This is a genomic window from Nodularia sp. LEGE 04288 (assembly GCF_963896525.1).
GTDB lineage: Bacteria > Cyanobacteriota > Cyanobacteriia > Cyanobacteriales > Nostocaceae > Nodularia.
In genome coordinates this window covers 1-57671 of the sequence record NZ_CAWQOY010000102.1, presented here as the reverse complement: position 1 = coordinate 57671, position 57671 = coordinate 1, and the positions used below count along the sequence as shown (strand labels likewise).

Annotated in this window: 37 protein-coding genes and 2 tRNA genes (1 of these 39 running past the window's edge); 19 read left to right on the top strand and 20 right to left on the bottom strand. The window is 41.4% G+C overall.

The annotated features are described in order from the left end of the window. Nucleotides 1-66: the 5' portion of a TetR/AcrR family transcriptional regulator gene (locus AACX33_RS10490; RefSeq protein ID WP_194003292.1), read on the bottom strand. It extends 507 nt beyond the left edge of the window; the window shows 66 of its 573 coding nt (coding positions 1-66); it begins with the start codon at nucleotides 64-66; its stop codon lies off the left edge, out of view. 146 nt (nucleotides 67-212) lie between these two features. Next, the gene (locus AACX33_RS10485) at nucleotides 213-1421 is read right to left on the bottom strand and encodes a bifunctional sterol desaturase/short chain dehydrogenase (RefSeq protein WP_194003294.1); all 1209 of its coding nucleotides are present in this window, start codon (nucleotides 1419-1421) and stop codon (nucleotides 213-215) included. Between the two features lie 546 nt (nucleotides 1422-1967). On the opposite strand from AACX33_RS10485, the gene AACX33_RS10480 reads away from it, so the two are divergent. The 4 genes from AACX33_RS10480 (at nucleotide 1968) to AACX33_RS10465 (ending at nucleotide 6777) form a co-directional block, all read left to right on the top strand. Next, nucleotides 1968-2753, top strand: coding sequence for a dynamin family protein (locus tag AACX33_RS10480; RefSeq protein WP_227789009.1), 786 nt, complete (start codon nucleotides 1968-1970; stop codon nucleotides 2751-2753). A 177-nt stretch (nucleotides 2754-2930) separates the two neighbouring features. Continuing rightward, the gene (locus AACX33_RS10475) at nucleotides 2931-4481 is read left to right on the top strand and encodes a hypothetical protein (protein WP_227789008.1); all 1551 of its coding nucleotides are present in this window, start codon (nucleotides 2931-2933) and stop codon (nucleotides 4479-4481) included. Between the two features lie 77 nt (nucleotides 4482-4558). Further along, entirely contained in the window at nucleotides 4559-5449 is an 891-nt protein-coding gene (locus AACX33_RS10470) for a hypothetical protein (protein WP_194003296.1), read from the top strand. A 14-nt stretch (nucleotides 5450-5463) separates the two neighbouring features. Then, entirely contained in the window at nucleotides 5464-6777 is a 1314-nt protein-coding gene (locus AACX33_RS10465) for a hypothetical protein (RefSeq protein WP_194003298.1), read from the top strand. A 50-nt stretch (nucleotides 6778-6827) separates the two neighbouring features. Here AACX33_RS10465 and AACX33_RS10460 read toward each other — a convergent pair whose 3' ends face one another. Both AACX33_RS10460 and AACX33_RS10455 read right to left on the bottom strand, forming a co-directional pair. Beyond that, nucleotides 6828-8069 carry a site-specific integrase gene (locus AACX33_RS10460; RefSeq protein ID WP_194003300.1) on the bottom strand — a complete coding sequence of 414 codons (1242 nt, stop codon included), beginning with the start codon at nucleotides 8067-8069 and terminating at the stop codon, nucleotides 6828-6830. 218 nt (nucleotides 8070-8287) lie between these two features. Further along, nucleotides 8288-8359: transfer RNA gene (locus tag AACX33_RS10455), tRNA-Cys, on the bottom strand. Nucleotides 8360-8728: 369 nt separating this feature from the next. Here AACX33_RS10455 and cpdA point away from each other — a divergent pair. Next, nucleotides 8729-9532 (top strand): 3',5'-cyclic-AMP phosphodiesterase, encoded by an 804-nt coding sequence (cpdA, locus tag AACX33_RS10450; RefSeq protein WP_194003302.1) that lies wholly within the window; start codon nucleotides 8729-8731, stop codon nucleotides 9530-9532. A gap of 102 nt (nucleotides 9533-9634) precedes the next feature. On the opposite strand, the gene AACX33_RS10445 is transcribed toward cpdA, so the two are convergent. After that, the gene (locus tag AACX33_RS10445) at nucleotides 9635-10222 is read right to left on the bottom strand and encodes a CpcT/CpeT family chromophore lyase (RefSeq protein WP_194003361.1); all 588 of its coding nucleotides are present in this window, start codon (nucleotides 10220-10222) and stop codon (nucleotides 9635-9637) included. 173 nt (nucleotides 10223-10395) lie between these two features. Between AACX33_RS10445 and AACX33_RS10440 the strand changes: the two genes are divergently transcribed. Continuing rightward, on the top strand, nucleotides 10396-11619 hold the full coding sequence (locus AACX33_RS10440; protein WP_194003304.1) for a tetratricopeptide repeat protein: 1224 nt from the start codon (nucleotides 10396-10398) through the stop codon (nucleotides 11617-11619). A 144-nt stretch (nucleotides 11620-11763) separates the two neighbouring features. Here AACX33_RS10440 and AACX33_RS10435 read toward each other — a convergent pair whose 3' ends face one another. The 8 genes from AACX33_RS10435 to AACX33_RS10400 form a co-directional block, all read right to left on the bottom strand. Continuing rightward, a complete protein-coding gene (locus tag AACX33_RS10435; protein ID WP_194003306.1) occupies nucleotides 11764-13026 on the bottom strand; it encodes a glycosyltransferase in 1263 nt (420 codons plus the stop codon). 71 nt (nucleotides 13027-13097) lie between these two features. Further along, nucleotides 13098-14360 (bottom strand): glycosyltransferase, encoded by a 1263-nt coding sequence (locus AACX33_RS10430; protein ID WP_194003308.1) that lies wholly within the window; start codon nucleotides 14358-14360, stop codon nucleotides 13098-13100. Between the two features lie 190 nt (nucleotides 14361-14550). Then, a complete protein-coding gene (locus tag AACX33_RS10425) occupies nucleotides 14551-15810 on the bottom strand; it encodes a glycosyltransferase (RefSeq protein WP_194003310.1) in 1260 nt (419 codons plus the stop codon). A gap of 200 nt (nucleotides 15811-16010) precedes the next feature. Further along, nucleotides 16011-16478, bottom strand: a complete 468-nt coding sequence (locus tag AACX33_RS10420; RefSeq protein ID WP_194003312.1) for a DUF2141 domain-containing protein — start codon at nucleotides 16476-16478, stop codon at nucleotides 16011-16013. Between the two features lie 57 nt (nucleotides 16479-16535). Then, entirely contained in the window at nucleotides 16536-17519 is a 984-nt protein-coding gene (locus AACX33_RS10415) for a glycosyltransferase family 2 protein (protein WP_194003314.1), read from the bottom strand. A gap of 44 nt (nucleotides 17520-17563) precedes the next feature. After that, on the bottom strand, nucleotides 17564-18553 hold the full coding sequence (locus AACX33_RS10410; RefSeq protein ID WP_194003316.1) for an NAD-dependent epimerase/dehydratase family protein: 990 nt from the start codon (nucleotides 18551-18553) through the stop codon (nucleotides 17564-17566). Between the two features lie 86 nt (nucleotides 18554-18639). After that, a complete protein-coding gene (devC, locus tag AACX33_RS10405) occupies nucleotides 18640-19818 on the bottom strand; it encodes an ABC transporter permease DevC (RefSeq protein WP_194003318.1) in 1179 nt (392 codons plus the stop codon). A gap of 143 nt (nucleotides 19819-19961) precedes the next feature. Then, nucleotides 19962-21176, bottom strand: a complete 1215-nt coding sequence (locus AACX33_RS10400) for an efflux RND transporter periplasmic adaptor subunit (protein ID WP_194003320.1) — start codon at nucleotides 21174-21176, stop codon at nucleotides 19962-19964. A 549-nt stretch (nucleotides 21177-21725) separates the two neighbouring features. On the opposite strand from AACX33_RS10400, the gene AACX33_RS10395 reads away from it, so the two are divergent. From AACX33_RS10395 to AACX33_RS10360, 8 genes are all read left to right on the top strand, one after another. Beyond that, nucleotides 21726-23054, top strand: a complete 1329-nt coding sequence (locus AACX33_RS10395; RefSeq protein ID WP_194003322.1) for a ParB N-terminal domain-containing protein — start codon at nucleotides 21726-21728, stop codon at nucleotides 23052-23054. An 868-nt stretch (nucleotides 23055-23922) separates the two neighbouring features. Continuing rightward, complete coding sequence (locus tag AACX33_RS10390; protein ID WP_089092126.1) at nucleotides 23923-24201, top strand: hypothetical protein; 279 nt, start codon at nucleotides 23923-23925, stop codon at nucleotides 24199-24201. A gap of 330 nt (nucleotides 24202-24531) precedes the next feature. Further along, nucleotides 24532-29838 carry a type I polyketide synthase gene (locus AACX33_RS10385; protein ID WP_194003324.1) on the top strand — a complete coding sequence of 1769 codons (5307 nt, stop codon included), beginning with the start codon at nucleotides 24532-24534 and terminating at the stop codon, nucleotides 29836-29838. A gap of 215 nt (nucleotides 29839-30053) precedes the next feature. After that, on the top strand, nucleotides 30054-31772 hold the full coding sequence (locus AACX33_RS10380; protein WP_194003326.1) for an SDR family NAD(P)-dependent oxidoreductase: 1719 nt from the start codon (nucleotides 30054-30056) through the stop codon (nucleotides 31770-31772). Between the two features lie 207 nt (nucleotides 31773-31979). Next, nucleotides 31980-36650 (top strand): PfaB family protein, encoded by a 4671-nt coding sequence (locus tag AACX33_RS10375; RefSeq protein ID WP_194003328.1) that lies wholly within the window; start codon nucleotides 31980-31982, stop codon nucleotides 36648-36650. A gap of 196 nt (nucleotides 36651-36846) precedes the next feature. Further along, nucleotides 36847-38520: a PfaD family polyunsaturated fatty acid/polyketide biosynthesis protein gene (locus AACX33_RS10370; RefSeq protein ID WP_194003330.1), complete on the top strand. Its 1674-nt coding sequence runs from the start codon at nucleotides 36847-36849 to the stop codon at nucleotides 38518-38520. Between the two features lie 2 nt (nucleotides 38521-38522). Then, the gene (locus AACX33_RS10365) at nucleotides 38523-40016 is read left to right on the top strand and encodes a thioester reductase domain-containing protein (RefSeq protein ID WP_194003332.1); all 1494 of its coding nucleotides are present in this window, start codon (nucleotides 38523-38525) and stop codon (nucleotides 40014-40016) included. Nucleotides 40017-40565: 549 nt separating this feature from the next. Next, nucleotides 40566-41369, top strand: coding sequence for an SDR family NAD(P)-dependent oxidoreductase (locus AACX33_RS10360; protein ID WP_194003335.1), 804 nt, complete (start codon nucleotides 40566-40568; stop codon nucleotides 41367-41369). 18 nt (nucleotides 41370-41387) lie between these two features. Here AACX33_RS10360 and hetI read toward each other — a convergent pair whose 3' ends face one another. The 5 genes from hetI to AACX33_RS10335 form a co-directional block, all read right to left on the bottom strand. After that, nucleotides 41388-42107 (bottom strand): 4'-phosphopantetheinyl transferase HetI, encoded by a 720-nt coding sequence (gene hetI, locus AACX33_RS10355; protein WP_194003337.1) that lies wholly within the window; start codon nucleotides 42105-42107, stop codon nucleotides 41388-41390. Nucleotides 42108-42296: 189 nt separating this feature from the next. Further along, nucleotides 42297-43631 carry a hypothetical protein gene (locus AACX33_RS10350; protein WP_194003339.1) on the bottom strand — a complete coding sequence of 445 codons (1335 nt, stop codon included), beginning with the start codon at nucleotides 43629-43631 and terminating at the stop codon, nucleotides 42297-42299. A 61-nt stretch (nucleotides 43632-43692) separates the two neighbouring features. After that, entirely contained in the window at nucleotides 43693-44376 is a 684-nt protein-coding gene (locus tag AACX33_RS10345) for a hypothetical protein (RefSeq protein WP_194003341.1), read from the bottom strand. A 1091-nt stretch (nucleotides 44377-45467) separates the two neighbouring features. Beyond that, nucleotides 45468-46484, bottom strand: a complete 1017-nt coding sequence (locus AACX33_RS10340; RefSeq protein WP_194003343.1) for a TOBE-like domain-containing protein — start codon at nucleotides 46482-46484, stop codon at nucleotides 45468-45470. A 238-nt stretch (nucleotides 46485-46722) separates the two neighbouring features. Further along, a complete protein-coding gene (locus AACX33_RS10335) occupies nucleotides 46723-46866 on the bottom strand; it encodes a hypothetical protein (protein WP_194003345.1) in 144 nt (47 codons plus the stop codon). Nucleotides 46867-47028: 162 nt separating this feature from the next. Between AACX33_RS10335 and chlP the strand changes: the two genes are divergently transcribed. Further along, on the top strand, nucleotides 47029-48249 hold the full coding sequence (chlP, locus tag AACX33_RS10330) for a geranylgeranyl reductase (RefSeq protein ID WP_194003347.1): 1221 nt from the start codon (nucleotides 47029-47031) through the stop codon (nucleotides 48247-48249). A gap of 187 nt (nucleotides 48250-48436) precedes the next feature. Here the strand turns inward: chlP and AACX33_RS10325 are convergent, their stop codons facing one another. Beyond that, nucleotides 48437-49558, bottom strand: a complete 1122-nt coding sequence (locus tag AACX33_RS10325; protein WP_194003349.1) for an ABC transporter permease — start codon at nucleotides 49556-49558, stop codon at nucleotides 48437-48439. 125 nt (nucleotides 49559-49683) lie between these two features. Here AACX33_RS10325 and AACX33_RS10320 point away from each other — a divergent pair, with 125 nt between their 5' ends. Next, nucleotides 49684-49872 carry a hypothetical protein gene (locus AACX33_RS10320; RefSeq protein WP_194003351.1) on the top strand — a complete coding sequence of 63 codons (189 nt, stop codon included), beginning with the start codon at nucleotides 49684-49686 and terminating at the stop codon, nucleotides 49870-49872. A gap of 19 nt (nucleotides 49873-49891) precedes the next feature. On the opposite strand, the gene AACX33_RS10315 is transcribed toward AACX33_RS10320, so the two are convergent. Then, entirely contained in the window at nucleotides 49892-50767 is an 876-nt protein-coding gene (locus AACX33_RS10315) for an Npun_R2479 family HD domain-containing metalloprotein (RefSeq protein ID WP_194003353.1), read from the bottom strand. A 387-nt stretch (nucleotides 50768-51154) separates the two neighbouring features. On the opposite strand from AACX33_RS10315, the gene AACX33_RS10310 reads away from it, so the two are divergent. The 3 genes from AACX33_RS10310 (at nucleotide 51155) to AACX33_RS10300 (ending at nucleotide 57105) form a co-directional block, all read left to right on the top strand. Beyond that, a tRNA-Gly gene (locus tag AACX33_RS10310) sits at nucleotides 51155-51226 on the top strand. A gap of 233 nt (nucleotides 51227-51459) precedes the next feature. Further along, nucleotides 51460-53061: an AAA-like domain-containing protein gene (locus AACX33_RS10305; protein WP_194003355.1), complete on the top strand. Its 1602-nt coding sequence runs from the start codon at nucleotides 51460-51462 to the stop codon at nucleotides 53059-53061. 135 nt (nucleotides 53062-53196) lie between these two features. After that, on the top strand, nucleotides 53197-57105 hold the full coding sequence (locus AACX33_RS10300; protein ID WP_227789007.1) for an AAA-like domain-containing protein: 3909 nt from the start codon (nucleotides 53197-53199) through the stop codon (nucleotides 57103-57105). The last annotated feature ends 566 nt before the right edge of the window (nucleotides 57106-57671 follow it).

Below are 57671 nucleotides of genomic sequence, written 5' to 3'. Positions count from 1 at the left end.
AAATAAATCAAAGCACTTTCTGAGTAGTTCTTGACGGTATTGGTCATGGTCAACTATTTTCGGCATATTTTATATCGAACGCTCGATATTTTTTAATGTATCACAGAGTTTGCTGGAAAACCAGATAATTTCAAAAATCAAATATACGTCTTGCAGAATCCTTGTAAGGACAACTGATCAATTGTCCCTACTTTGCCGAAGATTTTCTATGACTAATCCTTAGCCGTTTTGCTAAAAATTTGGTAATACAGCCATGTACTAGCTTCCTTCACTGGAAAAAACAGGTATGTCAGCGGATTTATCGTCACAATAATATTGCGGTAATCTCGTCGTGCTAAAAACAAGATCCCACGAGCTACCTGCTGCGCTGACATCACCCCATAAGGATTGAGTTGACTTTTAAAAGGCCCCAGAATTAACTTACGAATTACACAATTTCCATCCAACCGCTTCAGGGTGACAAGATTTCCTAATGTGCGTTTACTCAGTTCATAAAGGGGACTTAAAGCCGGGGAAACCTCAGCCTCAGAAGTATTCACCCAGATTTCCTTGGTGGCTTTGGCTTGTGGTCCGGTGACAGTGGTTAAAAATATATCCATCAACCGCAACGCTGAGAAAGTATTCACCTCATAGGAAGATGCGATCGCTTCCGGTGTGCGGCTATTGTAAACATTGACACCGTGATTGATAATCAAAATATCGATTTTCTCTAAACTATCTTTGAGTTCAGCTTCATTACCTAACTCCCAGGAAAGGACTTTAAAATTAGTCTGCGGTGCTAATTTTTCGGGGTTAGTAGTTAAGGCTACCACTTTGGCATTATGCTTGAGCAGTTCCGCCGCTAATGCTTGACCGAGAGAACCGGACGCGCCAGTTAAAGCGATTGTTTTACCTTTGAGTGATAAACCCGTACCAAGTATTTTATCCACGAGAGGAAAGACACCACTGTAGTATGCATTCACATCATCAAAATGATGTCGCCAATGGTAAGTGCGATTTACCCACCAAACAGAGGGAATTATCTGTAAAGGGCCGGGTAAGTGATTGTAATCTGTATCGATTTTACCAGAGAAATATCGCACAGAAGCACCATACAAGAAGGTACAGCCATAGAGAACTCCCAGCCATAACCCCATTTGGTGAACCACTAAAGCCATGATGGTTAAAGCCGCAACCAGTAAACCCGACTCCAGAATATCGTGATAAAGCTGAGAATCTTGGTAAGCTTGCACAGAGACTATGGATAAATCGCGACGATATACTTGATGATGCTTATTGTGCCATTTAGCCAGCCATTTGACCTCGTGACACAAAACATGGTAACTGTCTCTTAAGACTTCAGCCAGCAACAGCGAAAAGACTCCCCAGCCAGCAAACTGCAAACCAGTATTGACCAACACCCCATTAATCTGACTAAACATTGTCATATTTTCCTGCACACCACTTATCTTAATCTTTCTTCATATTGTGACAGAATAGATTAACCCGACGTTACACAGCAAACTAAAAATTAAAATCACTCGCCAGAACACCGCACACAATATATTATGCGTTGCTGATTACAAGTATGAATTACCTCACGCAGAGGCGCAGAGACGCAGAGAGAGTAAGAAATTACAGCAATTTTCCGGTACATGAGTATTTTATAGTGAGCAGGCTATGAGCCAGGGATATCAACTTCAGTAATATTACATAAGTATAAATAATTGATATTGTCATTTATTAAGGAATAACACTAATTTAATTTATATAGATTCATGCGTAAAATTAAACGATATTTTGTATTTTTACGGTAAAAACTTTAATACTAAACTACTGAGTAGTATTACAACCGCCACAGACGACGATACATAACGAACAAAACTGGTTAATAAAAGTAGTATCAATTCGTTAGAATTTATACTAACAAAAAAGTAGTTTATTGTTCAGCACCTTGTACATAAAAACTGATAAATAGTAAAGTAAAAATGCAAATCGATATTGATTCTAGGTTAAACAACACCCGTAAGCTTTTAAATGAGTTAGGTAATTCCGTTTCTAAGTTAGTTAACTCGTCTCCTGATATTGCTGAAGATCCAGGGATTAAATCTTGTTTAGCAGGATTTTTAACTGCTTATCAAGAAGCAGTCCAACGATTAGAAAATCCTAGTTTCCGCATTGCAACTATTGGGACAACCTCTTCTGGAAAATCAACTATAGTTAATGCTCTAATTGGTCGTAAAATTGCACCAATTGAAAACGGCGAAATGAGTGGTGGTGTTCTTACCCTCAAACATTCACTCGCACAGAAATTAGTCATTGCAGAAACAGAGGATGCTGCTTGGGAGACTGGAGAATGGACAGGGTTAACTGATGAAGATTTATACCAGCGCATCAGTACAGTCATGCACTCCTATCACCATGCGCGTAAAAAGCGTGAGTATGTTGCACCACAAATAACAGCTTATGTTCCGCTTTTACCTGCTTGTGATCCTTCTTTGTTAGGTTTACCGGCAAGTATAGGAATAGAATTAATTGATTTACCAGGTTTGAAATCAATTCAAGACCGGACTAATTTAGCAACTATTCAACAGCAAGTGAATAAAGCCTTTAGTTTAGTGGCTTTGGACTATATGCAAGTGGATGATGACCACAGAAAACGCTTATTAGAAGAATTAAAAAAAGTTGTTGAATATTTACAGGGTCGCACAGACTCAATGATTTTTATTTTAAACCGGGTAGACCACCGAGGTGCAGATGATTTTCCTCTATAAGTACGAATTAATCAACTAAAAACAGAAATTCAAGAAGTTTTATCACTTCCCGAACCTCCTGATGTTCTACCTTTTAATGCTCGTCTTTTATATTATGCTCAATGTGCTTGGGGTGCAGGTGCTTTTAATGAACCTTCAATAGTAGAACCACAGGTAAGGTCAAGATGTTTAAAAGCAATGTTTCAAGACTGCGCTGGAGTAATTCGTTTAAACACCAAAGAAAACCGGGAATTAAAACAATGGTTTCGTGATGTTGAAGATTATGTTGAAGATAATAATTTTGTTGATGATGAAACCATGCGTAAAATTATCCGCTATTCTTTAGAATGGAGTGGTGGTAGAGAACTTTGGGAACGGTTTCGGTTTCGGGTGGAAGATTCCTTTGCTGAATTGGTAATACTTCCTGCATTAATAGACGTATTTGATAATTACTCTGCTTTATCAGAGTTTTTGGATATCTTGATTCAAACAAGAAAGATTTATAATCAAGAACAAGTTAGTGAAGAAAGGGAGCGACTTGCTAAAATTCGTCATATTTTACATAAAAATATGAACCAAATAGCTAGAGAGTTTCAATCCGAAGTTGGACAATTGATAGGAGGATTGAAAAAAAATGACCCTAAAACTCAAATTCAAATTAAAAAAAATGCTCAAAAAAAAGGACGTGATGGTTTTGCTCGGATTTTTTATGCTGTTAATCAGGTAGAAAAAGATTTAAATGCTGTTCTAATTAGTCCAGTGCGTGATTCTTTTGCTCAAAATCAAGGCGCTTTTGATTTAAGAGATAAATTAAGAGAAGTCATATCACCTGCTTTAGCTGATGATGTTGCTAAAACCTATGATAATGTGAGCCGAAGAATTAGCCAATTTTCTCAAGAATCAGAATATTTAGTTAAGCGTGTACGGGCTGATGATGAAAAAGGTACAAAGGAGCTTGAACACGATGAACGCCATGTTCGTCTTCTGTATCACACGATGAGACAAGCTATATCAGCTAGAGCCGAGTTTTTTCTTCAAGGAAAAGCCTTGGCTTTTGAAGAGGCTCTAGAATCATTAGTTAAGGCACAAGTTGCGAGACTAAAAATTTGTTTATCTGAAGGTAGTGTTGATTCTTTCATTGATTTTGAAAAAGCAGTAATCAGTGATTTACACAAAAAGTTAGCTCAAACTTTACCAACTCTACCAGATAAATTTTTTGAAATCTCAGATGATATTAAGCAAAATCGCTCTAAAAAAACAGAAGTTGTTGGACAAAAAACTGAGGAGGTAACACGCACAAAAACAGAACAGGAAACTTATACCGAATCTTATCAAAGTGGTTCTTGTTTTCAAAGCACTAAAACTAGAACAAAAACCAGACCAATAACACGCAAATATAAAGAATCTGTAACTCGTGATATAACCGCAGATGTTGAATATGTTGAACTTTTTCTTCCATCCCCAGACTTAATGGCAAAACAATGGTTAAGTGGAGTAGACAAGGGAAAAGAAAGTTTGTGGGATGTTTTACTTAATTGGATTACCAAGCGTTTAGAATATGTAAAAACGCTATTTGAAGATTCAGTTAATGATATTACTTATCTGGCTGAAAGGTCTTTAGACAAGCAATTAAGGATTATTGAGGATAATTTTCAGCAAGAACAAGAATTTTGGCATGATTTTGAACATGAAAAAGATTATTTAACATCAATTTGCCAAAGATTAGAAAAAGAATTTAGTGAATCTTAATTCTGCTTTTATTTAGTTGTTTGGTGGTGTAATGCTCCCAATTAAAATTATGTATGTGGAGAAAATTTAATTTGAATATGTTTGTAAAAATATTGCAAGAAGTCAGAGATAAAACTCAGATTGAATGCCAAAATTGTCGCTATGTTAATGATTATTTATTAGCATCTGTCAGTGTTTGGTGTGATAAACTAAATTTGCATGATAATATCAAAAACTATATTATTAGAGAATATCAATCTTATGGATTTACAAGCTTGATAGATTATTTATATAGTTTGTGGAAAACTGAAAAGAGAGAAGAAAAAGACTGGAGAGGAAACGTAAAAATAACTTATCCAACAAGTAAATTACATAATTTAGTTGCATCCATTTTAAATAAAATAAATGTTAGGAGTGAACCAAATGTTAGGAGTGAACCAATGGAAATTATTGTAATTGGTGCTTTTGTCGTTACAGCAGTAGGTTACTGGATTCATATCCTAAATAGCGGACAAAATCAAGTACAACAACTAAGTCTTAGAGTAGAGCCAAAACAAAATGAAAATCCTCCCACTATTCCATCTCTTACTGTAAATAAAACAATTAATAAATATTTTTTGGTTTTAGTTGTTTCCGCCTCAGAAGCGAAATTTCTGGAAACATTACAAACTAAATCACGCCTTGACTTAAGTGATGGAGAAAGACTGTATAAAATTACCAACTATTTATGGCTTGGCTCTGAAAGTGAATTTAATCAAGGTAAGACAGAGATAAATAATTATTTAGTAAGCACAAGAGAAGAGTCAGAATATGATATTCACTTAGTGTATTTTGAGATGAAAAGACTAGATGAGAGGTTCAAAGAAAATATTAATCAAGTTGATAGATTTGATGCTTTTCGTGATTTAGCTAATTCATACATTAGTTTTACTGTATCACCCAGACTACAAATGGAAGCATACGGGAATTTTGAAGTTTATAACTGCTAAACGAGATTATAAAAATGTTAATTGATACCACTCTTCTAGCTAACAGTCCCGAAATTATCAACGGTTTATTAAATGGCTCAATGCAACGCTATGGTAGTGTTATTCGTTGGGCTGCTGGTACAGAGAATGCAGGTCAAATTGTTCGCCATTTAGCAGAAACACCTGAATTGACTAGAAAATTAATAGATTTTGGATTTTCTCCCATATTTGGTGGGGCTGATATTATTGGTCATGGGTTGACTTATCATAAATTAATAGGGATTGAAAACACGTTATCCTCAGTTATGGGATTAAGTCAAATAGCTGCGGGTGCAAGCGTTTTAAATCTGGGTGTCAGCATTGCTGGTTTTGCCTATATGGGTTATAAACTGCACCAAGTTCAAAAGCAATTAGGTTATCTTCAAGAGTTTATGGAAGGAGGCTTTAACCGAATTGAAACGGGCTTAAATCATCTAGAAAATGGTATGATGAGGGGCTTTAAGCAAGTTGAAAATAGTTTAAATCATGTTAATAAACGTTTAGATAATATCTCTGGACAACTGGCTTATATTTACCTATTAGTAGAAGATAGCCGAGAGAAACAACAAAGCCTCGCTAAAGCAATTTCTCATCTGCATCAAGCAATGTTAATTAAAGAGATTGCTGCTTTAAATGCTGAACTACAAGACCGCTCTCGCTTTCCCAATGAATCACCTAGAGAATCTCTCAAAGTTGCTTCTAGAGTGCGTTTATTTTTAGCCAACCAAGCCTTACAAGTTACCCCAGCATTAGATGCTGAATTAATGCTGAATACTGATGTTTCTATTCAAGGTTGGGCTGTAGCTACTGCAACGGAAGCAAATTTGCTTTTAGAGATTGGTAAACATCAAGAAGCTAAAGAATTACTGGCTGTAGAAGTGCCGAAGTTTAAACAAATAGCGCAAAGATGGGGTAATGAGTTAATTAGTCATGAAAAATCTCATTTATCTACAGCTTATCGGTTTACTAACTCTCGTTTTCACGATTATATCACCCCAGAAAGAGTAGAAAGAATTACCGAAATTTCTCCACGCGATCGCACGTTATCACCTGAGCAAATTCGTTGGCAGAAAACCAATGTTGATGTAGAGTTTGAAATGTCTTATAGCTCCCAGTGGGATGAAGCCTGGACATATCGTCAAATTGCTGTGGCTGAATATTTAGATACTCTCAGCGAACTTTCAGCCAGGTTAGACAGTTTACAATCGTTTGCGGCTTTATGCGAAAGTCACAATGTTAAAAGTAGCCGTGATATTTTACCTAATGCTGATGCTGGGGTAGGCTTGTATATTTTACCTGCTCATGAATAATTTTACACAAATCCTGAGTAGGCGATCGCCTATCTTGTAATTCAACAAATTTATAATTCTGGCACTTGTAGGTTACGTTTATTACCTGCGTAATGCCTGTAAATAATTTCTGGAGAGTTACCAACCCACCTCCCTACATCCTTGGCATCAATATCAGCTTCCAGACAAAGAGTAATAAAAGTGTGTCTGCATTGGTAAGGTTTGCGATACTCGCTGATTACACCCTGTTTTACAAGTTGAGTTACGATTCCATCTATATGTGTACCACGATGATTTTTGTAGCCTTTCCAGGCATGATTGAGAAAATCGCCAAAGTCTACTATGCCGCCTTTCTTGCTTCTAAAGATAAAATCATCTGGGTTACAGTTCTCAGGCTTAATTGAGTCTAAAATTTCACGTTGCTGATGATTAATCGGAAAACGTCTTTGGCTTTGGGTTTTCAATCCATTTTTGAGCGCTAGTCCTTTACTACTGATGGTAATTGCTTGCTCGAATGTAATATATTTATCGCTAATATGCTTCCATTGTAGAGCGATCGCTTCTGATGGTCTGCACCCAGTGAAGAATAAGAATTTTACTAAAGGAGCATAGTAAGTGTAAAATTTACTCTCCTCAAATGCTTGAATGATGATGTCCCTTTCTTCCTTAGTAAATGGATTGATTTCAGATTCTGCCGATTCTGACTTTGGCATCTGAATATCTTTTGCCATACCCTGGAAGGGATTTGATTTTATCTGCTGACTCTGAAGCGCCCAATCACAACAAGCATTTATATTTGTCAAAGTACGTTTAGCTGCGTTAGCACTGAGATTAGCAATTAAATAGTCTCGAATCGCGATCGCATCATCCAAAGTTTTCGTTGGTAAGTTGGCGATATGATTACGATACTTTCGATAATCAACAGCGTAAGTTGAAGGACTAACCTGTGGTTTTTTAAACTCAGCGTATTTTTCCCACAATTCTCCCAGGTCAAGTTGGGGGGTAGCTGAAGGAATTTTTGGGGTAATTGGGGTAACAGTACTTAATGATGCTGCTGGCTTGTACTTTACTAAACTGGCATCAAATTCACCACAATCAATATCCCTCTGGATTTTTGCTGCCAAAGTCGATGCCTGATATTTTCCAAAAGGTGTATCTTCGTGCCTTGTTGAAAGGTAGAAACGCTTGGTTTTAACCTCTCCATCTGGAGTAATAACTGGATGGGAAAAAACTAATTGGAGTCTACCGTTAGAGTTCTTGATCTGTACAGAACCCCGACTAGCAATACGTTGAGATTTTTTATTAGGCTGCATCAGGTTAATTGATTGGGGTAAAGACCTTGATTTAACTTTACCCCAGTTTTACCCCAGAAAGTTATATTGGGGTAAAAACCTCTGCCTTACATTTTACCCCAGAAGTTTCTCCCAACTACCCAAAATTAATCCAAAAATCTTTGCAGACTGTAAAAACACGCCCTTTCATTGCCAATAAAAAAGGGCTTCAAAGCCCTGTAATCTTTATATTTTATTAAAGGCGACAGGCGGATTTGAACCGCCGGATGGAGGTTTTGCAGACCTCTGCCTTACCACTTGGCTATGTCGCCGCGATTGCTCTCACGATTCCTTATCATAGCATCTTTTCTCTAAATTTACGCCCTACGTCTGAGGAAATTTTGCCTAACCTCAGCAAATTTAGTAGTTATTAGCTTTTTAACATCCCAGGAGATGGCAACCTTGAATGAAGATTTGTGGGGATAGTGTGAGGAATTGATGAATTTTTGCCCAAGATGCGTGACGTAAAATACAAATAAAAATACAATTTCACTCTTAAGATGGATGAAAATTCGTAACTTTTGGGAAATTGAATGTTTATTTATGGTTTTTAGCTTTATGATGACATCAAAATTAGTATGAACTTGGTTGGCTACTTTCCCGAAAATCAATCAGATATTAAGTTGCACATATCGCAATCCATGAAAAAAAAACAAGTATCTCCCATTTCAATCGCTCAGGTAACAGATACACATCTGTTTGCTTCGGAAAATCACGAAATGCTGGGAATGCCTACTATACAGTCTTTCCAGGCTGTTGTAGAAAGGTTAAAGGAGCTAAGGAGTGAAGTTGATTTACTACTGTTAACGGGTGATTTGTCTGGTGATGGTAAGCCTGATTCCTATGACAATCTCCAAAACCTGGTGAATCCGCTACAAATACCTGCTTACTGGTTACCTGGGAATCATGACTGTGCGATCGCAATGGATGACATCTTACATATGGGGATGCTTTCCCGGCGTAAGTCTTTTCAGCGTGGTGGTTGGAATTTTATCTTACTCGATTCTTCCGTTCCTGGTTGTTTGCATGGTTATCTTTCCGGTAAAACTCTTGATTGGCTAGACTCTGAATTAAAAATCCTGGGTGATTATCCGACTTTAGTCGCCCTACATCATCCGCCTTTTCCCGTAAATTCGGCGTGGTTAGATAGCAGTACTCTGAAAAATCCCCAAGAATTTTTTGCAGTTCTCGATCGCCATCCCCAAGTTAAGTTAGTTTTGTTTGGTCACATCCATCAGGAATTTCAACGCCAGCGTCATCAAGTTAACTACCTCAGTACCCCGTCAACTGGGCTTCAGTTTCGCTCAAAAACTCCAACTTTGATGATTGATCATCAATACCCCGGTTTTCGGTTGTTGAAGCTATACCCCAATGGAATGTGGGAAACTTCCGTTGAACGAGTTCCTTATTTCCAGCCATTGGAGATAGCCGCTAAAGTATCCTAAATTATCTATTACAGTTCGGCGTAAGTAGCACCACCGTGGGAAATCAATCAAAAGCCTATAGGATAATCAACTTTTTTGACTTTTGACTTCCGCCTTGCGGCGCTATATTACTTCATCAGCAAAACTCTTCCACCGCACAAAGTGAAATGGACCAGCGACAGACCCCCAAATATGTTCATTGGTTTCTAAATCACGTCCTCTGTCCAGGCTGATAAATCTCTCCTCACTAATCTCAAATTCACTATCTAAATAGGTATTTTGCCCTTTACGAAATACGATACAACCTTTACCAGGTTCCACTTTGCCTTTGAAGCTGTTACCAGCCCACTCTACAGTCATGTTACATCCTGGTAACTTTTCTAAGTGATCGCTCGTTAAAGTTTTCAGCCGTGGAAGGTCACGGGATGCGCCATAAAACTGTTCTTCTTGCTTAACAGTGTAGTTGACAATTTCGATGCGATCGCCTGCATTGAGCAATTCCAAAACCCGCACGCGATAAGGGTCATTCAGCTGATAATCATAAGCTTGTTCCACAAACAAACTCACCCCTGATAACACCTCTACAGGTAGAGGACGCATACACACGCGAATATGAGCAAAAAAAGGTGGGTTTTCATAAGCTTGTGCTTGATTACTAAAATCTGCCGCCATCCAGCGAGCTAAGGTTGTAATATCCATAGAATTAGTGATTACAGATGTTAAAATTCTCTGGATTTATTGTATAGGGAATGGGGAGTGGGGAGTAGGGAGTAGGGAATTGGGGAGAATTATTGATTTTTGATGCGTCTAACAAGTTGGCAGTTAAAATCTTTGGGTATGGTGGTCATACCCTATGCTCTATTCCCATCTTAGGTAAAGTACCCATGCTCAGACGCTTATGTATTACTATTAGTGTCGCTATCCTTTGTCAGTTTAATGGTTCGTTAACCCTGGCAGAGACTAAAAAGCCGCAACAGCCGGATAAATTTGCGCCTAATCCCCTGGAAATTACCACACCTGATCCACTGTTACCGCCTGGAATTAATAAACAGCCGTTAACTCTCCCACAACAGCAAAGTTTGCAGCGGGCGTTGGATGAGTTGAATCAGGAAGCTACAGCCAAATTGCAAGCAGGAGATCAGGAAGCTGCTTTTGAGATTTGGAACCGGGAAGTACGCTTGCGGCGGTATTTGGGTACATTGGCGGAAGTAGAAGCATTATCGCGCTTTGGGGCGATCGCCTGGAAAGAAAATGCCGGTGAGCAGGTAAGATATATTACACAACGATTGCAAACTCTGCAAAAGTCAGCACAAAAACAAAAAATTGTGGATTTAGAATTAATGCGATCGCTTGGTGAAGCATACCAAAAATTGCGATCGCCTCAACTGGCTTTAGCAGTTTATCAGCAAATTTTAACAGCAGTAGAACAAAAACAAGATGCCGTCGCAGTGCTGGAAATCCTGACAACAATGGGCGAACTGCATTTGAGTTGGTTTGATTATCCCCAAGCAGCCGCCACCTATGAGAGATTATTAAATTTAACTGCTACCCAAAGCGATCGCACTAATGAGTTAGCATACCTGCAACAACTACGTTATATCTACCAGCAGACAAAACAACCCCAAGCCGCAGTGGATACGCTCAAAAGACTAGCAGAAATCTACGAACAGGAAAATAATCTCACGAAAATACCAGAATTGAAACTAGCCATTGGTGTAAATTATGAATCCCTGGCACAGGAAAATCCTAGTATACTCACGGAAGCATTTAACAACTATCAAGAAGCTTATCTCATGGCTGTGCGATCGCGCCAGTATGCTCGTGCTGGTGAAGCCTTGCAAAAGTTAGTTCCCCTCTATCGTAGCCAAGGACAAATAGATGAAGCCTTGCAAACTAGCCAAATTCTCATAGAGACACAAGAGAAAGCCATCAACTATTATGGCATGATGCAAGCTTACGACCAAATTGGGCAATTGTATCTAGAGCGTCAAGACTATCCCCAAGCACTCGCAGCCTTTCAAAAAGGATTAGAACTAGCTCAACAACTTAAACATGAAGAAACATATTTTACTGAGCAGATAGAGAAAGCCTCGCCAGCTAAACTTTAGCCGTAGGGTGGGTTAGCGCAGCGTAACCCACCATTCTATATTTTCTTTAGCTCAGGGACGGTTTTTCTACTCAGCTGATTAAATCCCTCCTCGCTTGCGGGGAGGGAAGACAAAGCATAGCTTTTACAGGGTGGAATTCCGGCTTTACACAGTTGTTCGCTCTAGTTTCTTCACAGCGTCAACTATCTCATAAAGCTTATCTTCAAACTTTTGTGTACACGCCGACCAATCATATTTAAGTATAGAAGGACGAGCCTGTTCAGTCATTTCTGCTTTCAGTTGAGAATTTGCCAAAATTGCCACCACCTGATCCGCAAAATCCTGGGGATTATTCGCTTCAGCTAACAAGCCGTTTTGACCAGGAAAGACTTGCTCAAAGCTTGAAGGTGCAACCACAGCCACCAAAGGAGTACCGGAAGCCAGCGCTTCGGTATTTGTCGTGCAGAAATTTTCAGTCGCAGAAGGGTTGACAAATACATCTGCACGAGCAAACCAACCTAAAAGTTCTGTACCGTGAGACTCACCCCATATAGTAATACCTTCAAACTTTTGGGAGCGCCGACGGAGTTCTTCATCTAGGGGGCCACTACCAATAATTACCAAATGAACATCAGGAATTTTGGCAGCAATTAGCGGAAACATATCGATAAGTTGGGTAACATTTTTTTCCGCCGTAATGCGTCCCACAAATAAGATAGTTGGTCTGTTGTCTTCGGGAATCGGGTTGTGGATAATATTTCGGGGGTGAAATTTTTCACAATCAATTCCTTGATAAGGAACGTATTCACCCCGTTGGCAATTCATCTGCTGGTACTTTAGGAGTTGTCCTTGAGAAGGAAATAAATTGCGATCATAGACTTCAGTGGACTGCTTGACTAAAAAAGGAATAATCGGACGCATCAAATTGAAAATCTGATTACCCAAATAGTATTGAATGTAGGCAACAATATCAGTGTGGAAAACAGAAATAATTGGAGTCCCCGTTTTCTTCGCATATTCAACCCCAATGGGGCGACCATAACCTTGCAAGAACATTGAATAGAAACCTCGCATTTGCGGGGCTTCTTCTACTACTATAATATCGGGTTTAAACTTTTCTAATAACTTAGTATCACTCCAATGGCGATAGTGTAATGGTTGGGGTAAAGACTTGTAAAAAATTAGTGGCTTTGTGGGGAAAGCATAAGCAGAAAAATTAGGGAAACACTGTAATTCTTCCAGTCCTGCCATAGGACGATTGCTAACATTTTTAGGATATTGATCGTTAATTTCTGGATGGATCAGAAAAACTTCATGTCCTTGTTCGAGTAACCAGCGAACCCTTTGGTGGACTGCAATTGAAACCCCTGTTAAAAAAGGAGCATACAATCCTGTAAACAGAGCAATACGAAGCTTTTGCTTGTTCATAATTTTAGTGCTTTTGTGTATTTTAGGACAGAAAAAATGGTGTCTTTATGCTTTTGAAGCGCATTGCATGATCAATTCAAAGAAATATTTGGCGCAGCAGGTTGATCTAAAGACTGATAAGGACGATATTCAACTAACCGAATCTTCCAGGGGCTTTTGAATTTATAGGTGATCCCGCGCCACTTAACTTTTGATATCCAGAGGGAAGAGAGGAAGACGAACCCATAAACCCATTGTGTTAAGGGAATTCCCATTAACATCTGGCAAATTATAGCAACAGATAATTGTGGAGTGGGTTGATGATCAGAGCGCATAACTAGCTGTACTCTTTGCTCTAAAAAAAGTACAATCAATAGTAATGCCACCACATAGCTGCTATAGTAACTAAGAGATATAGCCGCAGCGTACCATTGTCCAGTTAGCAAAGCTGCCACAAACAATACACTCAAAAAAGTAGGACAGAGGATTGTGAAAATGGCGTTTCCCACTAGAGTTAACCAGTGGGGGTGATAAAGTCGGGAAAAGATTAATTGACGCTGCATCCAGGATTTTAAACCGGATAAATTGCACTCTTCCTGATTCAGCATGATCAAAGAAGGGACAAATTTAATCTGCATTTTATGTTTACCCAAGATCCGCCGCATCATGGTATCTTCACAAAAAGCTTGTCCCCACTTATCCAGCAATCTTGTTTGATGCAGAACTTCTGTTTTTACTGCCAAAGTCCCACCCCAAGGAATGCCATATAAGTACATCTGCACCACCGCAGAGACATTCCACAGATACCGGACGATAGAACCCCAATGGCTACCTGTAGGTACAAACCAACGGTTCCCTGTGGTCGCGCCGACATTGGGGTCAGCTAAAGGAGTGACTAATTCACGCAGCCAATTAGCATGAACAATTGTATCAGCATCTACGAATGCGATCGCCTGATAGGAATCGTCCAACTGTGTCACAGCTTGAATCAGAGAACTACATTTGAGACTGCAACTTTTGCGGATAAATCTCAAAGGACTGATTTGCACATTAGTCGCGCCATGCTGCTGGACAGTATCAGTCGCAATTGTCCATGCTGGATCTTCCATACGATCAACGACTAATTTTAAATCATACTCTGGATAATTCTGATGCAAAAGTGCCTGCAAACAATCACTCAAAAACGGATCAGCACCACGTAGGCAAAGAATCACTGCCGTTTTGGGTAACTCTTCATCTGCTAAAAGATTTATTTTGTCTGAGCAGAGATGCCATAAAAAGACCAGCATCAAACATACTTGAATAACCAGGCTAATAGTTAAACATCTACATAGGAATATTACCAAGTCATTCATCTTTAATTCTTGCTGTGTGATTGACCTTGAGAGATGAACTAGAACAAGTCGCGTGGTGGTCTTTTCACTCAGTCATTCAGCACTTTTAATTTATAGCAACCGCCAAGGAGATTAAGACATAAACGGATAATCAAACTTAGACACTTCTGGGTTTTAACCCACTCCCCGTTCCCTACTCCCCAGATATAACTCAAAGAGAAATTTTGCTATCGATAGGTTGATCCAACAAATCATAAGGATGGTATTCAACTAATCGGACATTCCAGGCATTCTGCACACGATAAACAATACCGCGCCATTTCACAGTTGACATCCACAGAGAAGATAGCAAAGCTAACCCATATACCCACTGTGTTAAGGGAATAGCAATTAATATTTTGCCGATTGTTTCCACTGATAATTTTGTACTTGGGTGACCATGAGAGCGAATAATTTGGCTTACCCCTAACTCTAAAATCAGCGTTACCAAGAGTAATCCCACAGTATAGATGCAATAAGTGGAAAACAATAAAGCTGCTAAATCCCATTGTGTATCTAACAACGATAACAGAAACAGAAGTATTGCCAGACAAGGAAAGAAAATGCTAGAAACCGCATCACCAACTATAGCTAACCAACTGGGATGGTAAAGTCGAGAATAGAATATGAGCCGCTTCAGAGATTCTATTAAGCCCAGCATTTCGCACTCTTCCCGATTCAGCATAATCAGAGAAGGGACAAGCTTCACCCGCATTCCATGTTCTTTAAGAATCTTGTGGATCATAAAATCTTCGCCCAGAGCCTGTCCCCACTTATCTAGCAGCCCTGTTTGGCGTAGCACGTCTGTTTTGATTGCCAAACTCCCACCCCAAGGAACTCGGAAAAGGTACATTTGCACAACAGTAGAGACATTACCGATGTACCGCACCAAAGAACCCCAATAGTGATCTGTGGGTACAAACCAACGGTTACCTGTCGTCGCCCCCACTGTCGGGTCAACCAGAGGACTAACTAATTCACGTAGCCAATTAGCATGAACAATTGTATCAGCATCAACTAATGCGATCGCCTTGTAGGACTCATCTAAATCGGACACAGCTTGCAACAGCGAACTACATTTGAGACTACAGTTGTGTCGTATCGTTCTCAGAGGGCTGACTTGGACATTGCTGGCTCCTTGTTCGTTGATAGTATCACTGACAACTTGCCAAGCTGGATCTTCCTGACTATCAACAATCAGCTTTAAATCGTACTCTGGATAATTCTGATTTAACAGCGCCTCCAAGCAGTTAGGCAAATAGGGATCGGCTCCGCGTAGACAAAGAATCACCGCCGTTTTAGGTAACTGCTCATCGGCTAATAAATTTTGGGGGCGCGATCGCACGTAGAACAGAAAAACCAGCGCTAAACACATTTGAATAGCCAGCCAACTCAGCAGAGACTGAGTAATGAATATCGTCAACTCTTTCATATGTATTCTTTGGCAAATTTTGCCTTGTGTAATGGCGAGTCGCGATTAATCCCCAATCCCTAGAAGAAGCAGGGGAGCAGGGAGCGGGGGGGAATTTGAAACTATTTTGCATTTATTCACTCTGCTTAACTTCATTTCCTCTTCTCCTCTGCCCCCTTTCCTCTTCTCCTCTGCCTCTTCCAAGTCCCTAATCCCTACGTTTATGAATCGAGGGAGTATTTCATCAAAATGTTGATTTTGCTACTTTTCTGCAATAAAATACTGGCATCATGAAACTTTGGTGTCCCAGTTACGATGGAGACAGTGGGATTTCGAGAAATGCCGAAACCTTCTTTGGGTATGCCGAAAAAGTCTTTATTCAATTGGCGATCGCCATTTTGATCATCGACAATCGCCACTGCATAATTTCCCGGCTTCAAGCCAGAGAATTCATGAGTTAAAGTACTTCCTTTAGGCTGCACACAAGCGCTTTTTATGACATCATCAGTACTCATAGGAAACCCCTGAGAACTGGAGTAAATGCCCATGCAAATTTCCCCGTTTTGGTTGTTAATACCATTGACTACAACTGTAAGTTTTACAGTAGGCTCGGCGTTCACTGTTCCGGCAAAGCCAATGCTCAATAAAGTAGCTATTAGTACAGGACTAAAATGATTCATTTTCCACATCTTTTGGTAATTTCCACAAATGATTTTACTGGGAAATAAACTGTCAAAGCAATTCCTTTAAGGGATGATATGCTCTTTCTTTCTGACATAAGATTGCCAAGGTTGACAAATAATTTGAGCCGCCTTAAATAAATCTTGAAGCAACAGATATTCTGTACCGTGCAACTGCTGATAAATACTGATATGGCAACGTAGACGCTGCTGCAAAGTCAGGGGAAACAGCCATACAGAAAGCATATATTCCCAAAGAATTCTCCAATGTGGAAATAATATTTTTCCTTTTTTAGCTGAATCAAACCAAACCGTATAGGCATAAAAATCCGGCAAAATGCTCTGACTATGTTCAGTTTTATCCTTCGTCAATAAATGATGATTGGGAAAAAACATACTCAATGATTGTTGCGAATGGGTTCTAGCAAAGAACAGGTATTCAGGAATTTCATAAAACTGCCCCAGTAAACCAATTCTTAACAATAAAATGCCATCCGCCGTACCATAACTACCCATCGGTGGTATTTTTCTGAGAGCGCTGGCGCGAATTAGTCCATAACACTGATAGCAGAGATGCTTGGTCAGCAACTCGTGAAAACGCTTGTGAGGTTTTTGTGAATCAGTGTTGAGTTTAATATTATAGTTTTGCAGAAAATCACCATTTTCATCAATCAAAGATACATGAGAATGGCACAATACTACTGTGGGGTGATTGTCAAGTATTTCAACACATTTTATGAGAAAATCGGGAGCGTGTAAATCATCATAAGCTGCCCATTTAAAGTATTCGCCCACAGACAATTCAAACACACGATTGAAGTTACGCGAACAACCGAGATTACTATTATTGCGGTAATAACGAATACGTTCGTCTTGAGCCGCATAAGCTCGACAAATTTCTTCAGTATTATCTGTTGAGGCATTATCTGAAATGATTAACTCGAAATCTGTAAAAGTTTGAGCTAACAGTGAATCGAGGGCGGCTTTGATAAATTTTTCGCCATTGTATACAGGTAATCCAATGCTAACTTTCGGCGGATTTTTGCTCATATAAAACAATGCTCAGTAAAATCTTCAGACTACTTAACTACCGTTTATATCTCAGTACTTTTGAGCCATTCTTGTGTTAGGCGTAAACCATCTTCTAAGTCAATTTTTGGTTTATAATCTAACAAATTTTGTGCCTTAGCAATGGAATAGGCATAAGGACGACTCATAAAATCGACAGACTCTGGCAAAATATCAGCTTTTTTGCGAAAAAGCTTTTGTCCTTGGGCGCGCAGCTTGAGAAATAACTTCATTTCATCTTTGGGTAAAGACATGGGCGCAGCTAAACCTTCCATTGCTGCTAAACGTAGAAAATACTCTTTCCAGGAAGTTTCTTGACCATCGGTGATGTTAAAAATTTCCCCATAGATTTCTTTTTCTATGGCTAGGAAAACCGCATCAATCAAGTTATCTACATAGACATGATTCATCACGCCTTTACCATCATTAGCATAAGCAAATAATTTTTGGCGCATCATCGAAATTGGTCGAACTACCCAAGAAGTACTTCCTGGCCCATAAACATCTCCAGCCCGAATAATAATCACACCAAAATCTGGGGGAGCATTTAGGGGTAAAAGTTCAGTTTCAGCTTCTATTTTTGTTTGACAGTAGGGATTATTGTCACCGGAAAGAGTCCCAGATTCGGTAACGCCATCTGCATAATTAAAGCCGTAGACCATCACACTAGAAAGATGGACAAAAGTTTTGACACCAGCATTCTTAGCAGCTTTAGCCATATTGACAGTACCGCCAACATTTACCGCCCGAAATTCTTTAATTGCGCCAGCTTCTTGAGCCATTTGAGCAGTATGTAAAACAATATCTACACCCTGACAAGCTTTTTGGGCAATAGTAGCATCAGTAATGCTACCAACCATGATCTCAATACCCAAATTTTGCGCTGTTTTATTTACATCAGCAGAACTTTGTAGTCCCCGAACTTTCATTCCTTGCGCTATGGCTAATTCGGCTGCACGTAAACCGACAAATTCCTCAATGTCAGTAATCAAGAGAGTTTTGTTTTGGAGATTCATAGAGATTTGGTGATGGGTAAATTAGGTGATTTGAGTGGAATAAGAAGTATTAGCTGTTCATGCTTGTTGACAACTAAATTGGATAACTAGAAAATATCAGCCGGGTCTGCGGAGCGGAGTTTATTGATAGCCAGTGACCCGGAAGTTATACACATCAAAACTGCTGAGACTAAAACAATGATGGCATTATTAGCAGTCATCATGATTGGTAATTTGGTCACATCCATAGCAAAACTATATAAGCCTATGGAACAGATGAACCCTGGTATATAACCTAATAAAGCCAGGATTAAAGCTTGTTGAAAAATTACATTTAATAGATATCCATTGGCATATCCAATAGCTTTTAAGGTTGCATAGGCAATCAATTGATTAGCAATATTGCTGTAAAGGATTTGATAAACTATGACGACACCAACCACAGAAGCCATAGTCAGCATGAGGTTAAGGATAAACCCGATGGGTGTTCTCACAGACCAATACTCTTTCTCAAAATCAATAAAGCCTTGACGACTAAAAATTTGGATATCATTCGGTAAACTTGCTTTTAAGTTTTGCAAAACTGTCTCTGGATTTGCGCCAGCATTCAAGGTGATGACACCGATATCAATCATTTCGGCTGGACGAGTATTCGGATTTATTCGTAGAAAGGTGGAATCACTGACAATTAAATTTCCATCTACACCAAAGGAAGGACCTAAGCTGAATAAGCCACCGACTCTAACTCTGTAACCAATGGGAGCATCAAAGGGAAATATTTCAATTGTCTGTTCTGTATTTCCGGTATCAAAATTGTTAGCGATAGGACCAAATTCTGGTCGCGAAATTCGATCAAAAAGAACAATATCAGGAATTTTGAGTTTGTCTAAATTTTGAGAAACTTCGGGTATATTGAATACAGATTTTCCGGGGTCAAAGCCAATCACATATATGGAATATTTTTCTCCGGTGGCTGGGTTTTTTAATTTTGCAAATTGCAAATATATGGGGCTAACTGACTCTACACCATCAAAACCCAAGGTTTGGTATAAACGACTCCGGGAAAAACTTTGAGTTGCGGTCAAAGATTTATATTGTGAACTAACTAAAAATAAATCGCCTCGGAGATTTTGATGCAGTGCAGTAGCACTAGAATAAAGTGCATCTTGAAAGCCTAGTTGGATAAATGTCAGCAGCACAATGAAAGCAATCCCAGCTACAGCTACCACAAATCGAACTTTTTGCTGGGCTAGCTGTAGCCATGCTAAAGGAATTTTAAAATTCATGGTTTAATACCATTTGGGATTTTGTTTTGTAGAGACGCGATTAATCGCGTCTTATATGAGGAACGAACCACAAAGGACGCAAAGTACACAAAGAAAAGAAAAGAAGGAAAGAAAATTTAGCGCAACTTTACAAGCAAATGGTTTTAGAGTTGAATGGCGACATCTACTTGTAAGTTTGTTAAACGAGCTACACGTTGAATATCTGCGGGATCATTGATGCTGATTTTTACTTCCACTATTCTGCGGTCTGTATCTGCTGCGGGATTAAGACTGAAGATGCTTTGTCTGTCAACTTGCCAACCAATTTCGCTGACAGTTCCCTGTATGCTTCCGGGAAAGGCATTACTATTAATGGTGGCTTTTTGACCTAATTTGACTTTTTGAATATCAGTTTGATAAACTTCCGCAATGACATACATTTGAGAAATTTTACCTATTTCCGCAAATCCATTGCTACTAATTACTTCTCCTGTTTTGGCGTGAAGTTTTAAAATTTGACCATCTATGGGAGATTTGAGGTAGGTTAATTCTTGGTCTGCTTTTGCTTGTTTGATGGCTGTTACAGCACTCTTAACTTCAGTTTGTGCCAATTCCACGTCAACGGTACGTACTTCGCTAATACTGTTAAGTCTGGCTTTGGCTTCTTTGAGTTGGTCTTGAAGGGTGTTTTGAGTGCGGTTGAGGTTGGCTTTGGCTTCTATGAGCTGCTGTTGTACAGTTTTGAGTTGTAAAGCTTTACTATCTGCTACGGAGGCGGCAACTGCACCGTCTTTGTATAACTGCTGATATCGATTGTTTTCGCTGTCGGCGTTATCTACTTCCGCCTGGATACGGTTGATTGTGGCTTGTTGAGCCGCAACGTCTCCTTTTAATTGTGACTCTAAACGGGCGATCGCAGCTTTTTGGGCGGCAATATCTCCGGGTTTCGCTCCAGACTGGACTTGTGCTAGTTTAGCTTTAGCAATTTCCAGTTGATCTAAAGCCTGTTGCAGGGCGGCTGTGGAGCGAGCATAATTTTCTAAATATGCCAATACTTGCCCAGCTTTAACTTCTTCTCCTTCCTTCACCAAGGTTTTTTCTACCCGCACACCGTTGACTGAATTGGGAGCAGATAAGTTAGTAACTTCACCGTCTGGTTGCAAACGTCCTAAAGCTGTCACCGCAAGTTTTACTGGGGTAGCGGTTTCGGTGGCTTTGGGCAAATTCTCTGTGGAAGTTTGAACTTGAGAACTCGATCGATTTTGTGAAAAGCTGTAAAAAAATCCTAATCCAGTCGCTAAAACGATAGAAGCTGCTAAAATTACCCGCCACCGACCGAGGGGTTTTGTGAGTAACTGGCGTTCTTTGTTTGCTGCCATATTTTTATTCCAATTGTGCTATGCCAGGGGACAGCCTAAATGGCTCTATCATTTGAATGCAATAGACTCATCTGCAAATTAACCAAAAGAAGTTTTTCTCTCTGGTTTAACTTTTAGTAAATTGAGAGGTCTAAATTAGTTCTATATAAATCGTTGTACGCCTGTACAGCCGTCTTGAATTACTAGATTAACCGCAAACTTAATGGTGGTGTCACTTCCAATCTTCCTTAGTTGTATCCTAATTTAACACCGCATCAAGTAGCGTAAAATACAATATGGATAGGATAAAAGGCTAGATTTTAAGATGTTCGCAGCGCTAAGAAAATAAACTGGGAAAACTTGGTTTAGCTCCTGCTTCAGAATTGCAAATATTGCTAGTCTTGTCAATAGGGGTTGCTAGGTGTAAATATGAATTTACCAAGCTCGCCCCTTTCTTCTTCTCCCCTGCACCCTGCATCCTGCCCCCCTGCCTCATTGATTCGCCATTGAGTATACTGATGCAATATATTGAGATATACCTTTGACTCACTGCACTCAAGTTTAGTAATTATGCCTATAGTGTCCATAGATCAAATTCGGATTGGTCTGAATCGCCGTCCAGTCAAGGGGGAAAAGGTTAATGAGTTGAAGGAGTCGATTCGGGCTAATGGTTTATTAAACCCGATTACGGTGGATCAAAAGCTGAATTTGATTGCGGGGCTACATCGTTTGACGGCTTGCAAACTTTTGGGGCTAGAGGCTGTTGAGTGTCATATTGTTAACTATGAAAATTCTGATCAATCCCGGTTGGCGGAAATTGATGAAAATTTGATTCGCAATGAGTTGGAACCACTGGAGCGTTCGGAATTGTGGTTTGAGCGAGATGAAATTTTAGCGCGGATGGGATTGAGGGCAAAGGTTGGCGATAATCAATATACAGCCAAAGGTGGTGAAATGGTTGCACCACCGTTAAAGCGGACTGTGGAGTTAGCTAGAGAAGTTGGTTACTCTGAACGCACCTTTCAGCACGGTAAGCAGATTGCTAAAAGTATTCACTCTGAGGTGAAACAGATTATTAAGGGTTCGCCTATTGCTGATAGTCCGACTGCATTACTCAAGGTGGCTAGGGCTGGGAGTAAAGAGCGTATTTTGGCGGAAGAGTCTCAAAAGGCTTGGGAGTTAGCCGAGGCGAGGGGAGATGCAGCAGAATCGGCAAAGCAAGCCCAATTGATGCTGGAAGCTAGGGCGAAGCAGAAAGATTTACAGATTTTGGCATACAAAAGTGCTATGGCGCAACGGGAAGCTAAGTTAGCGCTTAAGAAAAATCAACGCCAGCCGGAAGTAGCTTCTAGTCATGAACCTAGTGTTAAAGTTGGTGAAGAATGGATGCTGGGACGGCATCTAGTGTATTGTGATCGTACTGCTAGTTCAGAGTTTAGAAACCTGTTACCATCAGATGCTGCTTTAGCGATCGCCACCCTTTCTCAGACTTGGGAGCATAATTACTTAGTGGATGAAGCGCGGGTGGTGGCGGTGCTGCGTTCTGAGGGTCATATTTATGATTTTTATCGCCATAGCCAAATGCCTTTTCAATATGAATTAGTTCTAGGTAATCTTTATGTGGGCATTTTTTCTCATCAATCAATATCTCAGCCACAGACACCAATTAATATTGACGGAGTAGAAGGTATTGTCAACTACTTAATTAATTTGTATACCAATCAGAATAACTTTGTAATTGCTCCATTTATGGGAAACGGCGAAATTCTCATTGCTTGTGAAAGAATGGGGCGGATTTGTTTTGTTGGCGATGAAAATCCCCAATTGGTGAATCGGGGGATCATGCGGTGGCAGAAATGGACTGGTAAACTACCGCAGAAAATTGACTTGGTGTCTTAGTATTTATGGCAATCGCCACGCCAGCTATCAGATTTTTTACCACAGAGACATTCAGGCACAGTTGAGCAATAGTTCCTTAAGGATACAAACCCCCTGATTTATCTATGGAGTCAATCCAAAAGACGCTCGCGGACTCGCTAACGCTGCGCTATCTAAAATCCAAAATCTAAAATTGTTTGACTCACAAAGCTATTTCTAAATCTGTAACTGCTTTGTCAGATATTACTAGATGCTGTCACAGTTTAGGCGATTCATCACAAACGAGTTTTGTTTATTATGCACTATCTTCTAAATTAATGTTTGCTTTATAAATTACTATTGCTTTCTATAGGTACTTTTATCTTTAAACATTATCGAATTATTCCCTTTAATTATGATGTTCTGCTGAAAATTAAATATAGATATTTTTGTACTTTGTTGATGTATTGTTTGAATTTTAGATTGATTAGAAATATATACGCACTGAGATAAAAACCTATACTAGCAAAGCAATTAACCCAAATTATTAGCATTGTATTTCAGTCTTTAACTATACTTGTGTGCCGGGCTATTTTCAAAATTGATACCAGCAAGAATCTAGTTTTATTATAAAATTACTTTAAACAAATGATTTAGTTTCTGTGAATCATGCTATTGTTTTTATTAATTCAAACGTTTCAAAGCGGCAAGAAAAATTAGTCATTTTGTGGAAATTTAAACCAGCAAAACTAAACCTAACCGCATTGGCATCACCCTATAAGTGTGTGAGTATTTCTTCAGAAAAGTGCATGAATTCAGAATTTAGGGTAATGTTTGTTCTGTAACGAAGTTGTCAACTTTTCTGGGTCAAATTGCTTAAAATAAATTATCCTGGACGCTGAAACTGGCTATGGCATTTATCAAGATACAGAACGTTGTCATTAACACCAGCTACGTGGCTGCGGTTAGGCTAGATACTCAAACTAGTTTGGGAGAAAAAAGCGTTTCTGTCCTCGTAGCTACTCCTCAGTTTCCCTTAATCCAGTGGGATACAATTGCTGAACATCTCTACCATTACGAATGGATGGAATTCACTGGTCAAGCAGCTAACGTCCTCCAAGACTATTTTTCTAGCTTCAACAACGTTATTGACCTATTGCCTCAATATCAAGAATCGAGTGTTGTATAACATGATTGCACGAATGCTGTATTCCGAAATTGCCTGAAAATGCTCAAAGCATTCATTTATTAAGGCGGAAAGGCAGTATATATCGTGTGGTGTTGGTTTAGAAACAAACAGTTAACTTCGCCCCCTCAAGGTAGATAGATAATAACCAATTCTCCCAAATCAGACAAATCCTTAATTACGAATTACGAATTAAGAATTACGAATTGGTATTAGCTAGCTGTTTGTCAGAAAAAATAGCTCATTGTCAGTGGAAAAGAAAAATTACTGTCGCTATGGCTATCGCCACGCAAGCTATCGCAATCCACAGAACTTAAGAACAGTATATGCCCTATGTCTGCTTATTCAATTGATACGGCTTTGGCAGAGTTAGACAGCCTTATCAAAAGTGTTGAAAAAACTTTGATTAGGTCAATAGAGGAAAGAAAATTGCACAAGGAACAACCAATGTCAGTTAACAAAATTAATAGAAAATTAGAACAAAATCCTATAGCCATTGTGGGTATGGCTTCTCTATTACCTCAAGCGAGAAATTTACGGGAATACTGGCAAAATATCGTTAACAAAATTGATTGTATCACTGATATTCCTGCCACACATTGGAGCGTCGAAGATTATTACGACCCCAACCCCAGAACCCCGGAAGACAAAACCTACTGTAAAAGAGGTGGGTTTATCCCAGAGATTGATTTTAACCCGATGGAATTTGGGATTCCTCCCAGCATCTTGGAAGTTACAGATATTTCCCAGCTATTAAGTTTGGTGATTGCGAAAGAAGCAATGGAAGATGCTGGTTATGGTGAGTCGCGTGAATTTAGCCGCGAAAAGATTGGGGTAATTTTAGGGGTGGCGATGGCCAAGCAATTGGGAATGCCACTTTCGGCTCGGTTAGAGTATCCTGTTTGGGAAAAGGCACTCAAAAGTAGTGGTATTTCTGATGAAGATACTCAAAAAATTATCGAAAAAATTAAAAGCGCCTATATCAAATGGGATGAAAATGCTTTCCCTGGAATGTTGGCGAATGTGGTTGCGGGAAGAATTGCCAACCGCTTGAATTTTGGTGGGACAAATTGTGTCGTGGATGCGGCTTGCGCTAGTTCCTTTGGTGCTTTGAAAATGGCCATTAGCGAACTGGTGGAACATCGGGCTGATATGATGCTGACTGGTGGTGTTGATACCGACAACACAATCATGGCTTATATCTCCTTCAGCAAAACCCCGGCCGTTTCTCCCAGTGAAAACGCCAAACCCTTTGATGCTAAATCTGATGGGATGTTGCTGGGTGAAGGTGTTTGTATGTATGTCCTCAAACGCCTGGAAGATGCGGAACGGGACAATGATAAAATTTATGCGGTGATTAAAGGAATTGGGACTTCTAGCGATGGTCGCTACAAGAGTATTTATGCTCCCCGCAAGGAAGGCCAAGTCAAAGCTTTGGAACGTGCTTATGATGATGCTGGCTTTTCTCCTGCAACTGTGGGGTTAATGGAAGCCCACGGGACTGGGACAATGGCTGGTGACCCCATTGAGTTCGGTTCTTTAAAAGATTACTTTGGCAAACATGATGTACAAAGACAGCATATCGCTTTGGGGAGTGTGAAGTCTCAAATTGGACATACCAAAGCTGCGGCTGGGGCTGCAAGTTTGATTAAAACTGCTTTGGCTTTGCATCACAAAGTTTTACCCGCGACAATCAATATTACTGAACCAAATCCTAAACTGGATATCAAAAATTCATCATTTTATTTGAATACCCAAACCAGACCTTGGATTCGGGCGGAAGGAGAAGCGCCAAGACGGGCTGGGGTGAGTTCTTTCGGTTTTGGCGGCACAAATTATCACGTTGTTTTGGAAGAATACGAAACTGAAGAAAATCTTCCTTACCGTTTACACAGTACCGCCCGTGAGGTGTTGCTGTTTGCTAACAATCCGGCAGAACTTTTGAGTAAATGTGCAGAAACTCTCAATCAGTTGCAGTCAGATGGTGGTGAAAGACATTTTGCCGCATTAGTTAAAGAATGCCAATCAGTAGAAATTCCCCAGGTTGCAGCTAGAGTGGGATTTGTGGCTGAGAATCTGCAAGAAGCTTGTAAGTTTATGCAAGTAAGTATTGACTGGTTGAAAAACAAGGCTTCTGCAACGTCTTGGGAACATCCCCAGGGTATTTATTACCGTTCCTCTGGGATGGCTTTGGGCGGAAAGGTTGTTTCTCTATTCTCTGGACAAGGTTCGCAATACCTGGAAATGGGGCGGGAATTGGTAATGAACTTTCCGACTATGCGCCGTTTACATGGCTGTATGGATAGTTTGTTACTCAAGGATAATTTGCAACCAGTTTCGGAAATTGTCTTTCCGCATCCGGTGTTTAATGAGGCAGAAAAAAATGCCCAAATTGCCGCACTACAACGCACAGAATACGCTCAACCTGCTATTGGGGTATTTAGCGCTGGTCTGTATTCGATATTGCAACAAGCTGGATTTAAATCCGATTTTGTGGCGGGACACAGCTTTGGAGAATTGACAGCTTTATGGGCTGCGGGTGTTTTGAGTGAAGCAGATTACTTGTTTCTCGTGAAGTCTAGAGGTCAAGCTATGGCTGCGCCAGAAGACCCAGACCACGATGCTGGAAGTATGTTGGCGGTGAAGGAAGAAATCAGCAAAGTTGCGCTGGTGCTGCGGAATTATCCCCAGGTTACCATTGCTAATTTTAATTCTCCCACACAAATTGTCTTGGCAGGACCGACGGCAGAAGTCGCTAAGGTGAGACAAGCTTTACAGGAACAAGGTTGTACGGCTGTGGTGTTACCTGTGTCCGCAGCTTTCCACACGCCGCTGATTGCTTTTGCTCAAAAATCTTTTGCGATCGCGACCAAATCTGTTAAATTCAATCAGCCTCAAATTCCTGTCTTCACTAATGTTACAGGGAAACCCTATCCCCAAGAATCTCAGGGTATTCAAAAAATTCTGGAAACTCACCTTTCTACTTCGGTGATGTTTAAACAGGAAATCGAAAATATCTATGCTGCGGGTGGCTATTGCTTTGTGGAGTTTGGTCCCCGGCGGATTTTGACCAACTTGGTTAAAGATATTTTAGGCGATCGCCCACATCTTACCATCTCTTTGAACCCCAGCACTCAAAAGAACAGCGATCGCTCTCTGAGAGAAGCGGCTGTACAGTTGCGTGTCGTGGGCTTATCTTTGAAAAACCTCGATCCTTATCAAGTTGAACCTGTACTACCTCCAGCAGAGAAGAAGAAGGCGTTAAATGTGCGTTTAAACGGCATTAACTATGTCTCCGAAAAAACCAAGAACGCTTTTACTGAAGCTTTGCAGAACGGACATCAAGTTAGTTTACCTGTCACTACCGCACCTGAATTTTCCGAAGTAGTAGCAACTCCACCAGTGAAAGAACATAGCACTAATGGACGTGTTGCCCATCCTACAGATAGTCTGCCCGAATTTTCACATAAATCTACTAATTCTGCACCCCAGGCTCAAATGAATCCTGTGATTCTTCCTACAGCAATAGCCCAGGAGACAAAAATGCAACCAACACCAGAAAAACCTGTAAATTATCAACGGGCGTTAGAAAGTTTAGAATATCTGCTAACACAGTTCCAGCAAAATCAAACTGAAAATCTGCAAGTCCACGGGACTTATCTGCAACATCAGATGGAATATACCAAAGCGTTTTTCCAATTGATGCAGCAACAAAACGCTGTGTTTGCTAACAGCAAGTCTAACGATGAAGCAGCACAAATCCAGCTAGTTGTCAAGGAAAGTGTGGAACGGGGAATGATGCAGTTTCACAGCCAACAAGGTGAAACCCTACGCATCCATGAGCAATATCTTCTGGAACAGTTAGAATACGCCAAGAACTTTTTCCAACTCATTCAACAAGAATATTCTCAAATTATCTCCACTCAGGTAGCTACTCAGCCCACAGAGACAGTTGTTAGCAAAACTGCACCCGCGCCTGTAGCTTTGACACCAGCACCCGCGCCAATAGTAGAAATTCCACCAGCACCTGTAGCTGTGACACCAGCACCAGTAGTCGAAACTGTACCTGAACCTGTAGCAGCAATACCAGCACCCGCGCTAATAGTAGAAATTCCGCCCGCACCTGTCGCAGCAATACCAGCACCCGCGCCTGTAGTAGAAATTCCACCAGCACCCGCCCCTGTAGCTGCTTCTACTATCGACTTAGCCGAATTAGGTAACAACTTGTTAGCCATCACCAGCGATAAAACTGGCTACCCAGTAGAGATGCTGGAAATGGATATGGACATGGAGGCTGACTTAGGTATTGACTCCATCAAACGAGTTGAAATCTTGGGCGCGTTACAGGATATGTACCCTGACCTACCCAAGCCCAATTTAGAAGAATTATCAGAAAAACGCACCATCGGTGAAGTTGTAGAATACCTGCAATCCCAAGTCTCTGGCAGTGCTGCTATGACTACTCAAGAAGTCGTGCTAGAATCTACTCAATCCCCCTTGTCCCTTATCCCCATAGGGGACAACGAAATCCCCAGTCCCGTAGAGACGACCAGCCCGGTTGTCTCTACCCCTATCCCCACAGAACTAGAACCAGAACCAGAAATAGCAGCTACTGATGATTACGCAGACTTGGGTGAAACCTTGTTAAGCATTACCAGTGATAAGACTGGCTACCCAGTAGAGATGCTAGAGATGGATATGGATATGGAGGCTGATTTAGGAATTGACTCCATTAAACGGGTAGAAATATTGGGAGCGATGCAAGATAAGTACCCAAATTTACCCCAGCCCAATATAGAAGAATTGGGAGACCTCCGCACCATTGGTCAAATAGTTGATTATCTCCAGAAGCTAGCTGCTGGGGGTGAAAAAAAAAAGTCTCAACCGGACTTTAGTTACCAGCCAGTCCAGGTAATAGACGGTGTGACACGGCGACCAGCTAAACTGCAATTTCTCCCACCACCGGATAGTTTAGACTTTGCTTTACCAGAGGGACACGTTAGTGTAATTACTGATGATGGTTCCCTCACCACCTCAAAATTAGCTCAAACTTTAAGCGAACGGGGTGGGAAAGTAGTAGTTTTAAGTTTCCCCCCATCTATCGTTCCCCAACAATCGCTTTTACCAGCCGGAGTGAATCGCGTAGTCCTCGCAGATATGACCGAAGAATTACTCCAACATAAATTATCTGCGATCGCGACTCACTTCGGCACCATTGGCGCTTTCATCCATATTCATCCAGTATTTCCCGGAAATCAGACCCCAGCTTACATAGAACAAGAAAAAGCCATTGTCAAGCACGTCTTCTTCATAGCCAAACATCTCAAGCAAACCCTCAACGAAGTAGCGCGTTACGAACGCAGTTGTTTCTTAACTGTAAATCGTTTAGATGGTGCTTTTGGGTTAGAACATAACGTCAACTTCGGAGCCATTGGAGCCGGATTATTTGGACTAACCAAGACTCTGAAATGGGAATGGCCAAAAGTATTTACTCGCGCCATTGACTTAAGTCCAGCTATAAATCCTCACCAGTCAGCAGAATATATTATCGCTGAAATGCACGACCCAAATAATTATATCAGTGAAGTCGCTTACGGTTCCCAAGGACGCGTAACCTTAGTTGCTTCAGTCGAAAAGTAAGGGAATGAGGGAGATATAGTAGTCCTAAATCATTCCTTGGCGCTCTTGGCGACTTGGCGGTTCGATAAATAGGACTCTATATTTCCCTCTTCATTACAGAAATATTTTTTGTTTCACGCAAAGGCGCAAAGGCGCAAAGAAGAAAGAACACTAAGTCTAATCTCTCTGTGTACTCTGCGTCTCTGTGGTTCGTTCCTCTTTAATCATAAAAAAATATGACTACACAAACACAGATTCGCCCTTCATCAGTTTTTGTTGTAAGTGGTGGTGCAAAAGGGATTACAGCCCAATGTGCGATTAAAATGGCGCAGCACCAGCCTTGTAAATTTATTCTCCTTGGTCGTTCCGAGCTTTTAGAAATTGAACCAGAATTTGCTCAAGATTGTATCGAAGAACCCGCCTTAAAGAAACGCATCATGGAGAATCTTCTGTCTCAAGGAGAAAAACCAACTCCTATGAGTGTACTGAAGATATATAACAAAATCGTTTCCAGTCGCGAAATTAAGAAAACCTTAGCAAGCATCCAAGAAACAGGCGCTCAAGCCGAATATATTAGTGTAGATGTCACCAATGTTGCAGATTTACAGCAAAAATTAGCGGCTGTAGGCGCAATCACTGGGATTATCCACGGGGCGGGAAATTTAGCTGATAAGCTAATTGAAAAGAAAACAGAACAGGATTTTGAGAAGGTTTACACTGCTAAAGTGCAAGGATTAGAAAATCTCCTGACTTGCGTGAACCTTGAGCAACTCCAGCATTTAGTATTGTTCTCCTCCGTAACTGGATTTTACGGCAATATTGGACAATCTGATTATGCGATCGCTAACGAAATTCTCAACAAATCAGCCCATTTAATCAAGCAAAATTATCCTCAGTGTCATGTCGTCGCCATTAACTGGGGCGCTTGGGATAGTGGGATGGTGTCCCCAGAACTAAAAAAAGCCTTTGCAGAAAGAGGAATTGAGATTATTCCTGTGGATGTGGGTACACAAATGTTAGTTAACGAACTGCACCCAGCCCATAATGATACTGCACAAGTTGTCATTGGTAGTCCCCTGGTTCTCCCAAGTATAGAATTAGACTCCCAACTGCGGACTCATCGCATCCGTCGCCAGATGAAACTGGAAGCCAATCCCTTTTTATACGATCATGCGATCGCAGGTTCTCCAGTATTACCTGCTACCTGTGCCATGTCTTGGATCATTAACTCCTGTGAGGAAATGTATCCCGGTTATCGATTATTCAATTACACAGATTTCAAAGTTTTGAAGGGAATCACCTTCAATCATAACTTAGCCAAAGAACACATTCTAGACATAGAAGAAATTGAGAAAATCAACGCCGAAAAAATTGTAGTTAAAGCTAAAATCTGGAGTAAAAACCCAGCCGGAAAAACCCATTATCATTTTAGCGCTCAACTCAACCTGCATAGGATAATTCCTCCTGTTCCTACTTATGAAGCTATCAATCTAAATCCAGATAACATCATTACCGCCACAGGTAAAGACTTCTATCAAAATGGCGGAGCCACCTTATTTCATGGACCTTCATTTCAAGAAGTCCAAAGAGTTTTAAATATTACACCTGAAAAAATCACCACAGAATGTTTGTGGACAGAACTCAGCCCTCAAAAACAAGGACAATTCCCCGTTAAATGGGTGAATCCTTATACAACAGACTTGAGTATGCACGCCTTATGGATTTGGACACAGCACTTTCATCAAGAAGGTTGCTTACCCGGAAAAGTAGAGAAATTTGAACAATTTGCTCCTACTCCACATAATGAACCATTTTACGTTTCTTGTGAAATAAAAGCTAAGACTGGTAGTAGTGCGATCGCAGATTTTATTATACACGATAATCAGGGAAAAGTATACTCCAAAATGCTAGGCGCTCATGCCATTATTTGGTCAATGAAACAACTTAGAAGTTAATTATTTGGCTTGGATTATCACCCACCAGACGCAGAGGCGCAGAGAAATTCAGAAATAGAGATAACTTCTTCTTCCTTCTTGCCTCTTCCTTTGTGTACTTTGCGTCCTTTGTGGTTCGTATATTGCATTTAATTCACATTCTCAAATTTGGGGAACAGCGTAAATCCTGCCTTCTTTTAATACCCCAAAACTGTCGAGGATATAACAATGCAAAAAATAGCCATCATCGGATTATCCAGCCTATTTCCCGATGCTAAAAACCCTGACGAATTTTGGCAGAATCTTGTTTCCCAAAAAGATGCCACATCATCAGCAACCATCGCCGAAATTGGCGTAGATCCCACTATTTTTTACAACCCACTTAAAGGCACAGCAGATAAAACCTATTCCCTCAAAGGTGGCTACATTCGGGACTTTGAATTTGATGCTTCTGAATATAACCTCCCCTCAGAATTAATAGCAGGTTTAGACGATACCTTCAAATGGTCATTATATGCAGCCAAACAAGCCATTAAGAATAGTGGCTACTGGGGTAAGCAAAACCTCCTCGCTAAATGTGGCGTAATTCTAGGTAATCTGTCATTCCCAACCAAACTTTCCCATCAATTATTCTCCCCTATTTATCAGCAAGCGATCGCACCTGCTGTTAAAGAACTTTTGCAGCATGAAAACTTTGATTTAGCGACCTTACCCACAGCAACCAAAGCATCACTTTACAATGCGATGATTTCCGGCTTACCAGCATCAATAGTTGCTCAAGCCTTATCACTATCTAGAATTAACTTATGTCTAGATGCGGCTTGTTCATCCTCATTTTATGCGATCAAATTAGCCTCTCATTACCTATCATCCCATAAAGCTGACATGATGTTAGCCGGAGCCATCAGTTGTGCAGACTCGTTATTTGTGCGAATGCTCTTTTCTGGTGTCCAAGGTTTTGCAGAAGACGGTACAAGTCGCCCTCTAGATAAGACATCCAGAGGACTAATTCCCAGTGACGGTGTAGGAATGGTAGTTCTAAAAAGATACACCGATGCTGTCAGAGATAATGACAATATTCTCGCCACAATTTGCGGTAATGGACTCTCCAACGATGGTAAAGGTAAGCACTTACTCAGCCCCAATACCAAAGGACAAGTCCTCGCCTTTGAACGAGCCTATAAAGAAGCTCAAATTAGTCCCCAAAGCATTGATTATCTAGAATGTCATGCTACCGGGACATTATTAGGCGATACAACAGAACTCAACTCCATAGCTACCTTTTTCGGACAACATCAAGCCTCACCATTAGTAGGTTCTGCTAAAGCCAACGTCGGGCATTTATTAACGGCTGCTGGGATGGTAGGCTTAACAAAAGTAATTCTGAGTATGTCTCAGGGAGTAATTCCACCTACTATTAATGTTGATGTCCCCTTAGCCTCAGACAATAATGTTATTTCCAGCGATAATATTGTCAGAAAAGCCACAGCCTGGCCTCACAACAACACACCCATTAAACGAGCAGCTATCAGCGCTTTTGGTTTTGGGGGTACTAATTCCCATTTAATTATTGAACAAGGAAACACAGCCCCAGATATTAGTGCAAATGCACCTGTAGAACAGGCTAAAGTCGCTATTGTCGGTATGGATGCTTTTTTCGGTGGCTGTAACGGATTAGATGCCTTTGAGCGCAGTATTTACGAAGGAAAACAGCATTTTATTCCTCTACCCCCTTCCAGATGGCAAGGTATAGACGAGCAAACAGACTTACTACAAGAGTATGGTTTAGAGGATGGTAAACCACCAATTGGGGCATATATCCAAGACTTTGACATTGATACTTTAGCTTGTAAGGTTCCTCCCAACGAAGTTGAAAAACTCAATCCCCAACAACTATTACTGTTAAAAGTTGCTAACCGTGCTGTTGAAGATGCAGGACTCAAAGAAGGTGAAAATGTCGCCGTAATTGTAGCAGCGGAAACCGAGCTTTCTGTGCATCAATTACAACAAAGATGGGATTTATCTTGGCAGGTGAAAGAAGGCTTACTAGCAGATAATATTGCTTTACCAGATGCAGACCTTGCCCAGTTAGAAAGCGTAGTTAAAGATAGCATTCATCATACCGTCGAAACTGGCGAGTATGTGAGTCACATCGCTAATATTATGGCAGGTCGAATTTCCGCTTTATGGAACTTCACAGGCCCCGCTTTCACAATGACGGCTGGTGAAAACTCTGCTCTTAAAGCCTTAGAAGTCGCGCAAATGCTACTTGCTTCTGGAGAAGTTGAGGCTGTAGTTTTAGGTGCGATAGATTTAGCTGGAGGTGTAGAAAATGTCTTGTTGCGGAGTCAATTAGCCAAAATCAATCAAGGCATCAACACCTTAAGTTTTGACGAAAACGCCGATGGTTGGATGATCGGAGAAGGTGCTGGTGCAGTTGTCCTCAAGCGTCATGACACGGCTCAACAAGACAACCACAAAATATATGCTGTACTTGATGCCATCAGTTTTGCAGAAGCCACAAATGATGCTTGTCAACAAGCTTTTGACATCGCCAAAATTCAACCTCAAGAAATTAACTATGTAGAAGTCTTTGGGAGTGGTATTCCGCAACAAGACGAAGCCGAAATTACAGGGTTATTACAGGCTTATCCTCCAACTGGAAACGGTTTGCAATGTGCCATTGGTAGCGTCAAGGCTAATATCGGTCATACATACACAGCATCGGGAATTGCTAGTTTAATCAAAACCGCCCTCTGTCTGTATTACAGATACATTCCTGCTACTCCTCAATGGTCTGGTGCGAAGACTCCAGAAAAATGGTCAGGTAGCCCCTTCTATGTAGCTACAGAGTCTAGACCTTGGTTTGTCGATAAAGGTGGTACGCGTCGTATAGCTGCTATCAATGGTATTGGTATAGACGAGACTTATGCTCACGTCATCTTATCAGAAGACCCAGACCAAGAAGAACGTGACACTAGGTATTTACAGCAAATGCCTTTTCATCTGTTCCCCGTAGCAGCTGAAAGTCAAAACAACTTACAAGAGGTTTTAAATAGTCTCGAAAAAAGTATTGCAGACAGTTCTTGTTTATCAACTACAGCCAGTCAAACCTTCACCACTTTTAAAGAGCATTCTGAAAGTAAATATGCTCTAACAATTACTGGACGTAACAAAAAAGAAATCCTCAAACAAATTGATGCTGCACGTAAAGGCGTAAATACTGCCTTTGAAAAAGGTACAGACTGGTTAACACCATTAGGTAGTTACTTTACAGCCAAACCGTTAGGTAAAACTGCCAGTGTCGCTTATGTTTATCCAGCCGCCGTTAATTCCTACATTGGTATTGGTCGGACAGTGTTCCGTTTATTCCCCAAAGTCTTCGAGGACTTAAAGAGTAATAACCTCTATAACCGTGCTGCTGATGTAGAGAAATTGGTTTATCCTCGCAGTTTCCCCAAACTCGCCACCAGACAACTAGAAACCCTCGAAAAAGAACTGTTAGATGATTCCCTGGGGATGTTTGAAAGTGAAATCGCCTTCGCTAGATATATGACAGCAATTTTCCGAGACGACTTTCAAGTGAAACCAAAATGTGTCTTTGGCTATAGCTTGGGTGAAACCAGCATGATGGTAGCCCAAGGAGTTTGGAGTGATTTTGAAGGCGGTAGTAATATCTTAAATTCATCACCATTATTTGGGGATAAATTATCAGGTGCTAAAAATGCTGTACGTCAGTATTGGGGCTTAACAAATAGCACCGAATTACAAGATGATAACTTCTGGGCGACTTATGTCCTCATGGCGACACCTTCCCAGGTAGAAGAATGTTTAAAACATGAGCCACGAGTTTATTTAACTCAAATCAACACACCAGAAGAAGTCTTAATTGCTGGAGAAAAAACAGCCTGTCAGAGAGTAATTAAAACTTTAGGTTGTAACTCCTTCCCCGCACCCTTCGACCATGTAATTCATTGCGAAGCTATGCGGTCAGAGTACGAAGAAATCGCCAAAGTTAATAGCTTACCTACCCAAAACCTACCAGACACAACATTTTACTCAGCCGCTGAGTACCAACCCATCAAACTTGATAGAGATGTCATAGCTAACAGCATAGCCACCGGACTTTGCCAACAACTTGACTTTCCCCAATTAGTCAACCGTGTCTATGACGATGGCGTGAAAATATTTGTCGAAGCCGGCGCTGGTGGAGTTTGTTCTCGATGGATTAGTAAAATCCTAGAAAATAAAGAACACATCACCGTATCCCTCAATCGTAGAGGTATGGATGACCACACATCAATGGTCAAAGCCTTAGCAAAACTGGTCAGTCATCGGGTGAACTTAGATTTATCACCCCTGTACAATCTCAGTACAGCCACAACCAAACAAAACAAATTAACCATAAGAACAATCACCTTGGGTGGTAAATCAATTGCAGGTGCAATTTTAAGTGAAGAAAACCGTAAATACTTCCAAAATATCGCCAGCAACCTCAACAGTTATCGGGTAGAAAAACTGCATCAAAACATACTATTTCCTAGCGAATCAGACAACATCAATTCCCCAGCCCAGCCAGCAGAAGACTCAACAAAAAATATCATGGAACACGGTTTTGAGCCTCCAGAAGAATTACAATCTTCTGAGTCAACAGTTCTAGGACAGAAAACTCTGCAACCAATTGTGTCATCTCCAACTACAAACCATCAACTTGATAACACAATTAGAATGTCCGAATTAAACAAAACCCAGTATCAAAAACTGAGCGATAACAATTACAGAATAACTCAAAATCACACAGCCTTCCTCCAAGCCAGAAAAGATTTTAGTAAACAGATGAGCGAAATCATTCAATTACAGCTAGTTTGTGCCGAAAACTTATTGAATGAAGAGTCATAACTAAACTACGGGCATTGCTGATGATGAAATTATCTCACGCAGAGGCGCAGAGGCGCAGAGAGTAAGAGATGAGAATAATACACGAATTCAGCAATGCCAACTATCAAATAAAAATCTCTCCTTCTCTTCTTGGCGTACTTGGCGACTTGGCGGTTCGTTAAAACACCCATCATTAACAACTTGAGGTATAGCCACCGTGATTCCCGTAGACACACTACCAGATCAACACAATAATAGCCTAAAATTTCCCACCAATCCCCACAGTCAAAACCTCACCTGGAAAGGTCCATTAGATAGTATATCCTTCCAGGAATCAGCCATCAAAAACAAACTATTAACATTAGATAAACCCTGCTACATCCTCAAAATTGCCGACAAAATCGGGGTCACAAACGAAGGCTACTTATGCCCTCCTGAAAACAAAACCACAACACAACCAGAACTCCTCACTTTTATTCCCCCAATCAATTTACAACAATTAGGAGACTCAAACTTCCTAGCTGCTCATGGCGTAAAATATGCCTATGTGACTGGTGCAATGGCTGGCGGAATAGCCTCCGAAGAAATGGTTATTGCATTAGGAAAAGCCAAAATATTGAGTTCATTTGGTGCAGGTGGCTTACCTCCAGAACGTTTAGAAACAGCCATTAAACGCATTCAATCAGCTTTACCTCATGGCCCCTACGCTTTCAATTTAATTCACAGCCCTAACGACATGGCAATTGAACGCCGTGCGGTGAACTTATACCTCAAATATCAAGTCAGAACCGTAGAAGCTTCAGCATTTTTAGATTTAACCCCCAACATAGTTTATTACCGTGTTGCCGGACTAAGTTTAAATGATGCCAATCAAATTGAAATCAAAAATAAAGTCATTGCCAAAGTTTCTCGACGAGAAGTAGCTAGTAAATTTCTCCAACCAGCACCAGCCAAAATACTTAAAGAACTGCTGGAACAAGGATTAATTACTGATTTACAAGCCAAACTTGCCACTAAAGTACCGATGGCTGATGATATCACCGTCGAAGCTGATTCTGGCGGACATACAGATAATCGTCCTTTAGTCTGTTTATTGCCTTCTATTATTAGTTTGCGGAATGAAATCCAAGAACAATTTCATTACGAACAACCAATTAGAATTGGAGTAGCTGGCGGAATTGCCACACCAGAATCAGCCTTAGCAGCTTTTATGATGGGTGCTGCTTATATCATGACTGGCTCAATTAATCAGTCCTGCGTTGAATCTGGAGCTTGTGATTATACCAAAAAATTACTAGCTCAAGCTGAAATGGCGGATATGATTATGGCTCCAGCCGCCGATATGTTTGAAATGGGCGTGAAACTGCAAGTCCTCAAACGTGGCACAATGTTTCCCATGCGAGCGCAAAAGTTGTATGAATTGTACCGCAACTATAACTCAATTGAAGAAATTCCCCTAGCAGAAAGAGAGAAATTAGAAAAGCAAATTTTTCGCAAAACTCTGGCTGAAGTATGGGAAGGAACAGCAAGTTATTTATCCCAGAAAAATCCTGAAAAACTAGGCAAAGCAGTTAATAATCCGAAGCTGAAAATGGCGTTAATTTTTCGCTGGTATTTAGGATTATCTTCCCGTTGGTCTAGTTCGGGTGAAAAAGGTAGAGAAGTTGATTATCAAATTTGGTGTGGCCCAGCAATGGGTAGTTTTAATGATTGGGTGCGAGGTTCTTATTTAGCTGAACCAAATAATCGTCGGGTAGTTGATGTTGCTCATCACATCATAACTGGAGCCGCATTTTTATATCGCATTCAAAGCTTGAAAATTCAAGGAATGCAAATCCCCGATGATTACAGTCAATATTGCCCAGATTTTCCTCAATTATTGGAGATGTAAAAATGACTTTTAAACAAGCTTATAGTGCAGCCGACATTCAAGCATGGTTGGTGACTAATTTGGCTGAATTAATTGGGGTAGAAACTGATGAGATAGACATCAGCGAGAATTTAGAAACCTATGGTTTAGATTCCGCGCAAGCCATGACTTTGGTAGGCAAATTAGAAAAATTGTTGGGATTTCAACCATCACCTGTTCTGCTATGGCACTACCCTAATATTGATGCTCTTTCACAGCGTTTAGCTGAAGAATTACAAGAAGGTTTAGAGGTTAAAGACGGTCAAGTTAACACTTCAGTTGTAAATTTGGCAGATGAAGTTGTCCTTGACCCCACTATTCATCCTAGTCATGCAGTGAGTGTGTTTACGGGTGAACCAAAGCATATCTTTTTAACCGGGGGAAGTGGCTTTTTAGGCGCTTTTATGATCCGGGAACTACTACAAGAAACCGATGCGGATATATATTGCTTAGTCCGGGCTGATAATGCCGCAGAAGGCAAAAGCAAACTGCAAAAGAATTTAGAACAGTATGCAATTTGGGATGAGAAATTTAATTCTCGAATTATTGCTATTGTTGGTGATTTAGCTCAACCACTTTTGGGTATTCCCTCTGAGCAGTTCCACATCTTAGCTAGCAATATAGATACCATTTATCACAGTGCGGCTTTGCTGAATTATGTTTATCCTTATTCAGCACTAAAAACAGCTAATGTTTTAGGAACTCAAGAAATTTTGAGATTAGCTTGTCAGACTAAAGTCAAGCCTGTGCATTATGTTTCCAGTATTGCTGTTTTTGAATCGACTGCTTATGCTGGTCATCTCGTAGAAGAACAGGATGATTTTAATCATTGGGAAGGTATTTATCTTGGTTATTCTCAGACTAAATGGGTGGCAGAAAAGTTAGTCAAGGTTGCTCGTGATCGAGGTTTACCTGTAACTATCCACAGACCGCCATTAATCTCAGGAGATAGCAAAACAGGTATTTGTAATACCCATGATTTTATCAATTTGATGACCAAAGGCTGTCTACAAATGGGAAGTTTCCCTGATGTAGATTATATGTTAGATATGTCGCCGGTGGATTATGTAAGTAAAGCCGTTGTTTACCTATCTAGACAAAAACAATCCATTGGGAAAGCATTCCATTTACAACATCCTCAACCCATTTCTTTGAAAGATTTAGTTGAATGGGTGCGGTCTTTTGGTTATCCGGTGGAGATGATTCCCTACGAACAATGGCAATCAGAGTTAATCAATAATGTCTCTTCTGTTGAGAATCCTTTATACACCCTGCGTCCTTTTTTACTAGAGCGTTGGTCTGATGAACAATTAACTATTCCAGATTTGTATCTGCAAGCTAGACGACCAACTATTAGCTGTCAGGAAACTCTGAAAGCTCTCGCAGGTAGTTCTATTGTTTGTCCACCAATTGATTCCCAATTACTCATGACTTACACTTCCTACTTAATTCAGACTGGCTTTTTGACTCTTGCCTAGTTGATTGTCTAGGTAAGAAGTATCAAATCGACCTCATACCATTTATTTCCTTGTTTCTTTGTGTACTTTTCCTCGCGGAGAGGCTACGCGTTTGCCTAGTGTCTCGTCATAAAATGTGGTTTGTTACTCCTATAATTCTGTGCATTTGCATACAGCATTGATGTAACTACCATGTATTAACAAAAGAGAGAAAGGAGTAGAGACGTTTCATGAAATGTCTCTACTTTATTTGTAAAAGAAAGATTTAAGTTTAATTTCGTTTAGTTATTTGTTCTTGCTCTATCATAGTAATTACTATAAAGATTTATGTAAGCAAATACATCAATGTAAAAATTAAATGTAAAGGAATTTGATTGAGATAATTTTGTACAATGGGTAAGACTTTGATGAACTTTTAAATTTGTTGAAATTTGATCACACAAGCAGTTCAAAGGGTAAGGAACTGCAATAATTTTAGGAGTTTCAAGCACAATTATCAAACTGGACATCACGGAAAGCCACAGTCAATGCCAGGCAGACCGATAGAATTGAATTCACCAATCTTCTGAAATGAACACAACAAACCAGGTTCAGTACAAACAAACCGCTCTTATTACTGGGGCGGCGGGTGGAATTGGCTACGAACTAGCACATATTTTTGCTTCTCATAATTACAATTTGGTATTAGTAGACCGAATTGGGATCAAGCTTGAAGAAATTGCGCTAAAATTTCAAGCAGAATTTGGCAATTTGGTGACAACTATTGTCAAGGATTTGTCTATATCCACATCTCCGCAAGAAATTTTTACGGAGTTGCAAGCAGCAAACATTACGGTTGATGTGCTGGTGAATAATGCTGGATTTGGTATTTACGGATTATTTAATGAAACAGACCTCGCGGCTGAATTGGAAATGCTCCAACTAAATGTGGTGTGTCTCACCCATTTAACTAAGCTCTTCCTGAAGGATATGGTCAAGCAAGGTCAGGGCAAAATATTAAACGTTTCTTCGGCTGCGGCTTTTCAACCAGGCCCGTTGATGGCAGTCTATTTTGCTACTAAGGGTTATATCTTATCATTTTCAGAAGCGATCGCTAATGAATTAGAAGGTACAGGTGTGACAGTGACGGTGCTTTGTCCAGGCTCAACCGCATCTGCCTTTCATGAACGCACCGGGATGGCAGACTCGAAACTGCTCAAGGGTAAAAGGATGATGGATGCCGCAACAGTTGCTAAAATTGGCTATGCGGGTTTAATGAAAGGTCAAACCATTGTCATTCCTGGTCTAATCAATCAAATCCTGGCAAAAAGCGTCAGTTTTACACCCAGAAAGCTAGTAACCAAAATTGTCAGAAATATGCAAGAAGATAAATAAGAGGTGACAAGATACTCATCAGTATTGCCAACACTTTAAATGATAACCAGAACCTGCCACAACCACCGCAGCAAGATAATCCTGAGCCGGTGTTAGCTCGAAGAGACTCCAATCTTCAGATGTCTTTAACTGGGCGGGTTCTGTGCAATTGAGTAGGATTTCAATTTGTTCTAACTGAGCTAGTCCTTCTCCAGTTGCTTTTAAATACGCTTCCTTACAAGTCCAATAACGAAAAAATATTTCTTGCTGTTGCTGAGGAGATAGCGATCGCATTAAAGCATATTCTCTCGGTAAAAAAAACCTTTTGGCCAGGGCTTCCACATCAGACATGGGGCGAATACACTCTAAATCTATGCCGATTTGACCGTGATAATTCACCGCACACAGAGCTAACCCCTGGGAATGAGACAAATTAAACCATAAGCCACTGTGAGCTAAAGTAGCCGCTAATACTGGTTTGCCACGCTCTTGATAATCAAACATTACTTGTTGCGGCTCAATACCCAAGTAGCTGCCCAATATATTCCGCAGGATACCACGACCCGCAATAAAACGCTGGCGATGCTCCGGAAAATGGAATCGGTTAGCACGAGAAACTTCGTCACTGGAGAGAGTGAAGAGCAAATTTTGTCGCTGTGCTTCTGGGACATCAAGGTGAATGCGCCAGATATGGACATCATTTGCTAATAAAGTCAAATTGGTCGGTACAGGTAGCCACAAATGATTAAGAGCTGTCATTGATTAAATGATTCACATTAAATTGGCATTTTGGCACACCTAATTTGAAAAGAATAGATACACTCTTAATGTGGGATACATTTCATGTGCAAAGTACTAAAAATCGAAATCCCTCGACTAATTAGCGAGGGATTTTTTATTTAAGCGATCGCTGCCTGATATCCAGTGACGATTCCAGCCGAATTAAAATTAGCTCTTCGTCTGCACAAGCCTCTGTTTATAATCAAGCATACCCAATGCCATAGTTAACAGCAGTAGAGCGCTCAACGCTGATGGCTCTGGTACCTTCGTCACCGGAGGTGTTTCTGGGGGAACCTCTATGATCTCCGGCGGTGTTTCTGGGGGAACTGTCACAGGTGGTATTTCTGGGACAACACCGATTACCGGGGGTGTTTCTGGCGGAACCTCTACAATCACCGGGGGTGTTTCTGGGGGAACTGTCACCGGAGGTATTTCTGGGACAACACCAATCACCGGAGGTGTTTCTGGCGGAACTTCTACAATCACAGGCGGCTGATTATCCCCGTCGCCTCCGGCGTTAAAAAGAAGCCAAAGAAGAGGCAGTAAGGCGGTATAAGGTAGCCAGGGAATGACTGTTGCCGGCGCTAAAACTTCACCAAAGGTAGGCGGAACAAAGCCAGTCACGATCTCGCCTCCCCCAATTGGGGGAATTGCACCCACAAAAGTATCCCCAGATAGAGGTGCGAACCCTACTTCAGATGTAGGTAGATTAATTGGTGTGCGTCCAAACCAACCGTCATTAGTAACGCCTGGAGAGTAGGGAAAAGAAAGTACTCTTAAAACGCTTTGCCTCAATCCGGCTTCATTACCACTATTTAAGTAACGTATCCCCTGAGAAATATTATCCACATAAAACTTGGTCATCTGTGGGGGCAAATCCAAAGACCTAATTTGCTGTTCCAGGTTGGGAACTTTGGCGGCTTCTTCAAAGAGGACACGTCCGTAAGCGTATTTCAGATTTAGCAATCCATCACGAGGACTGATTTCTCTGGCTCTCGATGACTGAGACCAGGCAAAATTATTGGTGACACTTTTGAGGCCTGATAAAGGACTGCGACTGGCAGGCTCTCCCAGAACATATCGAGATCCGTCGAGAATGGTGGGATCTTCATTCCTCCAAAAAGAGGCATAGGGAATATTCGGTAGCTGAGGATTATTATCGTAAAAAGCAGCAAACTTATTGTAGTTATCTTGACCACCAGCAGCTCGGATCAACATATCTTGGTAGTTAGTGCCATTAGACTGACTGATGATCCTCTCCACTACTGTTCCAGTTTTGTTACAGCCCAGACCAGATCCCACACTACAGTCAGGCATAATCCGCATCTGGCGCATATTCTGATTATTCTGACGCTGAAACTGGAGAAACTCTGACTCTTGTCCTTTGGGGATAGAACGACTTTCGTTGACGCGTAACTGTGCAGTCGCTGATTCGCAAATTGCCAGCACTACCGCCAAAGACGAGAATAAGATTGCAATGCTTTTAAAACTTGATTTGGACACGATACACCTCAAATAAACCACACAGGACACTTACCAATCGCAATCAAAAACTGGGTATTATTCAACGGCTCAGTTTCAACTTATCTCTCAAAGATGGTTGTATTCCACTCTTTACAGATCCAGCATTCAAGTTATTAGGTGCTTGAATATTAATTGTGATTGCCGTACCGTTGAGTTCTCCTCCTGAGAGTGCGTGGTACATAACTAATGCACGATTCGGTTGGTCAAAAAGAAACCCACGACGTGAGGCTTGTATCTTCTCGTTCTTGACCAGGGAAACGAAAGCTTCTAAGTATCTCCGGACACTTTGACGGTTATCTGGACTGGTATTCATATGATTCTCAACCAGGGTCATAAAGAAGTCAATGCTCCGACTTTCTTGTCCCTCAATTAAATTGCCATTCTCTAGAAAAGAACTTCCAATCAACTGTCCATCCTGTTCTTGAACCTTAAACAGGGTATAGTATCGATCTGGTCGTGTCGGGTCGTTCACGTAACATACCCAACCACCTTCTTCACTCTGTATAAAACCTTCCTCAGCCAAATAAGCAAAAAAAGCATTACTTTGTTGAATTGGTGGTGTCGGTAATAAATCTGCAACTGCATCTAAAGAGCAAATTTTCTGGGTAATTTGTTGTTGTTCAGGAATAACAATAGTCTCCTGTGCAATGGTAGTACCAGACATTGCAGCCAAACCCAATACTTGCAGAAGGAATGCGCTAGCTAAGTGAACAATTATCTTCATTTTTTTTCCTCTTTTTTGATTTTTGGTGGTGAATATGACTCTTTTTTTAAAACAAATCCTCAACTAAACCTCATAGGGTGAAAATTAACATTCATTTTTTTCAGTTTTAACGGTTGTCATGCCGACTTATTTATACAAAAAATTAAGTTTTCGTGGATGGCAAAGGTAATCATTCAAAAATAGCTAATAGAATTCTGTGAATCAGATCCAAAATTTAGCATTGGTAACAGTAGTCATATCTGCTAACACTTATCACTTTTAACACACAAAAAACCAAAATTTGAAATATTGCCGACTTTGGCTTTAACTTTTTCCTATATGAATTTTTGCCATGTAAAACCACCTTATGTAAATCGCCCATTTTTCTCTCATTAGACTCCTGAATGGTAGCTGGACTCTGCCGAGTAGAACAGATGTGCGCTGGAAGCAAGACTCAAAATGTAGCCGGAAACACTGATGATTTCGTTGACTTACACAAGTTTTCGATTTAATAACGTTATGTCGCTACTAATATTTCAGTGAGCATTATTACTTGAGTTCAGCACAAACGGCAAACAGCTGCTTGGTGCATCCCTAATTTTAGAAGGTCAATATGCTGCCAAAAGCTGTCTGCTTTGATTTTTGACGCTTTTTTAAGTTTTTTGACATATATGTGGGATAGCTCACCGCTTTCTTGGTGATTGGTAGTGTACTCATGTATTTTTTAAAGCCAGCCTGTTATCTGATCTATGTAAATAAATCTCTTTACATAGGGGTAATAGTACCATCAGGTAAAAAGAAAAAAATACACTATGTACAACTTTCAAAATTGAACACTGTTAATTTCATGGAAAATTTATTTAAAAATCAGCAATTTATCTCTCAATAGCGAGGATGCATTGCATTTACGCCAATAAATTACCTAATTAAGCTATGTAAAGGCAACCCCGTAATATAGCACAAAACGACAGAATAAGCTATAATCTGTCCAAAATTCTGACGTTCACTTTGTAAAGCCCCATATCTAACAGGGCTGACGCTCACTGGGATGGCTTCACTTCGCACCATAAGGACAAAGTGATAAATTTTCGCGGCTACCGACTTAAGTTGCTTTAAATTGAATAATACAGGGGAAAAGACCTGGCATCCTTGGGCTTCACATACACCCGATCCTGTGGTTCTAACTGTAACTCGTTAAAGCGATCGCGTGTTAAATGCGCTGCTACCACTTGCCCATCATCCAACGTTAATTCTATCTGAATTTCCCAACCCAAATGTATCAACCGCGTGACTGTAGCTGCTGCGGTGGTACCATTAGCCTGTCTTTCAATCACTACATCTTGCGGTCGTAAAAATACTTGGCTATTTGGCGAATCAAAGTCACTGCTCTGAAAAATCTTGGAGGTATTGGATAAGACATTTACCGGGCCAATGAAGCTCATGACAAATGCTGTAGCTGGATTGTCATAAATTTGTGCTGGTGTTCCTACCTGTTCTACACGCCCTTTATTCATCACCACAACTTCATCGGAAACTTCCATAGCTTCTTCTTGGTCGTGGGTGACGAAAACAGTGGTAACATGGACTTCATCATGGAGGCGGCGTAACCATGCTCGTAAATCTTTACGGACTTTGGCATCCAGTGCGCCAAATGGTTCATCAAGTAATAGTACGTTAGGTTCTACAGCCAGCGCCCTGGCTAATGCTACTCGTTGTCTTTGACCACCGGAAAGTTGTGACGGATAGCGATCGCCTAATCCACTCAATTGGACTAACTCTAATAACTGATCTACCCGCCCCTTAATCTTCTTCGCTGGTGCTTTGCGAATTTCTAAACCAAAAGCAATATTCTGTCGCACATTTAGATGCTTAAACAAGGCATAGTGCTGAAACACAAATCCAATATTTCGCTCTTGGACACTTTGATGTGTAGCATCCTTACCAGTCAGCAAGATTTTGCCGCTATCTGGCATTTCCAAGCCGGCAATTAACCGCAGCAAAGTGGATTTACCAGATCCTGATGGCCCCAATAAAGCCACCAGTGAACCACTCTTGATTTCGAGATTCACCTGATCAACGGCTTGAAAGCTTCCGAAATTTTTAGATACATTCTCAACTACTATGCCCACTGCTTTTTTGCACCTCTAAAACTCAATCTACGGATTGCTGGTAGGATTACCGTGCTTTACATATACCACAGATAATCTACTTTCGGTTAATTTGCATCAGACATTTTAGATGCAACTGCCACAATCGAGAAAACTACAATCAGCACCACTGCAATCAGGGTTAGTAGTTAGCATTTCAGCACAATTCGCGCCACACTCAACACCAGTCAGATAGTCATTACAGTCAAGATTGTTACTACTAGGGTTTTTCTGGTTCTTGTTTCTCGTCTGGCGATCGCCGATGCAAAATATCATTAGCTTGTTTACAGGAAGGGAGGGGAGTGTGGGAAGACGGGGAAGAGAGGGGAGCAGTAGCGGCTAGGTAATATCTGATGATTCCCATTGACAAGTCCCGATTTCCGATTCCCCAGTCCCAGTTTTTGTATCAAAATATGAAGGAATATTGCATTTCAGTCAAAATCTGAAGCCAGACCAAGAAATCAGGCAAAACTCCGTGATAGGATGCTTGGGTTAAACGTTTTTATCAACTATTGGGAGAAGACCTTTGACACTACGGGTTGCTGTTGTTGGGTCGGGCCCTGCTGGTTCATCTGCCGCTGAAACGCTGGCGAAAGCAGGAATTGAAACTTACCTGTTTGAGCGGAAACTAGACAATGCCAAGCCCTGCGGGGGTGCGATTCCCCTGTGTATGGTGGATGAATTTGACCTACCACCAGAGATTATTGACCGCCGTGTGCGGAAGATGAAAATGATTTCACCTTCCAATCGTGAGGTTAATATCAATATAGTAAAAGAAGACGAATATATAGGAATGTGCCGCCGGGAAGTGCTGGATGGTTTCCTGCGTGACCGAGCGGCAAAACTAGGGGCAAATTTAATTAATGCCACTGTTCATAAACTCGATATACCCACAAATAACACCAGCCCTTATACAATCCACTACGTTGACCATACAGAAAGTGGTTCACAGGGGATTACTAAAACCCTAAAAGTAGATTTAGTGATTGGGGCGGATGGGGCTAATTCCCGCATTGCCAAAGAAATGGATGCTGGGGATTATAACTATGCGATCGCTTTCCAAGAGCGAATCCGCTTACCCCAGGATAAAATGGACTACTATAACGACTTAGCCGAAATGTATGTCGGCAATGACGTTTCCACCGATTTCTACGCCTGGGTTTTCCCCAAATACGACCACGTAGCCGTCGGTACTGGCACAATGCAAGTCAATAAAGCCAGCATCAAACAGTTACAAGCAGGTATCCGCGCCCGTGCTTCCGAAAAGCTCGCAGGCGGTCAAATCATCAAAGTAGAAGCTCACCCCATACCTGAACATCCCCGTCCCCGTCGTGTAGTCGGTCGGATTGCTTTGGTCGGAGATGCTGCCGGCTACGTCACCAAGTCCTCTGGTGAAGGTATTTACTTTGCAGCTAAATCTGGGCGGATGTGTGCTGAAACCATTGTCGAAATGTCTAACAGTGGTGCAAGTATTCCCACAGAAAAAGACCTCAAGGTTTACTTGAAGCGTTGGGATAAAAAATACGGACTCACCTACAAAGTGCTGGACATTCTGCAAACTGTGTTCTACCGTTCCGATGCTACCCGCGAAGCCTTTGTGGAAATGTGCGATGACCTTGATGTGCAGAAGCTAACGTTCGATAGCTATCTGTATAAAACAGTTGTCCCAGCCAACCCCTTCACCCAACTCAAAATTACTGCCAAAACTCTTGGTAGTCTGATTCGCGGTAACGCTTTGGCTCCTTAAGCACAGCACAAGTAAAAGTTGCCCATGTAGAGATGTTTCATGAAACGTCTCTACATTTTTTGTGGGTATGTTTAATCACCAATGACTAATGATTTACCCTGAGCGTAGCCGTTCACGTAGTGTCTCGCAGAGAAGGGCTAATGACCAATGACCAATGACCAATGACCAATGACCAATGACCAATTATTTATCTTCGCAAACTGCGAGGATCGAGAGCATCTCTCAACCCATCACCCAGGACATTAAAAGACAGCACCGTCAGAATAATTAACGCCGCCGGCGGCCAAATTAACCAAGGTTGCAGCACCACAATTGAAGCATTGCTAGCTAAAGAAAGCATATTTCCCCAAGAAGGATCAGGTTGTTGGATTCCCAAACCAATCAGACTTAAGACCGCTTCCGCACCAATAAAACCGGGAACAGCCAATGTGGCAGAAATAATTACATAGGTGGCAGTTTGCGGCAAAATATGGCGAATAATAATGTAAATTGGCTTACCACCCATTGCTCTGGCTGCTTGGACAAATTCTCGCTCTTTTATTGATAGCACCTGTCCCCGAATTACCCGCGCTAACCCCGCCCAACTAATCACCGAAGTAATCACGACAATCAGTAAAAAGCGCTGGGTACTGGTTAAACCTGGTGGTAAGACTGAACCCAAAGTAACCAATAGATAAATTCCAGGGAAAGTCATTAGCACTTCGGCAACACGCATAATTACGCTGTCAGTCCAACCCCCAAAATAACCAGAAATACCGCCAATTATTAGACCCAGGGGAAAGGTAATCAGCACCCCGATAATGCCAATAAACAGACTAATGCGACCACCATGCACTAGACGGCTGAATTGGTCGCGCCCTTGGTCGTCAGTACCCAAAATATTGATCTTGGCTGCACCTGTTGTTCCAAACAAATGCCAATTCACAGGAATACCAGGAGAAATAGTCACTTCGTCCCAGTTGGGCGGTAGTGGTAAACGCAACTGTAACAGCCGATATTCAGAACCAGAGACGAACAAACGGAGAGGTGTCGGCTTTTCTAAGTCTACAATCAATAGGCGATCGCCTGTTTCTAAATCAGTATCTCCCTGAGTCGTGGGATATACATGAGGGCCAATAAATTGCCCTGGTTCTGATTGAGAAAACCAATAAATCCGAGTTGGTGGTAACAGTGAACCATTTGGCTGTGAGGCGAGAGGGTCATAAGGAGCGACGAAATCAGCCGCAATTACCGCCACATAGAAAATTAACAGCACAATTGCCCCAAATCGCGCCAAAGGATTTTTCTGAAGTCTTTGCCACCAATTCATAATTATTTGTCCTTTGTCTTTTGGTCAGTAGAGATGCGATTAATCCCATCTGTTCATTAGTTAAGCTGAAAAAACCTGATTTTGCACAACATATTTAAATACAACTCTTGTGGGGTAGGGCAAAGATGCCCGCCCTTGATGTGCAAATTAAAAGCGGAACAGCTTATCTGGTGAAAATTAAATATGCGTTATCTGGAAACCTGCTAGTACCGCAAGGCGGAATTCAAAATTCAAAATTCAAAATTCAAAATGAATACAGGGTAATGTTTTCAGAGATTTTGAATGGTATGTCTATTTACGCCGTGCTGTGCTAGAGATGTGCCAGTCACGTCTCTACTTATGTAGTTGTTCAGCTAAATATAATTCTTCTTCTTGGCTTCTTTCATGTTCCACAACGAAAACATTCGAGTAAAGATTAGCGGTAATTTGTTTGCCTTGCTGTGTTAGAGACAAGTAATGCAATCCATCTTTAATATAAGGATAAACGCCATTCCAGTAAAATTTAGCGTAATTGTTGCGTAAATCGGCAGGTGTTTTGTAACCCAAAACTTGACTCGTTCCAGTTTCTTGAAACTCATAGAATAAAGAAGTAATTTTCTTGAGATAACGTGGGTCACTTAATTGTCCAATCAAATCAGCCGCACGGACTAACCCAGCAAAGCTAGTTGTATCTTGATGATCCTCTGCTACAGGTACGGGAAATCGAGTTAACTCAATATTAGTTTTAATGACATCAGCATCAATTAACTTGTGACCGCCAAAACGCTCATCAATGAAAAGTTTGGCTCTATCAACATGATAGGGTGTCAGAGCCGCATCAGAAGCCCCAGGATGCAGAGAAATCATTTTGCCATCTTGAGCTGTAGTATATAAACCTATGGACTCTTTGTCATCTCGGCAAACACCTTTAACATAGCCAATATCATGACATAGCAAGGAAATGATAAAATGCAGCCAGTCTTCGCTAGAGACACCACCTTCGCGGATGTGTTTACCGCGTAAAATTTCCTGCCCCACAAGAGTAACTAAAACCGAGTGTTCAACATTGTGATAAAGGGCATCGCTATTGGCAATATTTTCCAATGCCATATTACCAGCCCAAGCGATAATATCTTGATAATCATGTTTTAAGCAGCCGTATGTGCGACGGTAGCCCTCTCGAATTTCCTTCACAAAGGCATCAATCAAAACTTCAGTGGCATTGAACATATTGGTGACTCAGATAGATAAAAATTCTTTATGTTAATATCGTCAAATTTGCATCGTCAGGTTTGCTATTTTGGGAATAGTAGACAATGCATATTTAGCGGTTGTAGTTTAGCTATCAGTGTGCTTGCTAGCCACCTTTGTACCTCGCTCACAATCATAGGCCATAGTTTCTCAAATTATAGAAGTAGCAGGTTACAGGTGGGCATTCAATCAGTTATCAGGCGGATATTTGGGGATTTCAAACACCCTCTAAAGGCTAACTTGTAGCCAAGGTTCTGGTTATCAGTCTACTAGATATAACCGAAAAACCCTCTTGTTAGTTATTATCTGCCAATATAGTGCTATTATAATAGATGCCAAATGGCTTGATGAAGTTAAGCATTATTTGCGGGTGTAATTCAGTGGTAGAATGTCACCTTCCCATGGTGAACGTCGTGGGTTCGAGTCCCATCGCCCGCTTTTTGTTGTTGTTGATTGCCAAATAATCTGTGACTACTAACAGAATTAATGTCAGAGTTATGTATGCTTTCTGATTCTCTATTCCCTCATTCTTCGTCAAGGAATATCTTAATTTAAAAATGAGAGCGATCGCCTGATGCATTTCTGCATAAACTAGCGTGTTTTGTCAATATTGGCTGTAGTAGACTATATTTAGGTAAAAACCCTGGGTTATTCTACTTTTATTCTCTGTTGTGAAAAAAATCCTGATTTTATCAGCCAATCCCACAAATACCAGCCGACTGCGCTTGGATGAAGAGGTTAGAGAAATTCAGGCAGGTTTAGAACGTTCCCAATGTCGAGATCAGTTTACAATTATTTCTAAATGGGCTGTACGTCCCGATGATTTGCGCCGTAGTCTTTTAGATTATCAGCCTCAGATAGTCCACTTTTCGGGACATGGTGCTGGGGAACAAGGTTTGGTTTTGGAAAGTAAGACAGGGGATGCACAGCTAGTAAATACAGATGCACTGGCGAGGCTGTTTAAATTATTTCAGGACACAATAGAGTGTGTGTTGTTGAATGCTTGCTATAGCGAGGTGCAAGCTGAGGCGATTTTTCAACATATTGACTGTGTGGTGGGGATGAATCAGGCTTTTGGGGATAAAGCCGCAATTAAGTTTGCTGTGGGTTTTTATGATGCTTTAGGGGCTGGGAGAGATTATGAAGACGCTTATGAGTTTGGCTGTACGGCTATTGATTTAGAAAGTATTCCTGAATCGGCAACCCCTGTACTGAAAAGCAAATCAGCCAAGTGCGTTCCCATTAATTCAGCGATCGCCTTAGAAAATCCTGAAGGACAAGTACCTTTGGAATCTCCATTTTACATCAAGCGATCGCCTGTAGAAAATGACTGCTATGAAGAAGTTCTCAGAGATGGGGCATTAATTCGGATTAAAGCACCCAGACAGATGGGTAAAAGCTCGTTAATGTCAAGAGTTCTGGATTATGGTAGCAAGCAAGGTTATGAATCGGCATATTTGAACTTTCAATCAGCCGATGCGGAATATCTCAGCAGCTTAGAGATGTTTTTGCAGTGGTTCTGCGCCAGTGTTACCGATAGCTTGAATTTACCAGAAAAGCTGGGCGACTATTGGAAAGGGGTTTTGGGCAGTAAAAACAAGTGTACAAATTACTTCCAGAGGTATTTGCTTAAGGAGATAGACAAGCCGATTGTTTTGGGTTTAGATGAAGTGGATGAAATTTTTAAACATCCCACAATCGCCACGGATTTCTTTGGTTTGCTACGGGCTTGGCATGAACGGGCTAAAAATGACCCAGATTGGCAAAAACTCAGGTTAATCATTGTGCATTCTAAGGAAGTGTACGTGCCTTTGAATATCAATCAGTCGCCCTTTAATGTCGGTTTACCTGTGGAATTACCAGAGTTAAATCAAGAACAGGTGCAAGATTTAGTCCAGCGTCATGGATTAAGTTGGTCTAATTCCCAAGTGCAACAGTTAATTATGCTTGTGGGTGGACATCCTTATTTAGTGCGAATGGCGCTTTATCAAATCGCACGGGAGAGGACGACTTTAGACAAGTTAGAACAAGTCGCACCCACAGAAGCCGGCCCCTATAATGACCATTTGCGCCGCCATTTGCTGAATTTGCAGGAGGACGAAGAATTATTAGCAGCGCTGAAGCAAGTAGTTTTAGCTGATGAGGCGGTGAACGTGGGAACCACAGAAGCCTTTAAACTCCGCAGTATGGGGTTAGTCAAATTCCAAGGAAATAAAATTATGCCTTTATGTAATTTATACCGGAAATACTTTTGCGATCGCCTGGAACTATAAATCAGTTAACAGTTAATAGTAGGGTGTGTTAGCGGTAGCGTAACGCACCATTACTAAGGCTTTGGTGCGTTACGGATTTCATCCTAACACACCCTACTTCCTTCCTCGTAGATATACTCATTCGCAAGTCAATGTATGACCCAGTACCAGTATCAAGTCGGGGGTAGCTTACCCCAAGATGCACCAACTTATGTCAAACGGCAAGCTGATGATGATTTGTATGCAGGCTTGAAGGCTGGAAAATTTTGTTATGTCCTCAACTCCCGCCAAATGGGGAAATCTAGCTTGCGGGTGCGCGTGATGCAACAGTTGCAGGATGAAGGGTTGGCTTGTGCTGTAGTTGATATTACCTCAGTGGGGACGGCAGATATTACGCCAGAACAATGGTATGCCGGGGTGATTGATACCTTGGTGGGATATTTTAAGATTTATACTGCTTTTGATTTAGAAACTTGGTGGAGTCAGAACGCCTTGCTTTCACCTGTGCAGCGTTTTAGTAAGTTTATTGAAACAGTTTTATTAACAGAAATCACAGCCAATATAATTATTTTTATTGACGAAATTGATAGTATTCTCAGCTTGGCTTTTAACCTGGATGACTTTTTTGCAGTAATTCGAGACTGCTATAATCGCCGGGCTGATAATCCTGAATATAACCGTCTCACCTTTGCTTTGATTGGGGTGTCCACTCCTTCCGATTTGATTCAAGATAAAGGACGCACACCTTTTAATATTGGACAGGCTATTGATTTAACCGGCTTTGAACTAGATGAAGCGGAACCTTTAGCCCAGGGTTTGACAAAGTTTGGTAATCCCCAACCGGTGATGGCGACGGTGTTAGCTTGGACGGGAGGACAACCGTTTTTGACGCAGAAAGTTTGTAACTTATTAATTGAAGAGTGCGGGGATGAGGGAAAATTCCAAATTGAGCAGTTAGTGGAAGCAGTTGTCAGAAGGCGGATTATTGAGAATTGGGAAGGGCAGGATGAGCCGGAACATTTGAAGACGATTCGGGATAGAATCATGCGGAGTGGGGAACAGCGAACTGGGCGATTGTTGGGTTTGTGTCAGCAAATTGTGCAGCAGGGTGAGATAGTTGCTGATGATAGTGATGACCAAAAGATGTTGCGGTTGACTGGGTTGGTGGTGCGGCGGGATGGAAAGTTGCGAATTTATAACCGCATCTATGCAGAGGTATTTAAGCAAGAGTGGTGTGAGAAGATTTTAGCTAAGTTGCGTCCATACTCTGATGCTTTTAATGCTTGGGTGGCGGCTGATTTTCAAGATGAATCGCGGTTGTTGCGGGGAAAAGCGTTACAAGAGGCTTTGGTTTGGCGAATTGGTAAAGGTTTGACTGATGTCGATGACCGATTTTTGGATGCTAGTCAGGAATTAGAAAAACGTGACCTCCAGAAAAGTCTGGAAGTTGAGGAAGAAGCAAAGCAGGTTTTAGAGAAAGCGAACCGTAAAGCTTATCAAAGGATTCGCATTGGTTCTTTGGTGCTAGGTTTTGCTGTAGTGGGGGCGATCGCATCTTTTCTCGTCACTCAACATAGTATTAAATTATCTAGAAATGCTCTCGCAATAGCAGAAACAGCTATAAAAGAAGCAGATGCGGCTAAGGAAGATTTAAAAAAAGCTCAAGCAGCAACTGAAGTCACCAAGACAGAAAATAGCAGGATATTAGAACAAAAATCTTTAGCAGACAAGAATTTAACGATTGCTAAGAATGATGTCAAACAATCACAGCAACAGTTAAATACAGCAAATAAGGCAGTAGCAGCAGCTAAAACACAGTACCAACAAGCGCAACAACAAGCACAGCAAGCAATTTCACAGCAACAGGCGGCACAACAACAGGCAAAACAAGCAATTTTACAGCAGCAGACGGCACAAGAACAGGCACTAACAGCTCAACAGCAGCGTCAAGATGCCATTGCTGGTTTAGATATAGCAAAAAGAGAGCGTGAAACTGCCCAGATAGGTACGCAACTAGAACAAGAAGGAACAAATGCCTTGCGGGAATTTAGACCTTCTAGAGAAATTGAGGGATTGCTGTTAGCAGTGCAGAGTGGGGAAAAACTCAAAACTTTAGTCAAAGATAAAACATCTTTAGCAGATTATCCTGCTTATAGCCCTTTGTTTAGTTTGCAGACTATTCTGCTCAATATTCGGGAAATAAATCGCTTAGAAGGTCATGGCTCATGGGTCAATAGTGTGGTGTTCAGCCCCGACGGCAAAACCTTAGCTTCCGCTAGTCGTGACCAGACGATCAAACTGTGGCATCGGGACACAGGTCAACTGATTTCTACCCTCGAAGGTCATGGCGAATCGGTCAATAGTGTGGTGTTCAGCCCCGACGGCAAAACCTTAGCCTCCGCCAGTTGGGATAACACGATCAAACTGTGGCATCGGGACACAGGTCAACTGATCTCCACCCTCGAAGGTCATGGCGGTGAGGTCATTAGTGTGGTGTTCAGCCCCGACGGCAAAATCTTAGCCTCCGCCAGTTGGGATAACACGATCAAACTGTGGCATCGGGACACAGGTCAACTGATCTCCACCCTCGAAGGTCATGGCGAATCGGTCAATAGTGTGGTGTTCAGCCCCGACGGCAAAACCTTAGCCTCCGCTAGTTGGGATAACACGATCAAACTGTGGAATCGGGACACAGGTCAACTGATCTCCACCCTCGAAGGTCATGGCGAATCGGTCAATAGTGTGGTGTTCAGCCCCGACGGCAAAACCTTAGCCTCCGCCAGTTGGGATAACACGATCAAACTGTGGAATCGGGACACAGGTCAACTGATCTCCACCCTCGAAGGTCATGGCGAATTGGTCTGGAGTGTGGTGTTCAGCCCCGACGGCAAAATCTTAGCCTCCGCTAGTGCTGACAAGACGATCAAACTGTGGCATCGGGACACAGGTCAACCGATCTCCACCCTCAAAGGTCATGGCGGTGAGGTCATTAGTGTGGTGTTCAGCCCCGACGGCAAAATCTTAGCCTCCGCCAGTCGTGATAATACCATCAAACTGTGGAATCGGGACACAGGTCAACTGATCTCCACCCTCGAAGGTCATGGCGAATTGGTCTGGAGTGTGGTGTTCAGCCCCGACGGCAAAACCTTAGCCTCCGCCAGTGCTGACAAGACGATCAAACTGTGGAATCGGGACACAGGTAAACTCATATCCACCCTCGAAGGTCATGGCGCATGGGTCAATAGTGTGGTGTTCAGCCCCGACGGCAAAACCTTAGCCTCCGCCATTGCTGGCAATACCATCAAATTGTGGCATCGGGACACAGGTAAACTCATATCCACCCTCGAAGGTCATGGCGCATGGGTCAATAGTGTGGTGTTCAGCCCCGACGGTAAAACCTTAGCCTCCGCCAGTGGTGACAAGACGATCAAACTGTGGCATCGGGACACAGGTAAACTCATATCCACCCTCGAAGGTCATGGCGCATGGGTCAATAGTGTGGTGTTCAGCCCCGACGGCAAAACCTTAGCCTCCGCCAGTGCTGACAAGACGATCAAACTGTGGCATCGGGACACAGGTAAACTCATCTCCACCCTCGAAGGTCATCGCAATGAGGTCAATAGTGTGATGTTCAGCTCGGACGGCAAAACCTTAGCCTCCGCCAGTGGTGACAAGACGATCAAACTGTGGCATCGGGACACAGGTAAACTCATCTCCACCCTCGAAGGTCATGACGCATCGGTCTTGAGTGTGGTGTTCAGCCCCGACGGCAAAACCTTAGCCTCCGCCAGTGGTGACAAGACGATCAAACTGTGGCATCGGGACACAGGTAAACTCATCTCCACCCTCGAAGGTCACGGCGAATTGGTCAATAGTGTGGTGTTCAGCCCCGACGGCAAAACCTTAGCCTCCGCCAGTTGGGACCAGATGATTAAACTGTGGAATTTGGATCTTGATGATTTACTAGCGCAGGGTTGCAGTTGGCTGAAGGGTTATTTGATTAGTCATCCTGATGCGCGGACGGTTTGCGGAAGTGGCGAGTGGGAAGTGGGGGATGCGCCCTGACTTTTCACGTTATGTGGAAAAGTTAACGCGAAACCTAACCCCCTAACCCCCTTCCCTACCAGGGAAGCTACCGTGTACACATAAGTCTTGTCAAGTTGCCTCATCACGTTTTGATCCCCCCTAGCCCCCCTTGAGAAGGGGGGAAAATTTCTTAAAGTCCCCCTTTTTAAGGGGGATTTAGGGGGATCAAATTATTTGTGTGTACACTATTGTACGTGTGCTTCACCGTAAGGATATTTACCGCTACTTCCCATAAATGCAGAGTAAAAAAATAGATGCGATGCCTGCGACGAGGGAAGCGATGCCTGCACCGAAACCACTTAAAATACATCTAGAGATTATTGGCTCATGGCAATAGAACCAAAGAAATTCATTACACTGAATCCCCAATTGTAAATCCTGAGTTCTGAGTTAATTATTAGCAGTTCTCAAGCCCTCAAGCTTTTCAATTCGGTAATTCTGAATTTCATTCTGCGAGACCACCTCAGACCGCAGCAGCTTGATTTCAGATGTGATTTCAGTGACACGGTTACCGATGGTAAACCCCCCACTAACTAAATAAAGTC

Excerpts from the sequence above, each read along its gene's own strand:
- AACX33_RS10485 (WP_194003294.1), bottom strand. The coding sequence starts at position 1,421 with ATGTTTAGTCAGATTAATGGGGTGTTGGTCAATACTGGTTTGCAGTTT.
- AACX33_RS10480 (WP_227789009.1), top strand. The coding sequence starts at position 1,968 with ATGCAAATCGATATTGATTCTAGGTTAAACAACACCCGTAAGCTTTTA.
- AACX33_RS10475 (WP_227789008.1), top strand. The coding sequence starts at position 2,931 with ATGTTTCAAGACTGCGCTGGAGTAATTCGTTTAAACACCAAAGAAAAC.
- AACX33_RS10470 (WP_194003296.1), top strand. The coding sequence starts at position 4,559 with ATGTTTGTAAAAATATTGCAAGAAGTCAGAGATAAAACTCAGATTGAA.
- AACX33_RS10465 (WP_194003298.1), top strand. The coding sequence starts at position 5,464 with ATGTTAATTGATACCACTCTTCTAGCTAACAGTCCCGAAATTATCAAC.
- AACX33_RS10460 (WP_194003300.1), bottom strand. The coding sequence starts at position 8,069 with ATGCAGCCTAATAAAAAATCTCAACGTATTGCTAGTCGGGGTTCTGTA.
- cpdA (WP_194003302.1), top strand. The coding sequence starts at position 8,729 with ATGAAAAAAAAACAAGTATCTCCCATTTCAATCGCTCAGGTAACAGAT.
- AACX33_RS10440 (WP_194003304.1), top strand. The coding sequence starts at position 10,396 with ATGCTCAGACGCTTATGTATTACTATTAGTGTCGCTATCCTTTGTCAG.
- AACX33_RS10435 (WP_194003306.1), bottom strand. The coding sequence starts at position 13,026 with ATGAACAAGCAAAAGCTTCGTATTGCTCTGTTTACAGGATTGTATGCT.
- AACX33_RS10430 (WP_194003308.1), bottom strand. The coding sequence starts at position 14,360 with ATGAATGACTTGGTAATATTCCTATGTAGATGTTTAACTATTAGCCTG.
- AACX33_RS10425 (WP_194003310.1), bottom strand. The coding sequence starts at position 15,810 with ATGAAAGAGTTGACGATATTCATTACTCAGTCTCTGCTGAGTTGGCTG.
- AACX33_RS10420 (WP_194003312.1), bottom strand. The coding sequence starts at position 16,478 with ATGTGGAAAATGAATCATTTTAGTCCTGTACTAATAGCTACTTTATTG.
- AACX33_RS10415 (WP_194003314.1), bottom strand. The coding sequence starts at position 17,519 with ATGAGCAAAAATCCGCCGAAAGTTAGCATTGGATTACCTGTATACAAT.
- AACX33_RS10410 (WP_194003316.1), bottom strand. The coding sequence starts at position 18,553 with ATGAATCTCCAAAACAAAACTCTCTTGATTACTGACATTGAGGAATTT.
- devC (WP_194003318.1), bottom strand. The coding sequence starts at position 19,818 with ATGAATTTTAAAATTCCTTTAGCATGGCTACAGCTAGCCCAGCAAAAA.
- AACX33_RS10400 (WP_194003320.1), bottom strand. The coding sequence starts at position 21,176 with ATGGCAGCAAACAAAGAACGCCAGTTACTCACAAAACCCCTCGGTCGG.
- AACX33_RS10395 (WP_194003322.1), top strand. The coding sequence starts at position 21,726 with ATGCCTATAGTGTCCATAGATCAAATTCGGATTGGTCTGAATCGCCGT.
- AACX33_RS10390 (WP_089092126.1), top strand. The coding sequence starts at position 23,923 with ATGGCATTTATCAAGATACAGAACGTTGTCATTAACACCAGCTACGTG.
- AACX33_RS10385 (WP_194003324.1), top strand. The coding sequence starts at position 24,532 with ATGTCTGCTTATTCAATTGATACGGCTTTGGCAGAGTTAGACAGCCTT.
- AACX33_RS10380 (WP_194003326.1), top strand. The coding sequence starts at position 30,054 with ATGACTACACAAACACAGATTCGCCCTTCATCAGTTTTTGTTGTAAGT.
- AACX33_RS10375 (WP_194003328.1), top strand. The coding sequence starts at position 31,980 with ATGCAAAAAATAGCCATCATCGGATTATCCAGCCTATTTCCCGATGCT.
- AACX33_RS10365 (WP_194003332.1), top strand. The coding sequence starts at position 38,523 with ATGACTTTTAAACAAGCTTATAGTGCAGCCGACATTCAAGCATGGTTG.
- AACX33_RS10360 (WP_194003335.1), top strand. The coding sequence starts at position 40,566 with ATGAACACAACAAACCAGGTTCAGTACAAACAAACCGCTCTTATTACT.
- hetI (WP_194003337.1), bottom strand. The coding sequence starts at position 42,107 with ATGACAGCTCTTAATCATTTGTGGCTACCTGTACCGACCAATTTGACT.
- AACX33_RS10345 (WP_194003341.1), bottom strand. The coding sequence starts at position 44,376 with ATGAAGATAATTGTTCACTTAGCTAGCGCATTCCTTCTGCAAGTATTG.
- AACX33_RS10335 (WP_194003345.1), bottom strand. The coding sequence starts at position 46,866 with ATGGGAATCATCAGATATTACCTAGCCGCTACTGCTCCCCTCTCTTCC.
- AACX33_RS10325 (WP_194003349.1), bottom strand. The coding sequence starts at position 49,558 with ATGAATTGGTGGCAAAGACTTCAGAAAAATCCTTTGGCGCGATTTGGG.
- AACX33_RS10320 (WP_194003351.1), top strand. The coding sequence starts at position 49,684 with ATGCCCGCCCTTGATGTGCAAATTAAAAGCGGAACAGCTTATCTGGTG.
- AACX33_RS10315 (WP_194003353.1), bottom strand. The coding sequence starts at position 50,767 with ATGTTCAATGCCACTGAAGTTTTGATTGATGCCTTTGTGAAGGAAATT.
- AACX33_RS10300 (WP_227789007.1), top strand. The coding sequence starts at position 53,197 with ATGACCCAGTACCAGTATCAAGTCGGGGGTAGCTTACCCCAAGATGCA.